The 57,671-nt window shown below is 29.6% G+C and carries 49 protein-coding genes, 10 tRNA genes and 2 other annotated features (2 of these 61 running past the window's edge); of the genes, 7 read left to right on the forward strand and 52 right to left on the reverse strand.

Annotation, left to right across the window (positions count from 1 at the left end; translation table 11 throughout):
* On the forward strand, positions 1-611 hold the 3' portion of the coding sequence (locus tag ACYQ1T_RS05160; RefSeq protein ID WP_459832546.1) for a DUF5050 domain-containing protein. The gene continues 370 nt to the left of window position 1, outside the view; only the last 611 of its 981 coding nucleotides appear in the window; its start codon lies beyond the left edge, outside the window; its stop codon occupies positions 609-611.
* An 89-nt stretch (positions 612-700) separates the two neighbouring features.
* Here the strand turns inward: ACYQ1T_RS05160 and murD are convergent, their stop codons facing one another.
* The 11 genes from murD to ACYQ1T_RS05215 all read right to left on the reverse strand — a co-directional run bounded on the left by murD (position 701) and on the right by ACYQ1T_RS05215 (position 8,990).
* Positions 701-2,080, reverse strand: coding sequence for a UDP-N-acetylmuramoyl-L-alanine--D-glutamate ligase (gene murD, locus ACYQ1T_RS05165; protein WP_459832549.1), 1,380 nt, complete (start codon positions 2,078-2,080; stop codon positions 701-703).
* A 139-nt stretch (positions 2,081-2,219) separates the two neighbouring features.
* Positions 2,220-3,611: a glycine--tRNA ligase gene (locus tag ACYQ1T_RS05170; RefSeq protein WP_459832552.1), complete on the reverse strand. Its 1,392-nt coding sequence runs from the start codon at positions 3,609-3,611 to the stop codon at positions 2,220-2,222.
* A gap of 49 nt (positions 3,612-3,660) precedes the next feature.
* Positions 3,661-3,827: a binding site (T-box leader), on the reverse strand.
* A gap of 145 nt (positions 3,828-3,972) precedes the next feature.
* Positions 3,973-4,047 (reverse strand) — tRNA-Asn (locus tag ACYQ1T_RS05175).
* Between the two features lie 32 nt (positions 4,048-4,079).
* Positions 4,080-4,154 (reverse strand) — tRNA-Asn (locus ACYQ1T_RS05180).
* A gap of 30 nt (positions 4,155-4,184) precedes the next feature.
* A tRNA-Asn gene (locus tag ACYQ1T_RS05185) sits at positions 4,185-4,259 on the reverse strand.
* 378 nt (positions 4,260-4,637) lie between these two features.
* The gene (locus tag ACYQ1T_RS05190; protein ID WP_459832554.1) at positions 4,638-5,888 is read right to left on the reverse strand and encodes a site-specific integrase; all 1,251 of its coding nucleotides are present in this window, start codon (positions 5,886-5,888) and stop codon (positions 4,638-4,640) included.
* Between the two features lie 97 nt (positions 5,889-5,985).
* Entirely contained in the window at positions 5,986-6,189 is a 204-nt protein-coding gene (locus ACYQ1T_RS05195) for an excisionase (RefSeq protein WP_459836465.1), read from the reverse strand.
* Between the two features lie 9 nt (positions 6,190-6,198).
* Positions 6,199-7,173 (reverse strand): viral replication protein, encoded by a 975-nt coding sequence (locus ACYQ1T_RS05200; RefSeq protein ID WP_459832557.1) that lies wholly within the window; start codon positions 7,171-7,173, stop codon positions 6,199-6,201.
* Positions 7,174-7,344: 171 nt separating this feature from the next.
* Positions 7,345-8,100, reverse strand: a complete 756-nt coding sequence (locus ACYQ1T_RS05205) for an FtsK/SpoIIIE domain-containing protein (protein WP_459832560.1) — start codon at positions 8,098-8,100, stop codon at positions 7,345-7,347.
* Positions 8,084-8,671, reverse strand: coding sequence for a hypothetical protein (locus tag ACYQ1T_RS05210; protein ID WP_459832562.1), 588 nt, complete (start codon positions 8,669-8,671; stop codon positions 8,084-8,086). The genes ACYQ1T_RS05205 and ACYQ1T_RS05210 overlap by 17 nt, the downstream gene beginning before the upstream one ends.
* A gap of 85 nt (positions 8,672-8,756) precedes the next feature.
* Entirely contained in the window at positions 8,757-8,990 is a 234-nt protein-coding gene (locus ACYQ1T_RS05215; RefSeq protein ID WP_459832565.1) for a hypothetical protein, read from the reverse strand.
* A 153-nt stretch (positions 8,991-9,143) separates the two neighbouring features.
* Here ACYQ1T_RS05215 and ACYQ1T_RS05220 point away from each other — a divergent pair, with 153 nt between their 5' ends.
* On the forward strand, positions 9,144-10,001 hold the full coding sequence (locus ACYQ1T_RS05220) for a hypothetical protein (protein ID WP_459832567.1): 858 nt from the start codon (positions 9,144-9,146) through the stop codon (positions 9,999-10,001).
* Between the two features lie 37 nt (positions 10,002-10,038).
* Here ACYQ1T_RS05220 and ACYQ1T_RS05225 read toward each other — a convergent pair whose 3' ends face one another.
* From ACYQ1T_RS05225 to purR, 37 genes are all read right to left on the reverse strand, one after another.
* Positions 10,039-11,079 carry a restriction endonuclease subunit S gene (locus tag ACYQ1T_RS05225; protein WP_459832570.1) on the reverse strand — a complete coding sequence of 347 codons (1,041 nt, stop codon included), beginning with the start codon at positions 11,077-11,079 and terminating at the stop codon, positions 10,039-10,041.
* Positions 11,066-13,018 carry an HsdM family class I SAM-dependent methyltransferase gene (locus tag ACYQ1T_RS05230; protein ID WP_459832573.1) on the reverse strand — a complete coding sequence of 651 codons (1,953 nt, stop codon included), beginning with the start codon at positions 13,016-13,018 and terminating at the stop codon, positions 11,066-11,068. The genes ACYQ1T_RS05225 and ACYQ1T_RS05230 overlap by 14 nt, the downstream gene beginning before the upstream one ends.
* A gap of 170 nt (positions 13,019-13,188) precedes the next feature.
* Positions 13,189-14,697: a lysine--tRNA ligase gene (gene lysS, locus ACYQ1T_RS05235; RefSeq protein ID WP_459832576.1), complete on the reverse strand. Its 1,509-nt coding sequence runs from the start codon at positions 14,695-14,697 to the stop codon at positions 13,189-13,191.
* Between the two features lie 14 nt (positions 14,698-14,711).
* Positions 14,712-15,194, reverse strand: coding sequence for a transcription elongation factor GreA (gene greA / locus ACYQ1T_RS05240; RefSeq protein ID WP_459832578.1), 483 nt, complete (start codon positions 15,192-15,194; stop codon positions 14,712-14,714).
* Between the two features lie 214 nt (positions 15,195-15,408).
* Entirely contained in the window at positions 15,409-16,383 is a 975-nt protein-coding gene (gene dusB, locus ACYQ1T_RS05245) for a tRNA dihydrouridine synthase DusB (RefSeq protein ID WP_459832581.1), read from the reverse strand.
* Positions 16,384-16,389: 6 nt separating this feature from the next.
* Entirely contained in the window at positions 16,390-17,169 is a 780-nt protein-coding gene (locus ACYQ1T_RS05250; protein WP_459832584.1) for a type III pantothenate kinase, read from the reverse strand.
* Between the two features lie 135 nt (positions 17,170-17,304).
* Positions 17,305-18,975: a formate--tetrahydrofolate ligase gene (locus ACYQ1T_RS05255; RefSeq protein ID WP_459832587.1), complete on the reverse strand. Its 1,671-nt coding sequence runs from the start codon at positions 18,973-18,975 to the stop codon at positions 17,305-17,307.
* Positions 18,976-19,201: 226 nt separating this feature from the next.
* The gene (gene ftsH / locus ACYQ1T_RS05260) at positions 19,202-21,004 is read right to left on the reverse strand and encodes an ATP-dependent zinc metalloprotease FtsH (RefSeq protein ID WP_459832589.1); all 1,803 of its coding nucleotides are present in this window, start codon (positions 21,002-21,004) and stop codon (positions 19,202-19,204) included.
* A 52-nt stretch (positions 21,005-21,056) separates the two neighbouring features.
* Complete coding sequence (hpt, locus tag ACYQ1T_RS05265) at positions 21,057-21,596, reverse strand: hypoxanthine phosphoribosyltransferase (protein ID WP_459832591.1); 540 nt, start codon at positions 21,594-21,596, stop codon at positions 21,057-21,059.
* A 4-nt stretch (positions 21,597-21,600) separates the two neighbouring features.
* The gene (gene tilS, locus ACYQ1T_RS05270; protein WP_459832594.1) at positions 21,601-22,998 is read right to left on the reverse strand and encodes a tRNA lysidine(34) synthetase TilS; all 1,398 of its coding nucleotides are present in this window, start codon (positions 22,996-22,998) and stop codon (positions 21,601-21,603) included.
* A gap of 176 nt (positions 22,999-23,174) precedes the next feature.
* Positions 23,175-25,562, reverse strand: a complete 2,388-nt coding sequence (gene spoIIE, locus ACYQ1T_RS05275; protein ID WP_459832596.1) for a stage II sporulation protein E — start codon at positions 25,560-25,562, stop codon at positions 23,175-23,177.
* Positions 25,563-25,951: 389 nt separating this feature from the next.
* Positions 25,952-26,038: transfer RNA gene (locus ACYQ1T_RS05280), tRNA-Leu, on the reverse strand.
* A gap of 5 nt (positions 26,039-26,043) precedes the next feature.
* Positions 26,044-26,120: transfer RNA gene (locus ACYQ1T_RS05285), tRNA-Met, on the reverse strand.
* Between the two features lie 6 nt (positions 26,121-26,126).
* Positions 26,127-26,202: transfer RNA gene (locus ACYQ1T_RS05290), tRNA-Met, on the reverse strand.
* 24 nt (positions 26,203-26,226) lie between these two features.
* Positions 26,227-26,313 (reverse strand) — tRNA-Leu (locus tag ACYQ1T_RS05295).
* 5 nt (positions 26,314-26,318) lie between these two features.
* Positions 26,319-26,395 (reverse strand) — tRNA-Met (locus tag ACYQ1T_RS05300).
* A 6-nt stretch (positions 26,396-26,401) separates the two neighbouring features.
* Positions 26,402-26,477: transfer RNA gene (locus ACYQ1T_RS05305), tRNA-Met, on the reverse strand.
* Positions 26,478-26,498: 21 nt separating this feature from the next.
* Positions 26,499-26,585: transfer RNA gene (locus ACYQ1T_RS05310), tRNA-Leu, on the reverse strand.
* A gap of 170 nt (positions 26,586-26,755) precedes the next feature.
* The gene (locus tag ACYQ1T_RS05315) at positions 26,756-27,166 is read right to left on the reverse strand and encodes a S1 domain-containing RNA-binding protein (RefSeq protein WP_459832599.1); all 411 of its coding nucleotides are present in this window, start codon (positions 27,164-27,166) and stop codon (positions 26,756-26,758) included.
* A gap of 82 nt (positions 27,167-27,248) precedes the next feature.
* Positions 27,249-27,524 (reverse strand): FtsB family cell division protein, encoded by a 276-nt coding sequence (locus tag ACYQ1T_RS05320; protein ID WP_459832602.1) that lies wholly within the window; start codon positions 27,522-27,524, stop codon positions 27,249-27,251.
* Positions 27,525-27,590: 66 nt separating this feature from the next.
* Entirely contained in the window at positions 27,591-28,007 is a 417-nt protein-coding gene (gene yabQ, locus ACYQ1T_RS05325; RefSeq protein ID WP_459832604.1) for a spore cortex biosynthesis protein YabQ, read from the reverse strand.
* 9 nt (positions 28,008-28,016) lie between these two features.
* Positions 28,017-28,310 (reverse strand): sporulation protein YabP, encoded by a 294-nt coding sequence (gene yabP / locus ACYQ1T_RS05330; protein WP_459832607.1) that lies wholly within the window; start codon positions 28,308-28,310, stop codon positions 28,017-28,019.
* A 52-nt stretch (positions 28,311-28,362) separates the two neighbouring features.
* Positions 28,363-28,623 carry an RNA-binding S4 domain-containing protein gene (locus ACYQ1T_RS05335; protein ID WP_459832609.1) on the reverse strand — a complete coding sequence of 87 codons (261 nt, stop codon included), beginning with the start codon at positions 28,621-28,623 and terminating at the stop codon, positions 28,363-28,365.
* Between the two features lie 60 nt (positions 28,624-28,683).
* On the reverse strand, positions 28,684-28,959 hold the full coding sequence (locus tag ACYQ1T_RS05340) for an HU family DNA-binding protein (RefSeq protein ID WP_459832612.1): 276 nt from the start codon (positions 28,957-28,959) through the stop codon (positions 28,684-28,686).
* A gap of 223 nt (positions 28,960-29,182) precedes the next feature.
* The gene (yabN, locus tag ACYQ1T_RS05345; RefSeq protein ID WP_459832615.1) at positions 29,183-30,637 is read right to left on the reverse strand and encodes a bifunctional methyltransferase/pyrophosphohydrolase YabN; all 1,455 of its coding nucleotides are present in this window, start codon (positions 30,635-30,637) and stop codon (positions 29,183-29,185) included.
* A 20-nt stretch (positions 30,638-30,657) separates the two neighbouring features.
* On the reverse strand, positions 30,658-32,193 hold the full coding sequence (locus tag ACYQ1T_RS05350) for a putative polysaccharide biosynthesis protein (RefSeq protein WP_459832617.1): 1,536 nt from the start codon (positions 32,191-32,193) through the stop codon (positions 30,658-30,660).
* A 126-nt stretch (positions 32,194-32,319) separates the two neighbouring features.
* The gene (spoVT, locus tag ACYQ1T_RS05355; RefSeq protein WP_459832619.1) at positions 32,320-32,868 is read right to left on the reverse strand and encodes a stage V sporulation protein T; all 549 of its coding nucleotides are present in this window, start codon (positions 32,866-32,868) and stop codon (positions 32,320-32,322) included.
* 166 nt (positions 32,869-33,034) lie between these two features.
* Complete coding sequence (locus ACYQ1T_RS05360) at positions 33,035-34,024, reverse strand: peptidylprolyl isomerase (RefSeq protein ID WP_459832621.1); 990 nt, start codon at positions 34,022-34,024, stop codon at positions 33,035-33,037.
* A 96-nt stretch (positions 34,025-34,120) separates the two neighbouring features.
* Positions 34,121-37,627 carry a transcription-repair coupling factor gene (mfd, locus tag ACYQ1T_RS05365; protein ID WP_459832623.1) on the reverse strand — a complete coding sequence of 1,169 codons (3,507 nt, stop codon included), beginning with the start codon at positions 37,625-37,627 and terminating at the stop codon, positions 34,121-34,123.
* Between the two features lie 20 nt (positions 37,628-37,647).
* Entirely contained in the window at positions 37,648-38,223 is a 576-nt protein-coding gene (gene pth / locus ACYQ1T_RS05370) for an aminoacyl-tRNA hydrolase (protein ID WP_459832625.1), read from the reverse strand.
* Positions 38,224-38,394: 171 nt separating this feature from the next.
* Positions 38,395-39,519: a S1C family serine protease gene (locus ACYQ1T_RS05375; protein ID WP_459832627.1), complete on the reverse strand. Its 1,125-nt coding sequence runs from the start codon at positions 39,517-39,519 to the stop codon at positions 38,395-38,397.
* 28 nt (positions 39,520-39,547) lie between these two features.
* Positions 39,548-40,966, reverse strand: coding sequence for an ATP-binding protein (locus ACYQ1T_RS05380; protein ID WP_459832630.1), 1,419 nt, complete (start codon positions 40,964-40,966; stop codon positions 39,548-39,550).
* Positions 40,966-41,652 (reverse strand): response regulator, encoded by a 687-nt coding sequence (locus tag ACYQ1T_RS05385; protein ID WP_459832633.1) that lies wholly within the window; start codon positions 41,650-41,652, stop codon positions 40,966-40,968. The genes ACYQ1T_RS05380 and ACYQ1T_RS05385 overlap by 1 nt, the downstream gene beginning before the upstream one ends.
* A gap of 143 nt (positions 41,653-41,795) precedes the next feature.
* Positions 41,796-42,755: a ribose-phosphate diphosphokinase gene (locus ACYQ1T_RS05390; RefSeq protein WP_459832635.1), complete on the reverse strand. Its 960-nt coding sequence runs from the start codon at positions 42,753-42,755 to the stop codon at positions 41,796-41,798.
* Positions 42,756-42,804: 49 nt separating this feature from the next.
* Positions 42,805-44,175 (reverse strand): bifunctional UDP-N-acetylglucosamine diphosphorylase/glucosamine-1-phosphate N-acetyltransferase GlmU, encoded by a 1,371-nt coding sequence (gene glmU, locus ACYQ1T_RS05395; protein ID WP_459832638.1) that lies wholly within the window; start codon positions 44,173-44,175, stop codon positions 42,805-42,807.
* Positions 44,176-44,376: 201 nt separating this feature from the next.
* Entirely contained in the window at positions 44,377-44,661 is a 285-nt protein-coding gene (gene spoVG / locus ACYQ1T_RS05400) for a septation regulator SpoVG (RefSeq protein WP_459832640.1), read from the reverse strand.
* A 144-nt stretch (positions 44,662-44,805) separates the two neighbouring features.
* Entirely contained in the window at positions 44,806-45,621 is an 816-nt protein-coding gene (gene purR, locus ACYQ1T_RS05405) for a pur operon repressor (RefSeq protein WP_459832643.1), read from the reverse strand.
* 315 nt (positions 45,622-45,936) lie between these two features.
* Here purR and murC point away from each other — a divergent pair, with 315 nt between their 5' ends.
* The 3 genes from murC (at position 45,937) to ACYQ1T_RS05420 (ending at position 49,694) form a co-directional block, all read left to right on the forward strand.
* Positions 45,937-47,310 (forward strand): UDP-N-acetylmuramate--L-alanine ligase, encoded by a 1,374-nt coding sequence (gene murC, locus ACYQ1T_RS05410; RefSeq protein ID WP_459832646.1) that lies wholly within the window; start codon positions 45,937-45,939, stop codon positions 47,308-47,310.
* Between the two features lie 296 nt (positions 47,311-47,606).
* Positions 47,607-48,425 (forward strand): purine-nucleoside phosphorylase, encoded by an 819-nt coding sequence (locus tag ACYQ1T_RS05415; protein ID WP_459832648.1) that lies wholly within the window; start codon positions 47,607-47,609, stop codon positions 48,423-48,425.
* A 48-nt stretch (positions 48,426-48,473) separates the two neighbouring features.
* The gene (locus ACYQ1T_RS05420; protein ID WP_459832651.1) at positions 48,474-49,694 is read left to right on the forward strand and encodes a NupC/NupG family nucleoside CNT transporter; all 1,221 of its coding nucleotides are present in this window, start codon (positions 48,474-48,476) and stop codon (positions 49,692-49,694) included.
* Between the two features lie 106 nt (positions 49,695-49,800).
* Here the strand turns inward: ACYQ1T_RS05420 and ACYQ1T_RS05425 are convergent, their stop codons facing one another.
* Positions 49,801-50,877, reverse strand: a complete 1,077-nt coding sequence (locus tag ACYQ1T_RS05425) for a M24 family metallopeptidase (protein WP_459832653.1) — start codon at positions 50,875-50,877, stop codon at positions 49,801-49,803.
* A 143-nt stretch (positions 50,878-51,020) separates the two neighbouring features.
* Between ACYQ1T_RS05425 and ACYQ1T_RS05430 the strand changes: the two genes are divergently transcribed.
* Entirely contained in the window at positions 51,021-51,719 is a 699-nt protein-coding gene (locus ACYQ1T_RS05430; RefSeq protein ID WP_459832656.1) for a metallophosphoesterase family protein, read from the forward strand.
* 134 nt (positions 51,720-51,853) lie between these two features.
* Here ACYQ1T_RS05430 and ACYQ1T_RS05435 read toward each other — a convergent pair whose 3' ends face one another.
* Positions 51,854-52,267 carry a cytochrome b5 domain-containing protein gene (locus tag ACYQ1T_RS05435; RefSeq protein ID WP_459832658.1) on the reverse strand — a complete coding sequence of 138 codons (414 nt, stop codon included), beginning with the start codon at positions 52,265-52,267 and terminating at the stop codon, positions 51,854-51,856.
* A gap of 95 nt (positions 52,268-52,362) precedes the next feature.
* Positions 52,363-52,603, forward strand: a binding site (T-box leader).
* A 63-nt stretch (positions 52,604-52,666) separates the two neighbouring features.
* Between ACYQ1T_RS05435 and asnS the strand changes: the two genes are divergently transcribed.
* Positions 52,667-54,061, forward strand: coding sequence for an asparagine--tRNA ligase (gene asnS / locus ACYQ1T_RS05440; protein WP_459832660.1), 1,395 nt, complete (start codon positions 52,667-52,669; stop codon positions 54,059-54,061).
* A 181-nt stretch (positions 54,062-54,242) separates the two neighbouring features.
* Here asnS and ACYQ1T_RS05445 read toward each other — a convergent pair whose 3' ends face one another.
* On the reverse strand, positions 54,243-56,780 hold the full coding sequence (locus tag ACYQ1T_RS05445; protein ID WP_459832662.1) for a family 16 glycosylhydrolase: 2,538 nt from the start codon (positions 56,778-56,780) through the stop codon (positions 54,243-54,245).
* Positions 56,781-56,822: 42 nt separating this feature from the next.
* Positions 56,823-57,671, reverse strand: partial view of an alpha-galactosidase gene (locus ACYQ1T_RS05450; protein WP_459832664.1) — the 3' portion only. 1,359 nt of this gene lie beyond the right edge of the window; only the last 849 of its 2,208 coding nucleotides appear in the window; the start codon falls outside the window, past its right edge; its stop codon occupies positions 56,823-56,825.

Raw genomic sequence — 57,671 nt, forward strand, 5'->3', positions numbered from 1 at the left:
CTTTATATAAGTTAGATTACCAAAGTAAAAAGATAACAAAATTAAATAATAATTATACTTCTGATATTATAGCAAATGAAAATACAATTTTTTATATTAATAAATCTGATGGAGATAAACTTTATAGCTATGATATAAAAAATAATACTTCAAAATTATTATCATCTGATAAATGTGGTAGCTTTTTATTAAATGGAAATACTATTTTTTATCAAAACTTAAGTGATAACTCTAAAATTTATTCTTTATCTATAACAACAAATGAAAAAACAAAAATAACAGACTCTAGTGCAAATAGTTTTGTTATATATAAAAACCAACTGCTTTATTTTAATTCTCAAGATAATAATTCATTATATGCTGTAAATTTCCCATTATTAGAATCTAAAAGAATCGATGCTTTAAATGGTGAAAATCTTAAAACATTTGATGATAAGTTATTTTTTATAAATAAGGAGAAAGGTAATACTTTATTTAGTTTATCTTTATCACAAGATAGGGCTGAAATATCTGAACTTGTTTTTGATTCTATAAATGACTATTATCCAACTACCTCTGGAATTTTCTTAGAGAAATCTATTGATATTAATAAAAATTACATATATAAATAGAAAAAAGGCTCAAAGATAATTTACTTTAGTAATATATAGGTTTTCCTACATATCTACTAAAAGTAGTATATTATCAATGGCCTTTTTATCTATCCTAATTTTTTAACTAACTCTTTAAATTTATTTCCTCTTACTGCAAAGTTAGGAAACATATCAAATGATGCACATGCTGGTGCTAAGGTAATAACGTCACCTTTTTGCGCAATTTCCTTTGCTTTTAAAACAGCTTCTTCTAATGACTCAACCATATGAATAGGAATCTTAACCCCTTTTTCTACCTCTACCTTATCAAAAGCTTCTTTTATCATGTACTTTGTTGCTCCAAGTAATATAAGCTCTTTAATATACGGATAACCTTCTTCTGCTAACGGATTAAAAGGAATATGTTTATCATATCCTCCAGCTATTAATATAACTTTTTTTTCAAATGCAAATAATCCTGCTAAAGTTCTTGTTGGACTTGATGCTATAGAATCATTGTAGTATTTTACTCCATCTATTTCTCTAACTAGTTCACATCTATGCTCAACACCACTGAATGTTTCTGCTACCTTTTTCATAGTTTCTATCTTAACGTCATCTTTAGTTGCTATAAAAGCAGCTAAGTAATTTTCAACGTTATGAATTCCCTTTATAACTATATCATCTTTTTTACATACTTCTATACCTTGTAAATATAATGATCCATCTTTATAATAAGCTCCATCTTCAACTATTCTTTTTGAACTAAACTCTCTAATTATTCCCTTTGCTTCCTTTTCAAATGCATAAGTTATTTCATTTTCTCTATTTACAACTAAAATGTCTTCTTTATTTTGATATAGGAATATATTTTTCTTTGAATCTATATACTCTTGCATATCTTTATGCATATCTAAGTGATTAGGGGCTAAATTTGTAACTATTGCAACATCTATAGGTGAATTCATAGTCATAAGTTGAAAGCTTGATAGCTCTAATACAACCATATGATTTTCTTCAATTTCTTCTATTTGAGAAAAAAGAGGTGTTCCTATATTACCACCTACCCATGTCTTGTAACCTTGAGCTTCTAATAATTTTGAAACTATTGTAGTAGTTGTGGTTTTTCCATCACTACCTGTTAATCCATAAATTTTCCCTTTGCAATATCTTACAAACTCTTCCATCTCTGAAGTTATATAAGCACCTTCTTTTTTTACTTTTATTAAAGCATCACAGTCTATTCTCATTGAAGGAGTTTTAAATACAACTTGGAATCCTGTTAACTTATCTAAATATCCTGCTCCTAACTCCAGTAATACACCTTTCTTCTCAAAATCTAGTGCAGTTTCCCCTAATTCTTCCCTTGTTTTTTTATCAAAAGCTGTTACTTTAGCTCCTAGCTTAACTAAAAAATTTATAAGAGGTATATTACTTACTCCAATTCCAACCACTGCAACATTTTTATCCTTTATAAACTCTTTAAATTCATCAAATTGCTTTTTCATTTACCTTCCTCCAAAAAATTATCTATTTAATATTATATTAACTCTTTTTAAGTCTGTCCCAATTCTTTCTAATTATAACATTTTAAATATACAAATACAAAAAAGAGTTAAAGAAATACTCTTTAACCCTTTTTGTTAATTAAAATAATAAGCTTTTTTCTATATAAGCTTCTAAATCTGAAATTTTAACTCTTTCTTGTTGCATTGTATCTCTATGTCTAATTGTTACTGCTTCATCTTCTAAAGTTTCAAAGTCAATAGTTATACAGAATGGAGTACCTATTTCATCTTGTCTTCTATATCTCTTACCAATACTTCCAGCTTCATCATATTCTAAATTAAACTTCTTACTTAAGTCCCCATATACCTCTAAAGCTTTTTCTGAAAGTTTCTTTGAAAGTGGTAATATGGCAGCTTTATATGGAGCTAAAGCTGGATGTAAATGCATAACCGTTCTAACATCTCCACCTTCTAATTCTTCTTCATCATAAGCATCTACTAGAAAAGCTAGTGCAACTCTATCAGCTCCTAATGATGGTTCTATAACATATGGTACATATTTTTCATTAGTTGTTGGATCTAAATAGTTCATATCTTGACCTGAATGTTCTTGGTGTTTCTTTAAGTCATAGTCAGTTCTATCTGCTATTCCCCAAAGTTCTCCCCAACCAAATGGGAATAAATATTCTATATCTGATGTTGCATTTGAATAGAATGATAATTCTTCTTCACCATGATCTCTCATTCTTAAGTTATCTGTAGCAACCCCTAAATTTAATAAGAAATTCCAACAGTAATCTTTCCAGAACTTAAACCATTCTAAATCTGTTCCTGGTTTACAGAAGAATTCTAATTCCATTTGTTCAAATTCTCTTGTTCTAAAAGTAAAGTTTCCTGGTGTTATTTCATTTCTAAATGATTTACCTATTTGAGCTATACCAAATGGAACTTTCTTTCTTGAACTTCTTTGTACTGATTTAAAGTTTACAAATATACCTTGTGCTGTTTCTGGTCTTAAATAAATTTCACTTGAAGAATCTTCAGTTATTCCTTGGAATGTTTTAAACATTAAGTTAAACTTTCTTATATCTGTATAATTTAACTTTCCGCATTTAGGACAAACTATGTTATTTTTTTCTATGTATTCTTTTAACTGTTCATTTGTCCATCCATCAGCAGTTGCAACCTCTGCACCATTTTCGGTCATATGGTCCTCTACTAATTTATCTGCTCTAAATCTAGCTCTACATTCTTTACAATCCATTAATGGATCTGAGAATCCACCAACGTGACCTGATGCTACCCAAACTTCTGGATTCATTAATATAGCACAATCTACTCCTACATTATAAGGACTTTCTTGAACAAACTTTTTCCACCAAGCCTTTTTAACGTTATTTTTAAATTCTACACCTAAAGGACCATAATCCCATGAATTAGCTAATCCACCATAAATGTCTGAACCTGGGAATATAAATCCTCTGCTTTTACAAAGTGCAACGATTTTTTCCATAGTCTTTTCTACTGCCATTTTTTATACCTCCAATATTTTTAAATAAAATAAAAAAAGCCTAAAAACCTAAAGGGACGAAATTTTTATTCCGCGGTTCCACCCTTCTTGGCTTTAGCCCAACTTTAAATCTTAATACTCCAAAGCGCCCTTCATTTTAAATCAATAACGATTTACAGCAACCATCGTCTCTCTAAAAATGATTTCAAAACTACTCCTCTTTATCATAGTACTTATTAAATTATATAATTAATTTTACCAAAAGCCCTAAATATGTCAAGACCTTAGCTTATATAGATTTAACTGTAAATTTCTATAAAAACAAAAAAGACCTTTATAACAACAGACTAAATCTACTCTTATAAAAGTCTTTATAAAAAAATGGCTCCGCGAAGAGGATTCGAACCTCCAACCTATCGGTTAACAGCCGAGTGCTCCACCGTTGAGCTATCGCGGAATATCTTTTATAATAAATAATTTAAATTTAAATGGCTCCGCGAAGAGGATTCGAACCTCCAACCTATCGGTTAACAGCCGAGTGCTCCACCGTTGAGCTATCGCGGAATATTTTATAATAAATAATTTAAATTTAAATGGCTCCGCGAAGAGGATTCGAACCTCCAACCTATCGGTTAACAGCCGAGTGCTCCACCATTGAGCTATCGCGGAATATTTATTACATAGTTATTATATCAAGATTCTATAATAATGCAACCCTTTTTTATAAAAAATTTTGAAAAACCTATTTTTTTATTTTTTATCCACACTATTATGTCTTTTTTAGTATTTTCTGTTGATAACTTATAACTTTATTAACATTTAAAAGAAAATATTATATTAAATAAAAAAGAGCAAATACTTTTGCTCTTTTAATTACTTCTTACTTATTTGCTTGTGGCTTCATTGTAGGGAAATCCAGCCAAACAATTCACTACCTTTTATATTTCTTTATATCCCTATTTAGTGATATTCTTTTTTTATCTTAATTTTATAAATCTACGCAACCCTTTCTAACTAGTCGTAAATTAGTCGTATGTTAGTCGTAAATCACTTTATACCAGTCTGTACAACCTTTTGCGTATTAAAGTAGTCCTCAAAATTAATCAATTCAGCACGTTTCAAATCTTTAGTAGCTTCTGCATATATATTCATTGTTGTCTCTGCATCAGCATGCCCAAGAATATCTTGCATTGCTTTAATATTTACGCCTGCTTCACACATTCTAGTTGTAAATGTATGCCTCAATGAGTGATTACTGAATTTTGGAAGTAATACTACATCTTTAAATTTATTATCCAACACCTCATAATTGCAATCTCTAATAATTCGTCTTAAAGCCTTATTCAATGTCCCTTGATGCTGAACTCCTTCAAATCGATTAATAAAAATAAAATCTGTATATCCATCAACACTTACTTTACACTTAATACCAAGCTCTTCTTGATTATGCCTTTCCTTAAGAAACGCTTCTTTAACTTTTGTTAACATTGGTACTATTCTTATTCCAGCTTTTGTCTTAGGTGTGTTTACTGCAAAATCACAACCTGCCTTTTCCCCTCTACTATAATATACAAGAGTATGATTGATGCTTATAGTTTCCTCATCAAAATCTATATCACACCATCGTAAGCCTGTGATTTCTCCCACTCTTAACCCTGTCCATAACATAACTGTAAAAATTGGACACCATTTATTATACTGTCCAGGTCTACTCAAAAAGTCCTCAAATAGTTCCTGTTCTGGAATAGTTAATGCTCTCCTTTTTAGCGAATCATTGTTGTGAGCCTTTTTTAGTTCTTTTAATGCATTATCAGAAGGATTATATCTTAAATAATCATCTTCAACACCAAGTTCAATAACCTGATGCAATACTGTATGAATGCAATCAATTGTTGATGTTTTTATGTGTTGCTCATCAGCAAGACTATTATAAAAAGCTCTTACATCAGTTCTTTTTAAATCTACAATTCTCATATTACCGAAATCAGGCTCTACAAACTGTGTGTACATATATTTATAATTTTGAAAAGTATTGTCCTTCAATCCTCTCTTAATTTGCACCCACAAATTATATAAATCATTGATAGTCAAATCTTTCTTGTTCGCCCTGATTCCATCTAATGCATCTCTCAAGACATCTATTTCTTTTTCTCTAAGTTCATCAAGTGTTTTTGCATAAATGGAATGACGTTTTCCAATTTTATCTCTCCACTTATATTCAAATGTACCATTAGTTCTTTGATATTCGCCTTCCTTTAAAACTCTTTTCTTATTATCTTTACGTCTCTCTACTGCCATGATAATTCTCCTTCCATAACGATAAAGAGAACACGCTCATATTTATTATAAGCTGAGAATGTTCTCTTCGTCTACAGTAAAATACATCTTTTGTAAATTATATTGAGTACGTCATTTCTAAATATTCATCAAATAATTTTCTTTTAATAAGACGTTTATTTCCACACCATATCACATATCGGCAATCCTTCACATTGGTTAAGTCTCTCAACTTATTAACCCCGATACCAAAATATGCAGAAGCCTCTTCTAACGTAAGATTTGATTTTTCCCATATAGGTATTTTTTTATTTATAAAGATTCCTCCTTTCTAATCAAAAGGAAATTTCACATTATCAACTTCCATAAAATTATTTTTTCTATCAAGATATTCTTTTACGGACATATACTCTTTTTTATCTCCTTTTGAATCATAAATAACCACTTTGTGTATTCTTCTTAAAAAGGCTTTCCATGATTCCTCATCTTCCCTTTGAGTCTCTAAATACTGTTTTTCAAGCGACCAATTCGATACAATATATACCTTATTATAGCAAGCAAATTTATTTGTATATCTACTTGGTAATTCAATAGGGTAAATATCACAATACATAAGCATTTCTTTTAATTTAAGTGAAGAACGAAACTCATCAAAGCATATAACCGATTGACAATTGTATCCATCAAATGGATGCAAATAGTCAGTTGCTCTATATACATTTGAATATCCGTTATCTTCTAACACGCCTCTTGTTTTACCAGTACCAGTTACACCACTTATATATATAACTTGTAAATCAAGTCTAACGGTTTCTTTAAATCTTTCAGTTAATATTGTGGTACGTATTTTATCTAACTTGTCAATTTGCAAGATATAATCTTGGTTAGTAGCCAATATTTCAGCATTTGTCATATTATCTAGTACCATTTGATATAAGTCAGACATATCACTTCTTTTGCCCCTACTGTCTGGCGGTTGTGTTCCATACTCTTCAAAAGTACCTTCAATCTTCTTTTCCTGTTTAGATTCATCTAACTCCCATTTTCCTGACTTTTTTATATAGTTTACGTTGTCCGATACAGACCCTCTACATTTTTCAATATGAGCTTTTGGGAAGTATCTCTTTATCATACTGAATCTAACTCTTGAAGCAAATACTACATAAATATGTGTATGAAACTGTGAACCTTCTTCATCAGCCATGCAGAAATATGATATAGTCTTAAAGTTGTTCCTTATAATTTCAATAATATACTCATGCGTGAATCCTTTTTCAACAGGATCATTAATTGTTAATTGGTACATATATGATTGTGTATCTATAACTTCTCCCTCCTTCTGTGCAGTTTGTTTATTGATGTGAACAACTTGAAACTGTTGAATTTACAAACTTTCATGCTGTTTGTGCACTGTTGGGTAATACTAACCAACAGTGTGCATAGGCTTGTGGCTTCGCCACCGCCCTGCACCTAAGTATTATTTCGTTAGTTCATTAATGCAAATCTGTTTCATTTTTTCTACATTACGTATCAATGGTATTTTTATAAACTCTAATTGTGACCCCTGCAACAAAACAACACCTTCTCCTATCCCAAATTCCCTTTCGCCTATTTTATCAATATACTCTTTAGGTATAAGCATTTCATATATACTTCTAATAGGTGCACCAACAATAATTATTACTCCATAATTCAAGCGGCTTCCAGATGGAAACGCTACAGAATCTGCACGCTGGCATGCTACAACTAATCTAACACCTAGAGAACGTCCCAACATCAGTATTTCTGACACTTTACGCATTATTTCATCAGCTTTCTTTTTATCTGTATTTTGAATAGATAAAATATTTGCCATATATTCATCCCAAATAAGGGTTATAGGATGACGTGATTCATCTTTCCCCGACTGTCTATTATGCAATATTTCATAAACTGTATTTAATGCCTCTATAGATTTATCATAAGGATAATATCTAGGACAATTTCTTAAATGCGAAAACTGATCATCCTGTTTAAAGTCTGCAAAATATACTTGTCCTTCCGAACTATTTTCAAGGCACAATCTTGCGAATAGTGTGTTGACCATAAAACTTTTACCACTTCCCGACATTCCACATAAAAGTATATGGCTATTTCTCTTAGTTGATATATCTATTTTAATAGCTTCTTTTACTCCATAGCCATACCATTTATCAAAATCATAACCAATCAATATATTAGAAGCTTTCATCATACATTGCATCCCTTTGAATAGCCTTTCTGCCTTTAGCTGTCTTTAATACAATTCTATTTCCGTCATGATTACCACCATATTGAATCTCTTCAACAAAATGAACATTCATTACATCTGCAATAGCATCCTTATATTCGAGCCACGTGTTATATGGAATATAGGTAAAAAACTCTCTTACAATTACATCAGTACCTTTAATCTTATTCTTACTAATTAATATTGGATGTCCAGCTTTTAGAACTTTACTATCAAAAACTAATAATAAATTTGATTCATCACGAATAGCAGTTTTTTCAGCTACTATTTCTATAAGATACCATGATAATAAAATAGGCAAAATTATTACTGCAAAATTCATAGCAAATTCAAATGCTGGAGCTAATATATGTGGTACATCGAAACCATTCATCAACTTACCTTTAAGAAATATTAATAATAATGCAAATACTACTATTAGAATCCAAACTAAATTTAATAGCGGTTTGTTTATTAACTGTGATACTCCTAACTTAAATCTTAACATTTGTTTTTTTCTGTTACGCTGACGAGCCAAATATTCATCTTTATCCATTGGAAATCCTCCTTTTAATTTTTATATAATTGCAGATGAAGTAGTGTTATTACTACCCCACCTGCTTAAATTACTTAGATATTTATTATGCCTTATTAATCATTTCAATTTTGCCTCTATGATTAAAAGAAATATCTATTGTTTCATTTGCCTTTATGTCTTTAGGAATATTTAGTCCGTCTTTCAGAAAGAACTTTTCTGTTCTCAAACCTTCTACATTCTCATCCTTAAAGGCAACAAAAATATTCATTCCTTTGATTACTTCTCCACTATTGTTAGTGAAATTTAAATTTTGAACACCTACTATTTTTACTACCATTATCCTTTTCTCCTTTCCGCCTTTGATGATATCCTCATTAGCTTTATTCGGTTGTACCTTCCGATAAACTTATAATATCATTATTAGTAGGTATTGTTGTCGGAAGTTTTTTATGATATTCTGTTTTTAATACCTACCCAAAGGAGATAGTACATGAATATTGATATTATATTAGAATTTTTTTATTGTAGAGCTTCTAACCGCATTAAAGAAAAAGTAACTGAATCTAATCTTACACATCGTGAAATATATCTGCGTGATAGTAAACAAATTAGTTGGATTATTAACAACAATAGAACGAAAAATAACAGATTTTTGATTACTGATGCTGTCCTTGAAAATTGTGATGATTTTGGTGAACCTGATGGACTTTTAAAAAAACTTCCTTTTAGAAATATAAAAGAAATCCTATGGGGAACAGATTATGAGATTGAATGCTATTTACCATTATTATTTGAGCTTCTATGGGATGAGGTATCCTATGAAGACAATCCTAATCTTATTGATAAAGAACTGTACCTTTGTGACTATATCCCATATGCTAAGTACAGTACATATTGGAATATAATATTTTCTGAAAATAATATATATCCTGCTATTAGCTACGGCATTATGGAAGATGATGTTATTAACAACATAGATAAAGCCAGAGAGCAAGCATATATATTTTTATATAACAAATATAAAATTAAATTCAAAAAAATATTTGTTGAATTTGTGGAGAAGACCGATTCATTTCATAAAATCAATCAGGTGTTTTTAGATAATTTTATTAGAGATAAATTCATACCAATGTTAATACAGAATAAACCTAATAGCATCTCTCTTGGACTTCGTGTAAAGAATCTTATTGAAGCAGATTTATCACACGTTGCTTCTCTATCATTAAATGATGACGATATTGAACAAAAATATTACTCCAAACTTATTAATGCTTCATCTACTTATATTGTATTATTAGAAAAAATACAATCAGCGTACCTTGAGCAACTTAAAAGAGAGACTCCCTAATTAAGGCAGTCTCTCTTTTAAAACTAATACACTTCTATTATTTATTCTGTTCTACATAATCAAGGTAACTCTGATATTTCTTTATCATTAAATTTTTTATATATTGTTCCATATAATTATAATCTGGTTCTCCAGATTCCGTTACAGGTAACATAATTCTTTCTTTTGCAAGTCGTGGGTCTGATATTTCATGGCTAAAACTATATTTTCCAGTTAAAGCCTTTGTCATTACTGTAGCCAAAAACAGATATTGATACTGGTTTAAATTAGCGTTCCAACATTGAGTTACATGGTCAGCCGCTACGAATGTATATGGATGATAAAAGGCTTTTCCAGCAGATGAGCCACCATTTGCAATACTTAAACAGTTTGTAAATTTTCTAACTTTATCTTCATTGCCGATAAAATGTGTAACACCATTTTTTTGTCCATAAGATGATACAAGCGGTGTGATTCCTTCAATGTGATTTTTATCTACAATACGCTTACCTCGTTGAGGTTTTTCAAATATCTTTTTGATATAAAATGGTTGCCATTCGATATTTTCTATACTATGAATTTCTTCATTCTGCATTTTTCTTAATTGTTTTCTGCAATGCAAAAGATATTCGTCTCTCTTTTTTTTCTCATATTCTTTTATATATTGTTCCATAAATTCATAATCAGGCTCTCCCAATTTATTCACAGGAAGTAAAATACTTTGACGTTTGGTAACATTTAGTTGCGCTTGTCTGCCATATGAGTATTTATTACCTTGCTTCATTATCATATTAGAAATAAATAATGCGCTATATTTTGAAAAACGTATTGATGATAATACTGATACATCATGTGAGCAATAAAATGGATGTGGTTGATAGTAAGCCGAAAATTTTATTTTCTCGATGGTAATACAGTTTCCATTAAAAAGTGCATCATTGCTGATATAATCTACAATACCATTATTACCAGTTTTCGCGCTCACATAAGGATTTCTACCATCCTTTATGTGTTTTTTATGTAAATAAACGCCTTTATCTGTATCAAATGTCTCTCCTATCTTAAACTCTTTCCATTCTCTATCTTCAAGATTCAGCATTTTCATTACCTCCATCAAAAAGATATTGTCTACCTTGCATTATCATAGAAAATTCAAATGATAAATAATCCCCAATTGTCTTATCAAATTCGTTTTCTGTAGGAATATCATCATTAAAATAATAGAAGCTATGTAACCATTCATCTTCTGCTTCAACGGATGATTTTACGCAAAAATGAGTATCTGCATCGATACGATCAAACCATACATCTAAGAGATGCTGCTTTTTATCCTTTGCAGATTCAGTTTCCAAAAGTCCTATATGTGCGGATATAGCCCAGCCATCATCTTCAAAGTTGATAAACTTACATTCCTTATTCTTCGGATGTGGTTCTCCTGCTGTAAAGACTGCTATACAAGGCATAACACCAACACCATAGAATGTATCTTTATTAAGAGTTATTACGCCTTCTAATGTATGATGCTTTAATATATTTTCCTTTACCGCTTGTTCTTCTTTTGTTTTTCCAGTCATAGATGATTGTGGAACAATTACTGCACACCTTGCACCTTCTGCCAAAGAATCTAATAAATGCTCTGTAAAGCAAATCTCATAAAGATTAGGATTCTTCTTTGAACCTTGCGAATAAGGTGGGTTCATCATACCTACGGTCGCACCTTTTAACTGTAATTTGTCTGGCTCTTGTGCAAGAAAATCCCCATTTATAAGATTACTTTTTCCATCTCCACGAAGTATCATATTTGTAGTAGCAATGGTAAACATATATGGCTGTAATTCAAAACCATGTAAATTATTTTTTCTAATTGCTTTTATATCCGGATCATTTACAATATCTTTTCTTGATTTTAAGCCCTTAGTTTCAATCACTTGATTAAACATATTATGCATAGATGCAATTAGAAATCCTGCTGTACCGCAACAAGGATCAAGAACTATATCTGTATGCTGTAAGGCAAGCAAATCACAAAATAATTCTGTGATATGCTTCGGTGTCAAAACAATTCCTAATGACTGTCCATCTCCCCCACTATAACTCATAAATTCTCCATAAAAACGTCCCAGATAATCTTCTGCGGAACTTGTATATTTTATACACTTATAGATGTGGTCATACAGAAATTCTGTATAATAACGTAAAGGCGTCTTTCCAAGCTCCTTATTTTTCTCATTTAAAATCATTGTATCTTTAATGATTGAAAACTGGCTTAACAATTTATCTCTTTTTACATCTGGAGCTACTTGTGCTCTCTTTAAACTCGCTTCAATAGCTTCATATATTTTATGTCCATCTGTTTTTAAACCATCTCCATTTAGGGTGTCTATAGAAAAATTCTTATGCTCTAATTCATTCAAAGCTAGTAAAATTCCGGATACCACCAATGGCTTATCAATATCTTTTAGATTCCCATAATTTCTCAGATCTTCATGTAATTCTGCGGCATCCTTTAAAATTTCCGCGGTCTCTTTCTCTGTATCTGTTTTTTCTTGCAATACTTCCTTTATATAGTATTCCTCGATATTTTTATTATTAAATGATATAAAAGACTCTACCTCTGGAAGTTCTCTGTAATATTCTGTATCGTCAACAAAGATAGGGCTAATTTTATGTCGTTTTTCATTACCAGAAACACCAAAAGTTAAAACTTTTTTATAAGAAGTATTCTTAACAATATGTTTCGCATAAAACAATGCTCCATTCATAGCATAATTTTTTACTGCCTGAACCTCTAAACTAATAAGACTGCCATCACGCTTTACATGCTTATTAATATCAGCTTTATCTTCAATAACAAGTACATAATTATCTACTATCCCTATGTACTCTGGAAAACCTACATTTCCAGTACCACTTTTGGAAGCCGTCTTTAACGCTTCATTCAATTCTTTTATACTGCTTCCTTGTGGCTCGAGGTCAATTCCAGCTTCTTTTAGTAAATCTCTAACCCATAAATCAGTTTTTACTTCTTTCTTTGCCATAATACCATTCTCCTTCGACTTCTATATCCATATTATACTATATCAAAAGCGGTCAGACAAATATTGCCTAACCGCTTTATTTTAACATTATAAACGTGTTCTCTTTAATTGGTCACAAATTGGTCGTAATTTCCGGCTTTCAACTATAAAAAGCCTTGTAATCACTGTATTTATTTTTGTAATGGTTTCATTGTTGGGAACATTATAACATCTCTTATAGACGCAGAATCAGTTAGGAACATTATAATTCTATCAATACCTATTCCTAATCCTCCTGTTGGTGGCATACCTGTTTCTAAAGCACTCATGAATTCTTCATCTATCATGTATGCTTCATCATCTCCAAGTTCCCTTTCTTTTTCTTGTTGATTAAATCTTTCTCTTTGAACTATAGGATCGTTTAATTCTGAATAAGCATTACATATTTCTCTTCCAAATACAAATCCTTCAAATCTTTCTGTAAATTCAGCATTTCCTCTTTTCTTTTTAGTTAAAGGAGAAATTTCTACTGGATAATCACAGATGAAAGTTGGTTGAATCATATGCTCTTCTGCATATTCCTCAAATAACATATTTAATACTTCACCCTTAGTTACATATTTAAGATCTTTCTTAAATTCTAAGTTCTTTTCTTTAGCTATAGCTTGAGCTTCTTCATTAGTTTGTATTGAATTAAAATCAACTCCTGAATGTTCTTTAACAGCATCAACCATAGTTATTCTCTTCCAAGGAGGCATAAAATCTATTTCTGTTCCTTGATAGTTAACTTTAGTTGTTCCATTTACTTTTTCACATACATAAGCAACCATATTTTCTGTTATTTCCATCATATCATTATAATCTGCAAATGCTTCATATAATTCTATCATAGTAAATTCTGGATTATGTCTTACTGACATACCTTCATTTCTGAAGGTTCTTCCCATATCATAAACCTTTTCTAATCCTGCAACTATACATCTTTTTAAGTATAACTCTGGAGCTATTCTTAAATACATATCTATATCTAAAGTATTATGATGTGTTACAAACGGTCTAGCTGATGCTCCTCCAGCTATAGGTGCAAGCATTGGAGTTTCAACTTCTATAAATCCTCTATTATCTAGGAATTCTCTTATTCCTTTTATAATTCCAGCTCTCTTTATGAAGTTAGTTTTAACTTCTGGATTTGAAATCATATCAACTTCTCTTTGTCTATATCTTAAGTCTGGATCTTTTAAACCATGCCATTTTTCTGGTAATGGTTTTAAAGATTTACATATTAATTCAAATGAACTAACTTTAACTGAAACTTCTCCAGTTCTAGTTTTAAAAACTACGCCTGTTGCAACAACCCAGTCACCTAAATCATAAGTTTTATATGATTTTAAAGCCTCTTCTCCAACTTCATCTATTTTTATAAAAAGCTGTATTTTTCCATCTCTATCTTGTACGTCTGAGAAAACAACTTTTCCTTGACCTCTCTTAGACATAATTCTTCCAGCTACAGTTACTTCTGCACCTTCTAAATTTTCAAAATTTGCTTTTACTTCTTCTGCTGAATGTGTTCTTTCCACTTTATATACATCAAATGGATCTTTTCCTTGTGCCTGTAATTCTGCTAGCTTTTCTCTTCTTAAAGCTTCTTGCTCACTGAACTGAGACTCTAACTCTTGTATATTCATTTCCTCAGTTGACATTAAATATCCCTCCGTTAATCTCTTCTTATTCCTAGTATCTCAAACTTATTTACTCCATTTGGAACTGAAACTTCTACTATTTCACCAACTTTTTTGCCCATTAAAGCATTTCCAACTGGTGATTCGTTTGATATTTTAAAGTTCATTGGATCTGCTTCTGCTGATCCTACTATTGAATACTCTACCTCTTCATCAAATTCATAATCCTTAACTTTAACTATTGAACCTACTGAAACTTTATCTGTTGGAATTTCTGACTCATCTACTACACTAGCATTTTTAAGCATATTTTCTAGTTGAATTATTCTTCCTTCTGTAAATGCTTGTTCATTCTTAGCTTCATCATATTCTGAGTTTTCACTTAAATCCCCATACCCTAAAGCAACTTTTATTTTTTCAGTTATTTCTTTTCTTTTAACAGTTTTTAAAAATTCTAATTCATCTTCTAATTTTTTAACGCCTTCATAAGTCATTAAGAATTTCTTTGTTTCGCTCATATTGTTCTCCCCTTCAAATAATTACTACTTTTATTTAAATACCTAACACTAGGTCTGATATTCTTGAAATCATTTAAAATATTATAAATCAGTAAATTTAATATGTCAATAAACTTAACATTTTATGCCATTTTGTTTCAATTTTTGTGACTTTATATGTATTTACTGTTTTAACTATATTTATTCTTATAATTCCTTTTTAATTACAATAGTTTTATATTTTACTAAGCTCATCTTTATAATTATTTAACAGCTCAATAACTTCACTACTTTCATTCATAGTATTCATTATATTTCTTAACTCACTACTCTTTGGTAAGCCCTTTATATACCATGAAGCATGTTTTCTCATTTCTCTTACAGCCTTATGCTCTCCATCATATTTTAAAGCTAACTCATAATGTCTTAAGCACATATCTACTCTATCAATATGAGTTATATTAAGAAGTTCTTCTCCTTTTAGCTTTCTTTCAATTTGTTTGAAAATCCATGGATTTCCCATACTACCTCTTGCAATCATTATACCATCACAATTAGTTTGTTCTTTCATTTTAAGAGCATCTTCTGGTGTAAATACATCTCCATTTCCTATTACTGGGATATTAACTTGAGATTTTACTTTAGCTATTATATCCCAATCCGCTTTTCCTTCATACATTTGCTTTTTAGTTCTTCCATGTATTGCAATTGCATCAACTCCAGCCCCTTCTAGAGCCTTAGCAAACTCAACCGCATTTACTGAATTTTCATCCCAACCTTTTCTAAACTTTACCGTTACTGGCTTACTTGAAACTTTTTTTATACTTTCAACTATTTTAGCTGCTAACTTAGGGTTTTTCATAAGGGCCGAACCTTCATCATTTTTAGTTATTTTAGGAGCAGGACATCCCATATTTATATCTAATATACAAATATCCTCTCTATCGTTAAAATGTTGTTTAACTACCTCAGCCATTATTTCCGGATCATTCCCAAAAATTTGTGCTGCTACTGGCATTTCTTCATCAGCTATTCTTAATAGAGTTTTTGTATTTTCACTTCCATAGTATAATGCTTTAGCACTAACCATCTCTGTATATACTAATCCACAGCCCATTTCTTTACATAATCCTCTAAAGGATATATCTGTTACGCCTGCCATAGGTGCTAGAAAAACATTATTTTTAAATTCTAGGTTTTTAATTTTCATATTATACTACTCCTTATTCTTTTCGTATATTATTCTTAACCCCTCTAATGTTAAACTAGAATCCACCTTATCAATAACTTCAGTTTCTTTTGCTATTAAATTAGCTAAGCCCCCTGTTGCTATTACTAAAGGTTCTTCCGAACCAAGATCCATCATTTCCCTTTTAGTCTTTTTAACTATATATTCAACCTGCCCTATATATCCGTAAAGTATTCCAGCTTGCATACTAGTTATAGTATTTTTACATATTATATTTTTAGGTACTTCTAATTCTACTCTTGGCAACTTTGCTGCTCTATCAAACAAAGCATCTGATGATATTTTAACCCCTGGTACAATACATCCCCCAAGATAGTTTGCTTCTTTAGTTACTGCACAAAATGTTGTAGCTGTTCCAAAATCTATTATAATCATATCTCTTTTATATTTATCATGTGCAGCTACTGCATTAACAATTCTATCTGCACCCACTTCTTTTGGATTGTCATACTTAATATTTATTCCAGTTTTAACTCCTGGTCCTACAATTAAAGGATTAATACCAAAGCTCTTTTTTATCATGTTTTCTAAAGAATGCATTATATTAGGAACAACTGAAGAAATAATTATCCCCTTAACTGCTTCAGGATTAAGTCCACTTTGAGTAAATAATTGCATCACTTGAATTGCATACTCATCTGATGTTTTTTTTGCATCTGTTGATATTCTCCAACTTGCAACATTCTCTAAATTTTTATATACACCTAACACTATATTTGTATTACCTACGTCCACCAATAAAATCATAAAGCACCACCTTAATACAATTAAAAGCAGCCCTAAAGCTGCCTTTATTTTAAGTAATTATAATCCTAAAAAAAATTTAACAATTTAATTTTAACAATTACAAGCTATTTGTCAAGTGTTGTAAATTTTATATCTTTAGAATAATCCTATAATTTCTCCATTATTTAATATATCCATCCTATTGGCTGCTGGCACCTTAGGTAATCCTGGCATTGTCATTACATCTCCATTTAACGCAACAATAAAACCAGCTCCATTAGAAACTCTTACTTCTCTAACTGTTATATCAAAATTTTCAGGCCTTCCTAAAAGTGTTGGATTATCTGATAATGAGTATTGAGTTTTTGCCATACATATAGGTAGTTTATCTAAACCAAACTTTTCAAGTTCTACTATTTGTTTTTTTGCAGCTAAAGATATATTAACACTTTTTGCCCCGTATATTTCCCTGGCTATAAGTTCTATTTTATTTATTATAGTATCCTCTTTATCATATATAGGTTTGAAGTTAGATTTTTCATTTTCTAAAACATCACAAACTATATTTGAAAGTTCTACTCCACCTTCTCCACCTTTAGCCCAAACATCAGATAAAGCAACCTTTACTCCAAGCTTTCCACAAAACTCTTTTATAAATTCTATTTCATCCACAGAATCTGTTAAAAATCTGTTAATTGCCACAACTACTGGAACCCCAAATTTTTTCATGTTTTCAATTTGTTTTTCAAGATTTACAATACCTTCTTCTAAAGCATCTACATTAGGAGTATTTAACTCTTCTTTTTTAACTCCTCCATGGTGTTTTAAAGCTCTTATAGTAGCTACTAATACTACACAATCTGGATTTAATTCACCATATCTACACTTTATATCTAAAAACTTTTCTGCTCCTAAGTCTGCTCCAAACCCTGCCTCAGTTATAACTATCTCCCCAAGTTTTAATGCCATTTTAGTTGCCATAATTGAATTACATCCATGTGCTATATTAGCAAACGGTCCTCCATGTATTATAGCTGGAGTATTTTCTAATGTTTGAACTAAATTAGGCTTTATGGCATCTTTCATAAGTAAAGCCATAGCCCCTTGTATTTCTAATTGCTTAGCATATACTGGATTTCCATTTAAATCATAAGCAATTAATATATTACCCATTCTTTCTTTAAGATCTTCCAAACTATTTGCTAAACATAATATTGCCATTATTTCTGAAGCCACAGTTATCATAAAACCATCTTCTCTTAAGAATCCATTTATTTTACCACCCATTCCAACAACAATATTTCTAAGAGACCTATCATTCATATCTATAACTCTTTTAAATGTAATTCTTCTTGAATCAATTCCTAATACATTTCCTTGATGAATATGGTTATCTATAGCAGCTGCTAATAAATTATTTGCAGATGTTATAGCATGCATATCTCCTGTAAAGTGAAGATTTATATCTTCCATAGGTACAACCTGTGCATATCCTCCACCAGCTGCTCCTCCCTTTACTCCAAAAACAGGACCTAATGATGGTTCTCTTAAAGCTATAATAGCGTTTTTTCCCATTTTACATAAAGCCTGACCTAACCCTACAGTTACAGTTGATTTACCTTCACCTGCAGGAGTTGGATTTATTGCTGTAACTAAAACCAATTTTCCATCCTTGTTATTTTTTTTACTATCTAAAATATCTAAAGATAACTTACATTTATATTTACCATACTGTTCAATATCATCTTCACTTAATCCTATCTTTTTAGCTATATCTACTATATGTTGCATTTTAGCTTCTTGAGCTATTTGAATATCGCTTTTCAATTTGAAATCCCTCCAATTTTACTAACTAATTATTTAATTTATACCTAATTATAACATTACAATAAAAATTATAAAAGTTTTTTCGAACATTTTTATATTATTTTAGATTTTAGTTCGTATTTAGTTATATTTTTATAAATCTACAATAGCTTGTTTTATTTAATATTCGTAAATATATTGTTATAAAAAATGTGTGGTTAGATTTTACTCAAACCACACATTAATATTAGTTAGCATCAAATATTCTTACAAACTCTTCGCCATCAATTTTTTCTTTTTCTAGTAAAGCTTCTGCAACTGCATGAAGTTTACTCATATTTTCGCTTAATAAAGTTTCTGCTCTATGATAAGCTTCATCAATAAAGTGTTTAACTTCTTTATCGATAGCTGCTCCTATTTCCTCACTAAAGTTTCTTCCTCTTCCTAAATCACGACCAAGGAATACTTCATTATTGTCAGTTCCATAGGAAATAGTTCCTAATTTATCACTCATACCATATTCCATAACCATAGCTCTTGCTATAGCACTTGCTCTATCTATATCATTTTTTGCTCCTGTACTTATATCAGATAATACAAGTTTTTCAGCAACTCTTCCACCTAATAAGCCAACCATATCATCTCTAAGTTTTTCCTTAGAAGTATAAGATCTATCTTCCTTAGGTAAATGCATTGTGTAACCACCCGCCATACCTCTTGGAATTATACTTATTTCATGAACTGGATCTGAATGTACTAATAATTTCATAACAACTGCATGACCTGCTTCATGGAAAGCTGTTAATCTTCTATCATGTTCATTTATAGCTCTACTCTTCTTTTCTGGACCAGCTATAACCCTTGTAATAGCTTCTTCAAATTCATCCATACCTATTAATTTTTTACTCTTTCTTACAGCTAGTAATGCAGCTTCATTAGCTAGGTTTTCTAAATCTGCTCCACTAAATCCTGGTGTTCTCTTTGCTAGAACTTTTAGCTCTACATCTTCTGCTAATGGTTTCTTTTTAGTATGAACTTTTAATACTTCTGTTCTACCTTTAACATCCGGAGCTCCTACAACTATTTGTCTATCAAATCTACCTGGTCTTAAAAGTGCAGGATCTAGTATGTCTGGTCTATTAGTAGCTGCTATCATAATGATTCCTTCATTTGCTCCAAAACCATCCATTTCAACTAGTAATTGATTTAGAGTTTGTTCTCTTTCATCATGGCCACCACCAAGACCTGCTCCTCTTTGTCTACCAACTGCATCTATTTCATCTATAAAGATTAATGCTGGAGCACTTTTCTTTGCTTGCTCAAATAAATCTCTAACTCTTGAAGCACCCACACCAACAAACATTTCAACGAAATCTGAACCTGAAATACTATAGAAAGGAACACCCGCCTCACCAGCTATAGCTTTTGCTAATAATGTTTTACCTGTTCCTGGAGGCCCTACTAAAAGTACTCCTTTAGGAATTCTTGCTCCCATTTCAGTATATTTTGAAGGTTGCTTTAAGAAATCTACTATTTCTTCTAATTCTTGTTTTTCTTCATCTGCTCCAGCAACATCATCAAAAGTTACTCTTTTAGCATCTGGAGGCATTACCTTAGCTCTGCTTTTACCAAAGCTCATTACACCTCTTCCGCCACCACCACCTTGAGACTGCTGGGACATCATAAAGAAAAATACAAATACTAAAACCATTAACATAAGTGTTGGGATCATGCTAATCCACATACCACTATTTGATGGTTGCCTAAATTCTATTTTTATATTGTCTTTTGGATTTTGAGACATTAATATTTCTAACATTTCGCTTGGAGCGTATGTTGTAAATTGCTTATTTTCTCTAGTCTTTCCTGTTATAAGCATTTTATCTTTTTGAACTTCTAAGCTGTCTATTTCATTGTTAATCCATTTTTGTTGAAAATCACTATACGCTATTTCATCTGCCATTTTTCCACTATTCCATAAGAATGTAGCACTTAAAAAAAGTAGCAGTAATGCAAATATCCACATAGTTGCACTTGAATATTTTTTCATTCAAGGCCCCCCTCTCTTCTAGCTTTTTATTTTTTCAATTATTTTAATAATATTATTTAGTATATATCTCTTCTTTTAATATTCCTATAAAAGGTAAATTTCTATATTTTTCATTGTAATCTAATCCATATCCAACTAAAAACTCATCTGGAACTTCATAACCACAATATTTAACATTAATATTAACTTTTCTTCTTGCAGGTTTAGTTAATAGTGTTACAATTTCAATACTGTTTGCTTTTCTAGCTTTTAAATACTTTAATAAATAGTCTAATGTCACTCCACTATCTATTATATCTTCAACTATTATTATATCTTTCCCTTCAATACTATGATCTAGATCTTTTAGTATTCTAACTACCCCTGAAGTTTCTGTTGAACTTCCATAACTTGAAACAGCCATAAAATCTATTTCACATGGAATAGTAATATTTTTAATAAGATCAGATGCAACAACTATTGATCCTTTTAAAATACCAACTACAAGTAAATCTTTTCCTTTGTAATCTTCACTAATTTTTGCCGCAAGTTCTTTTACCTTACCTATTATTTTTTCTTCACTTAATAATACTTCTTTAATATCTGCTATCATGCACCTATTCCTTTCTAGTAAATATAATTTTTATAATATTTTTTGTTTCTTTTTTTATTTTATAATCTTCTGAAACTTTGTATCCAACTATCCAACCTATATTTCCATCAAAAGAAACTATAGGGATTTTATCTCTATACTCTTTAGGAACTTTCATATCTATAAAAATGTCTTTAATCTTTTTTTGTCCCTTCATTCCAAGAGGTTTAATCTTGTCTCCATCTCTTCTAGTTCTAATACATAGTCCTTCTTTTATATTATCATAATCAAAAAATTTTATTAAGTCATTATTTGAAAATTCTATATTATTTTTCATTTCCATAATATCAATATTTACGATATACTCTTCAAACTCTATGCATTGACCTTTTAAGTTTTTCTTATTAATCTCTACTTTATTTTCTTTTTTGGATAAAGCTTTATTATTTTTTCGTCTTTTTAAGATAATATCTCCATATATATTTTCTGCAACAATATTGTTTGTAATATCTACTTTTTTGCTTGTTTCATTTTTAGCTAAATTTATTATTTCGAATATGTGCTTCATTTCAAAATTATTATATTTTTTAGAATATTCAATTAGAGATATTTTTATTACTCTTGTAACCATGGCTTCTTCTAAAGAAAATAAACTTTTTTTAATTTTAAAAAAATCTTTATTTCTTTCACAATGCTTTTCGAATTCTTCTATAGATTTTTTTTCTATAAATTCATTATCCTTTTGAATTAAAAGAGCCATTCTATTTATTGTTTCAATAATATCATTATTAAAATTATTTTTCATATATGGTAATATATCTAATCTAATTTTATTCCTATTGTACTTCTTTTCTAAATTAGTTTTATCTATTCTTGCATCAAGATTATTTATATAGCAGTATTTTTCTATTTCTTCTCTTCCTAGACATAGGATAGGTCTTATTATCCCACCTGATCTCTTTGCTTTTATACCACATAATCCTTCAATTCCTGTACCCCTCATCATTCTCATAAGTACAGTCTCTGCCTGATCATTAGCATTATGGGCAATTGCTATTTTATTATAACCTTCATTAATTCTTATTCTTTCAAATAATGCATAACGTTCTTCTCGCCCTGCCATTTCATGAGATATACCTTTCTTCTTAGATATTTTATCTATATCTATTCTTTCTATGTAACAAGGTATATTTAAATCATCACAAAACTTTTTAACATAATCTTCATCTTCTACAGCTTCGTCACCTCTTAACATATGATTAACATGAGCAGCTGCTACACTTAATTTATATTCTTCTTTTAAAGAATTTAACAAATGTAATAAACAAATTGAATCTGGGCCACCTGATAATGCAACTAAGACTTTATCACCCTTTTCTAATAGCTTATTTTCTTTTATAAAGCTTTTTACTTTATCTATCACTAAAAAAACTCCTTAAGTATATTTTTTCTTTAATATATAATATAATAACTGTTACTGTTATAGATGTAAATATTTATACACTCTTAAACTTCATTAATTATTTATTAATTAAACAAAAATGAAGAGACGAGATATTTATAAATTTTTCTTTCTCTCACCTCTTCATTATTAATACATTAATATACTGAATATAATTTAGATACAACTACAGTCATATCATCCCACACTCTTCCTCCTGACAGTACTTTAGCTTTTTCTAAAATATCTCTTGATAATGCATCAGGATTATTGTCTGCATAATGTAAATACTCCTCCAACCAAGTAAAACTACCAACATTATTTTTATCTATATCTAACACTCCATCACTTATAGTAACAATAATATCTCCATGTTTAAGCTTTTTCTTTTCAGTATCGACATCTACATTATCTAATATACCAAATGGTAAACTTTGAGACTTTATAACTTGCACCTCATCACCACTTTTTATAAAACTTACAACGCCTCCTATTTTCATAAATTCAGCTTCACCTGTATATAAGTCTATAATATTCAAATCTAATGTAGTAAACTTTTCATCTTCACTAAATTTCATACCCATTATAGAGTTAACTGTATTAATAGCTGTTTTATCACTAAATCCAGAGCTTATAAACTTTTCAATTAACTCAACAGCAACTCCACTTTCTATTCCTGCTTCTGGCCCTGATCCCATTCCATCACTAACTATTGTTAAATAGGTTCCATCATCATTTTTTCCAAAACTATAGCTATCTCCTATATAACTTTCCCCTTCCTTTGGGTTAGTTGCAGCATATGATACCATATGATACTTAGGTGTTTCTTCTATTATAATAGCACATTCATCTGTATCAGGATCAATTCTACACCCTTCTCCACTTATTGATACTGGTATCTTTACTAAAGCATTAACTATAGGTAATATATTCTTTGCACAATAATTAGCTCCTCCACAATTGGAAAGGGTTATTTTTATTTTCAATCTTCCCTTTCTATCTAAATAACAAAATACATCTTTATAATTTATATTATTCTTATTTAATGCTTTTCTTAAAATTCTATCTATATCTGTACATATGGATATATCCTTATTAAAGTCTCTTACTATTTCACCCATTGTTAAAGCCATATTATTTATATGTGTAGCAATAATATTCCTACCTTCAGCTAATCTAGATTTTAAAGCTTCATTAACTGTATAATTATTAACTATTTCCTGGGAATTTTTTATTAAACTTTGTTTTTTGACGCACCTTTTTTCAAGTTCATCAGGAAATAATATATTGCTATCCTCACAACTACTTATAAGTTCAGAAAATGCACCAAAAGTTGCATGCAAGTTTCTATCCCAGCATCTATTTTTCAATTCACAATTATAGCATGTCCTATCAGCTAAACTCTCAACCATAGCTGTTCCCTTATTATTTAAAGACAATATATCATTTTCAACTAAATTAGATATAGATGTTGATAAAGAACCTAAAACCCCCTTCATATCATTGATTCTTCCAACAAACTCATCCTTTATTCCTTTTAAATGAATATCACTGATTACTTCAGCTTTTTTATCCTGATTTACCTCCTTAATAGCGATATCAATAAAACCTTTTGGTATTGCTATTAATACTACTGCTGCTATAACCGCTTCTATTCCCCCTATAATACCAAAACTTTCTGAATACATTGTTATAATGAAATACATCGTTAAATATGAAACAGCTGAAAATATCCTGCCAGTATCTTTAAATACTCCCACAATAAGACCGCAAACACTATAAAGACTTATTAGCATTATAACATTATTATTAGTTATACCTATTATAAATCCCATAGTAACTCCCATTGCAGTTCCAAGTCCTACACCACTAACATATCCAATAAAAATTACTGTAGCTAAAGCTATTATATTTCTTAAAGCTATTCCAGCTACTCCTATATTTCCAATACCAGAAACTAATAAACATACTAATATTCCAATACTTATTAATTCTTCTGTTGAGAAAAAATAATTTGTTTCTAACTCGTCAGTGCAGTTTAATGCATATTTTAAAATATAATAAACAGGCACTATACTAAGCACTCTTATTAAAGAGAATGTTATATTAACTCCTGTAGGTTGTTTATATAAAACAAAATTAAAAATATAAAAAGTTATAAATATTAATCCAAATGCAAATATATCTTTCTTTTTAAAAGAGAATTTACTACTTATTTGAATATATATAAATAATACTACTGTAGAAATACAATAAATTGAAATCCCTTCCATATTTCTATATATAGAAATATATCCTAATAATACTCCACTTAACGCTGCTACTTTCTCTTTAATATCACTCTTTCCACTTTTTCCAAGAATATATGCTAAACCAAAAGGAGCTATTCCTACACCTGGCGATACCGATAATATAACCCTCCCTAATAATAAAGCTATAACTCCAGAGATAATCACCCTTATTGGTGTATCTTTTAAACTTATTTCCCTTTTGGTTTTCTTATTTCCTATTCTTTTATATGTTGAGATATCTACCCCATACTGCATATACTCCCCTCCAATTTCCATAAAATGTATTTAAATTATAACATCTTACATGGAAGATATATGTCACATAGTGTTCTTACTTTTATTTTTCGTAGGACAATAATCTATCTATTTCTAAATTAAATTTGTTAAATCTATCTTTTATTTTTTATTTATTTTTATTATTATTCTCATACATCCCCCTATTTTTCTATATTCAAGCTAAAAAATAGAAAAAAACATATAAATTTATTAAATAAATTTATATGTTTAATTTTGTCAATATTATTATTTTTATGATGAATCTTTTAAAACTTTATTGTAATATTATTATGTATAAATTCATAAACTTTTATTTAAACTTTTTTTATTTTAAAGCAAAAAAATATCTAAGCTATTGCTTAGATATTTGGTGCTGAAGACCGGAATCGAACCGGTACGGTATCGCTACCGCAGGATTTTAAGTCCTGTGCGTCTGCCTGTTCCGCCACTTCAGCGTATGTGGTAGCGGAAATAGGACTTGAACCTACGACACCTCGGGTATGAACCGAGTGCTCTAGCCAGCTGAGCTATTCCGCCATATTTTGGTTGCGGGGGCAGGACTTGAACCTACGACCTTCGGGTTATGAGCCCGACGAGCTGCCAACTGCTCCACCCCGCGATATTATATAAGCTAAATTCAACTTGGTGCTGAAGACCGGAATCGAACCGGTACGGTATCGCTACCGCAGGATTTTAAGTCCTGTGCGTCTGCCTGTTCCGCCACTTCAGCGTATATGGTAGCGGAAATAGGACTTGAACCTACGACACCTCGGGTATGAACCGAGTGCTCTAGCCAGCTGAGCTATTCCGCCATATTTTGGTTGCGGGGGCAGGACTTGAACCTACGACCTTCGGGTTATGAGCCCGACGAGCTGCCAACTGCTCCACCCCGCGATATTTAAGTTGAATTTAGCTTGGTGCTGAAGACCGGAATCGAACCGGTACGGTATCGCTACCGCAGGATTTTAAGTCCTGTGCGTCTGCCTGTTCCGCCACTTCAGCATATTATTTTCCGTCGCCCCTTGACGACAAAATTAATTATATATTATGTTCTGTATACTGTCAACAACTTTTTTATTTTTTTTATTTTATTATTACAAAAGCTCTTGGAAATCCCCAAGAGCCCTTGTATAGATTTATATATTAAATTTATATGATGTCTAAATCAGTCCTTAAAAACCTTTTCTACTACTTTTAGATTTGAAATCTTGATTTTTCTTAACATCTTGCATTCTTTCTTCGCTATCTTTTAAGAATCTTGACATTATGTCTTCAAAATTTGATGAATTGCTATTAGTTTTTTTACTTTCTGAAGACCAATCTATATCTACTGGTTTAGCTGATTTTTTTTGAACATTTGCTTGTTTAATTGATAAACTTATTTTTCCATTATCATCAATTGATATTACCTTAACTTTAACTTTATCTTGTTCGCTAAGATGTTGTCTAATGTCCTTAACAAATGAATCTGCTACCTCTGAAATATGAACTAATCCAGTTTTCCCTTCAATCTCTACAAAAGCTCCGAAATTTGTGATATTAACCACTGTACCTTCTAATATGTTTCCTGCCATTAAGGTCATGCTACAAAGATTCCTCCTTAAAAATTAAATAATATATGTTATTATAATAATAACCTTTTCTTGTAATTTTAAAACATATTTTCTAATTTTGCTTCTGGGAATTTACAATCTTCTCTCCATCTTTAATCATGCCTAGTCTTTCTCTTGCAAGCTTCTCAATATACTCATCTGAGTCTGTCTTCTTTAAATCAGCTTCTAGCTTAGCATTTTTATTTTTAATTTCCTCTAATTGTTGTTGACTAGTTAGAATTTCTTTTTGAATTCTATTCATTGTAAGTTCCTGTCTAATATAACTAAATATAAAAACAGCAAAAAGTAAAATTATAATTAAGTTTTTAAGAGTTAATCGCTTTTTCATTGATATTACCCTCTTTAAAATATATTCTATAAATATATTTTAAACACTCTACATATTTTATTCAAGTTATTTTTTTATGTTCTTGCTTTTAGAATTATTTTTGCCTGAAATATTATAATATATCACTTTAAAAGGATATATTATATTTTTAGCTATAACTCTAAAAAACTTTGTTGCCCCACTTACAATATGTTTTTCAATTTTAAACACTACTGGGCTTATTAACTTTAGATATATAAATAGAGCAGCTATCATAAAGATATACACATAAAGTCCTAAAAAGGCATAATTAGTGTACAATAAGAATATGAAAATTACTAAAGCTGCTAATATCCAAAATAATATATCTTCTATTATAACTATAAACTTTGGTATTTTAGCGCCTCTTATAATTCTATAAAGATCAAATAAAACTCCTACAAGTAATCCCGCAAGAATAGCATAAATTATTATATCAATTTGTATTCCTATAGTTAACGGCATATTCTCACCCTACTTAAATAGCTTAGCTATTATATTTTCTTTTTCTTTTTTTACTTCTTTACCGCTATAAACCATAGATGCTACATTCCCTATAATTATAACATCTCCATTTTGAACATCTAACTTATTCATTTTTAATTCTGAACCCTTAATTGTTAAAAAACCTAAGCTTGTGTTTAGTAATATTTTTTCATCATCAAAACTTATTACTTCTTCTACACCTGTAAGTGTTAATCTTTTTCTATTTTCTAAAGTTATATTCCCTGTAGGATTATCAACTTTATTTTCTACCTTTCTTTCCATAGTATCTCCTCCATATATTCTTTAATAAAAATATATGAAAGCTTTTTTACTTTTATTCTTTATCTTCTTCGCCTTCTAAAATCTCATACATTTCCTTAGCATTTTCTTTTCTAACATGTTCAGCTATATTTATAATTCTAGCTTTTAAACTTCTATTTGCAAAAGTAATTTCTATTATGTCACCTTCTTTTACAACCGTTGATGGTTTAGCAACTTTATCATTTATAGAGACTCTTCCACCTTCACATGCTTCTTTAGCTACTGTTCTTCTTTTTATTATTCTAGAAACTTTTAAATATTTATCTAATCTCATTTAAACTCTCCTTATTTAAAGTTATCAAAAGAACCCGAGATATCTCGGGTTCCTATATAATTACTTATTAACTTTTTCTTTGAACTCTTTACCAGCTTTAAATACTGGAACTGTTGAAGCTGGAATATTTATAGTTTCTTTAGTTCTTGGGTTTCTTCCTTCTCTAGCTGCTCTTTCTCTAGTTTCGAAAGTTCCAAATCCAACTAATTGAACTTTTTCACCTTTTTCTAACGCTTCTTCAACGCTTTCTATAAATGCCTTTAAAGCTACTTCCGCATCCTTCTTAGTTAATTTGCTTTTTTCTGACATGCTAGTGATTAATTCTGCCTTATTCACAATTACATCCTCCTTAAATAACCAGTTATATATTTAGTAGTTAACTGTCTTGTTTATATGTACTATAACTACATTCTCTTATTATATAGTGTCTTTTCCTAGTAGTCTATAGTGTTCTGAACTTTTTGTTATAAAAAGCCATTTGTTATAATAAGTTATGATATCATAGTTTACTTAAATATATTCTTCAGCAGTTAAAAAAATCCTGCTTTTTTTAGTCACTTTATTTATTTTCTAGGTTTTTTGCTTCATTCCATAACTCATCCATTTCTTCTAAAGTCATTTTTGTTAAATCTTTACCTAAGTCTAATGCTCTTTTTTCTATAAATGAGAAACGTGTTATAAACTTTTTAATTGTTGAATTTAATGCTTCTTCTTCGTCAACACCTAAAAATCTAGCAACATTTACACAAGCAAACAGTAAGTCTCCTACTTCATCTTTTATTTTTTCCTTATTTTTGGTTTTATATACCTCTAATACTTCTTTTAATTCTTCATTTACCTTTTCAGCTGTATCCTCTATATTATCCCAATCAAATCCAACCTTAGCAGCCTTTTTTTGTACTTTATGTGCTCTTATTAATGCTGGAAAACTATTTGCTACAGCATTCATTTCTTCACTTATAGTTTCAAAGTTCTTTTCTTGTTTTTTTAGTTCTTCCCAATTATCTAGAACTTCTCCACTTGTTAGTACAGTCTCTCCACCAAAAAAATGTGGATGTCTGTATATCATTTTATTACATATAGCTTCTATAATATCTGTTATATTAAAATAACCATCATCATTACCTATTGATCCATGGAATACAACATGTAAAAGTACATCCCCAAGTTCTTCAATAACTCCATCTATATCATCATTATTAATAGCATCAACAACTTCATAGGCTTCTTCCACTAATTGATTTTTTATACTTTCGTGAGTTTGTTCCATATCCCAAGGACATCCATTTTCTCCTCTTAACTTATCTATTATCTGTACTAAATCATTAAAATCTTTTTTATTTTTTAAATCCTTAGGTACATAAACAGATGTTAAATAATCTATATCCTCTTGCATATCTAATTCATATATAGGAATTCTCCTTATACTTTCCTGTCCTTTTATTCCAGCCGCTCTAACATAATAAATCTCTGTATCATCATTATAATATTCAAGAAGCTCAAGCTTTACCTCTGATGCTATTAATGGATTATAAACTTGTGTTATTATTGTTCCAATTCTCTTGTCTAATATTTGATTTTTCATATCAAATGCATCTATAATCTTTAATCCTTCTATAGGATCTATTTTTAAACTATCCATCATAGCATCCATAAAGCTTACTGCTGGTAATAACTTATACTCTATTTTACTTTCATCACATAATTTTATAAGATTAAAAACTGACTTTTCTGCAACCAAAGGATGACCTGGTACCGCATAAATAAGTTCACCACTAATTTTATACTTTTCAATAATATCTTTTGCTATATTTTCATATACTTCATCAAAACTAGTTCCCTCTTCATAAAAGTGATCATAAGTTTTAAATCCTTTTATTTTTCCTCTTAAATACTCTACTGTTGGATGTTTTTCTGTCCTAAAAAATATATTATCACTTTCTTCTAACGCTTTTACCGTACCAATTGTTAATGCCTCTGGCGCTCCTGGTCCTAATCCTACTATTTTTATCATCCGATTCTCTCCTTGCTATTTTAATTTTTTATTAATCTACTTTTTATTTCTTCTACATCGAAAATTTTAAGTACTAAAATCGATATTATATATATAATAATACCCAAAACTATTGCTATTAAGCAAGAAGAACCATTACTTGAAGTCTTGTTAAATATAAATATATATGTTGATAGTACACCTATCATCATAATTATTGATGCAAAAGTAGGTTTTATAAAGGTTTGATATATATTTATCTTTGATTTTATTTTTATTCTTAATGAAATTAAATTTAGTGCAGTTGCTATTATATACGCTGCTATTGTTGATATTACTGCACCATATATGTTTAAAAATGGCATTGGTACTAAAATTAAAGTTAGTACTACTTTAAATATACACCCTATAAATAAGTTTATAACTGGTCTAATATAGTGTCCAGTTCCTTGGAGTATAGATGTTGTTGTTTGTGTAACTATTATAAACGGTATTGATAATGATAAGTACTTTAATATTTCAATACCATCTGATTTTCCCGGAAATATAAGATTCATTATTGGACCTGCTAGAATAAACAATCCCATAGTTGATGGTATAGCTATTACAGATGATAGTTTTAAAGACATTTGTATTTTAGAATCTAATTCTTTTCTTCTGTGCATAATATAATTCTCTGCTATTATTGGTATTAAAGATGTGCATAGTGCTACTGATAATGTTAGTGGTATATTTGATATAACAGCTGCTTTACCTGTTAATTGAGCATATAAAATCGTTGCTCCTTCTGATGATATACCTGCTTCTAATAATTTTTGTGGTACTAGTATAGAATCAATAACATTCATTATTGTTCCAACTGTAGCTCCTAAAGATATTGGTAAAGCTATTTTAAGTATATTTGTAAGTAATTCTGTATTAGTTTTTATTTTTCTATTCCACATTTGTTTTTTTACTTTTCTATACTTAATCCATAAATATATAGCTCCAATAAGTCCTCCTGCTGCTGCCCCAAAAGCTGCTCCCCCAGCGGCAAACTCTATTCCCTTTGGAAGAAGAAAAATTGCTAAACCAACCCCTATAACTACTCGTCCTATTTGTTCTAATATCTGTGAAATTCCAGATGGAGTCATATTTTGTAATCCCTGAAAGAACCCTCTATAAATTGTCATTATAGAAATTATAAGTGGAGCAAATGAAATACCTATTAAAGAATAGTATGATTTCATATCCCACTGAACAAATTTAATAATTGGTTTTGCAAAGAAGAAGAGTATTAAAGTTGTGCCTGTCCCTAAAACTAACATAAGTAAAGTAGATTCCTTTACTATTTCAAATACTCCTTGAATATCGCCTTTTGCTTTCTTTTCAGATATCATTTTAGAAATTGCTACTGGTATTCCAGATGCCATAGCTACATAAAACATATATAAAGGATATGACATTTGATAATAACCAACACCTTCATCTCCTATTAGCATTATCAATGGCCATCTAAAAAATAATCCTAAAAATCTAGCTATAATACCAGCAGCACCCAAAACTAAACTTGCTTTAAGTAATGACTGCTTTTTCATAAAATACCTCCAAACTTTATTCATACTAATAATTTGTATTTTAAGTTTGGAGGTATTATTACTTTTATTTTATTGATAACTTTATATTTGTGTTTTAATAGTAAATATTTATTAATTAATAAATTCTTATTGCTCCATTTGCTTTCCTAAGAATGCTGATGCAGTTTCCGCTAATTTTAATTCTAAATCACCGAATTTTTCCCCTGATTGCTTAGATAGTATAATCACGGCACCAATAGCATCACCTTCTGCTATTATTGGCGCAATTACCTGACTAGCATACTTTCCTTCTTCTTCATCATTATGCAGAGGAATAGTTTTACTTCCTTCTGTAATTAAAGTTGCTCTTCTATCATCCATAATCTTCTCTAGCTCTGAGCTAACTTTTCTTTCCATATAGTCTTTTTTAGGAGATCCACTAACAGATATAAAAGCATCCTTATCTGCAATTAAAACTATATGTCCTATAGATTGTTGTAAGCTTTCTGCATACTCTTTTGAGAAGTCTGTTAATTCCCCAATTGGAGAATATTTTTTTAAGATTACGCCACCTTCTCTATCTGTAAAAATCTCTAATGGATCTCCTTCTCTGATTCTTAATGTTCTTCTTATTTCTTTTGGTATTACTACTCTTCCTAAGTCATCAATACGTCTAACAATTCCTGTTGCTTTCATTATTATAAGATGCCTCCTTTATTTAATAATAATTAGTTGCAATATTATTATTTGACTTCTTAGAAATTTTATACACATATAACCAAAATTTATATAAAGTTATATGTATAAATTTTAATAATAAAAAAAGATATATCTAATTTATATTAGATATATCTTTTTAAAATTATAATCTACTTTCGTATGTTTTAACTTTACTTTGATCTTTCCATTCTTTTATCTTTTCTGTATATACTTCATTCTTTTTAGTGCCTTCTAATGTTTTCTTTATTCCATCTTTTGCTTCTTCAAATGGTGTTGTTTTTACTCCTGTAGCCTTTATTATATGGTATCCAAATTGGCTTTTAACTGGATCAGAAACTTCACCATCTTTTAATGTTTTAAAAGCATTCATATATTCTGCAACTAAATCTGTTGAGCTATACTTTATAAAACCTAAGTCTCCACCTTTTTCTTTAGTACCTGGATCTTCTGAAAGTTCCTTTGCAACTGTTGCAAAATCTTCTCCCTTTGTAATTCTTTCCTTAGCTGCCTTAGCTGCATCTTCATCCTTTAATAAAATATGAGCTGAGTTTGCTCCCTTAAAACTTTCTTGATTTTCATCGTAATATTTCTTAACATCTTCATCAGTAATGTTTATATCTTTAAATATCTCAGTTGAAACTTTTTCATTTATCATTGTACTTTTAACATTTTTATTAAGCATGTTTTTATAACTTTCTTCTGTAAGCTTTGATTGCTCTAAAGCATTTTTAAAACCTTCTTCGCCACCAAAACGTTCTTTATCTGATGCTATAGTTTCATCTACCTTAGCTTTTACTTCTTCGTCAGTTGGAGCTAAATTCATTTCTACAGCTTTTTTATTTATAATTTTTTGTTCTACTAAAATATTTAACGCTTCTTGTCTTAACTTCTTTACTTGCTCTTTAACGCTTGGGTTTGATTCAAAATCTTTTCCATATTGCGCCTCAAATTGCTTAAGATATCCTTGAGCAATTTCATCTACATCACCTTTAGTTATTTTTTCACCATCAACCTTTGCTAACACTGTGTTTTTAATTGCCTCTGGAGTTTTTTGTATCATTCCACATCCAGCCACAGAAAAAGCTAAAACGCCTAGTACTCCTGCTGCTAAAATCTTTTTAATTTTAATCAAGTCCGTTCCCTCACTTTTCTTTTATTTTTGTTCAATACCATTATACCTCACTAGTATATCAATATTGTGTCATTTATTCAATTTTTAATAACCACTTTAAATATTTTTTGTTAAATTATCTAACATTTCTTTATAGAATCCTAAAATATTTTCTTTTTTAACTTCACTAGTCCTTATTGCAAAATATGGTTTTTCACCAAACATAAGGAATATTTTATCTTTATAATTACTTAATAACATTTTATATATATTATTAACATCCCTATATCCATCAGCAAAAATAAATTTAACCTCTTTTTGAGTTTCTTTTATTTCTTCTACTGATAGTAGTTTAGCTCTACTTTTAATATAAGCTATATCCATTAAATTATAAACCGGTTCTGGTATTTCTGAATATCTATCTTCTAATTCTGACTTAACTTCCATATAGTCTTCAAGACCATCGATAGCAGCTATTTTCTTATAGATTTCTATTTTTTGTATTTCATCTTCTATATAAGTTCCAGGAATATATGCATCTACCTTTATATCAACAGTTGTTTCAATTGGCTCTTTTTCTATATCCCCTTTAATTATTTTAATTGTATCTTCTAGCATTCTACAGTATAGGTCATATCCAATAGATGCCATATGTCCATGTTGAGCAGATCCCATCATATTTCCTGCTCCTCTAATTTCTAAATCTCTCATAGCTATTTTAAAACCAGATCCAAGCTCAGTAAAATCTTTTAATGCCTTTAATCTCTTTTCTGCAACTTCTGTAAGAACCTTATCCTTAGTATATATAAAATAAGCATATGCTATTCTGTTAGAACGACCAACCCGTCCTCTTAATTGATAAAGTTGTGAAAGTCCCATTTTGTCTGAATCGTGTACTATCATAGTATTAACATTTGGTATATCTATACCTGTTTCAATTATTGTTGTACAAACTAAAATATCATACTCTCTATTCATAAAGCTCATCATCTCTTTTTCTAATTGACGCTCTGTCATTTGCCCATGAATAATTCCAACTCTACACTCCGGAACTAAGTCTTGAATATATTTAGCCATACTTTCTATACTTTCAACTCTGTTATATACATAATAAACTTGACCATTTCTATTTACTTCCCTTAAAATTGCATCTCGAACTAATTGTTCATTATTTTCTACAACATATGTTTGAATTGGATATCTCTCTTCCGGTGGAGTTTCTATTACTGAAATATCTCTTGCACCTGTTAACGACATGTGTAAAGTTCTAGGAATAGGGGTAGCACTTAGTGTTAATACATCTACATTTTTCTTAAGGCTCTTTATTTTTTCTTTTTGAGCAACTCCAAATCTTTGTTCTTCATCTATTATAAGAAGTCCTAAATCTTTAAAGCTTATATCTTTAGATACTAATCTATGGGTTCCTATTAATATATCAACATTTCCTTCTTTTACAGTTTGTAAAGTGGCTTTTTGATCCTTAGCACTTCTAAACCTACTTATCATATCTATTTTAATCGGAAAATCAGCAAACCTCTTAGTCATATTTTTATAATGCTGCTCTGCTAATATTGTAGTTGGTACTAAAAATGCTACTTGTTTTCCATCCATAACAGCTTTAAATGCAGCTCTTATTGCAACTTCTGTTTTACCATATCCAACATCTCCACATAGAAGTCTATCCATTGGCTTATCTGATTCCATGTCTGACTTAATTTCTTCTAAAGATGTTAATTGATCTGGTGTTTCATCAAAAGGAAATTCATCTTCAAACTGTCTTTGCCATTCTGTATCTTCTCTAAATTTATGCCCCCTTAATGTAGCCCTTGCAGCATAAAGTTTGACTAAATCTTCTGCTATTTCATTAATTGATTTTTTCACCTTAGCTTTAGCTTTGTTCCATTCTGTTCCGCCAAGCTTATTTATTTTAGGACTTTTACTTTCACTTCCAATATATTTTTGAACTAAATCTAATTGGTCTACAGGAACATATAGCTTATCACCTTTGTCATAAACAATATCTAGGTAATCTCTAGTACTTCCTCCAACTTGTATTTGTTTAATTCCTTTATATACCCCAACACCATGGTTTGCATGAACTACATAATCTCCTAATTTAAGTTCCGCAAAACTTTTAATTTTAGCAATACCTTTTCTTTTAGTTTGTTTTTTTTGTAGCTTTCTCTTTGTTTCTCCAAAAACATCTTTATCTGAAATTACGCATAGTTTTAAATCTGAATATTCGAATCCCTTCAGTAAATTTCCAAATGTTATTACTACTTCTCCAAATTCAATTGATTCAACATTGTCTTTATAAACACTTTCTATTTCATTATCTCTTAGAGTTTTAACTAATCTCTCTCCTCTAGTCCTTGCTCCCGATAATATTAAAGTTTTATAACCCTTCTGTTTCTTATCTTTAATATCATTAATTAACAAATCTAACTGTCCTTGATAACTATTTAGAGTTATTTGATTAATTGAAATGATACTTAAAGGCTTAAGTATTTTACTTTTACTAACAAATGTATCTAATGTTATTACTTTTTGACTTTCTAATTTTTCTATTAAAGTATCTTTAGGTATTAAAAGTTCATTTTGAGATGGAAGTATTCCACCCCTTTGTAAGAAAGCCTCATAGTTTTCACCAAATTCATAATAACAAGTATCTAGCTTTCCCTCACTTCTTTTACTATCATCAACAATATAAGTAAATCCTTTTAAATAATCAAAAAAACTATCTGTCCTATCATAAAAATAGTTTAAATAACTATCTACAGTTTCAAATTTCATTGTTTGAGTTAAAGACTCTATATTACTATTTACAATCTCTGTTAGCTTTTCAATTCTTTCCTTATCTTTACTTTCTTTTTTTATTAATTCTAGCTCATGTAGCATTTTATTTTTAGCTCTATCTATTGACTTTTCGTTTATTATAACTTCCTTAGCTGGAAAAATTTCTACTTTGTCAACCTTTTCAATACTTCTCTGAGACTGAGAATTAAATGTTCTTATAGATTCTATAGAATCTCCAAATAATTCTATTCTAAATGGGTATGCTGAAGTAGGAGGAAAAACATCAAGTATTCCCCCTCTTAAAGAAAATTCACCTTTTCCTTCTACTATTTCAACTCTTTCATAACCACTTTCTAAAAGTTTTATTGCTAAATCTTTAAATTCAACTTCATCATCAACTTTAAAAGTAAAACTATACTCCTCAAATAGTGATTTAGGTGTATAAGCTGTAGATAATGCATCTATAGATGAAACTATTATTTTCTTTTTATTGTTTAAAATTTCTTTTATTACTTTTAACCTTTCCCATCTTAGGTCTCCTGAAATAGCATCTATATTATAAAATACTACTTCTTTTGAAGGAAAATAATAAACATCATTAGTATAAAAATTTAAATCCTCATATATATTTTTTGCTTCCATATCACTATGAGTTAAAATTACTATTGATGTATCTATATTTTCATATATACCATCAACTATATAACTTTTCCCTGAGTCAGATAGTCCATATATATTTATAGGATATTTGCCACTTTCCATATTTTCTATTATATCATTAAATTGAGTACTCTTTTTTAATGGATCGAGTATTCCCGTTAATCTCATTAAATCACACCGTCCTTAACCTATATACTTTTTGATGCCTTAAACCCATTTAGTTTATTCATTGCCTCTTTAGTATTTTGTTCAAGTATAATTTCTACTGCTAAAGCTGATGCCTGTATACTTTCTTTTAGCACTTCCTCTTCTTCCTTTGAAAACTTTCCTAAAACATGTGATACTAAATCTTTTTTAGGTTGTCCTACACCTATTTTAACTCTCGGAAAAACATCAGTGGATAAATTTAATAATATACTCTTTATTCCATTATGCCCTCCCGCACTTCCTTTTTCTCTTATTCTTAACTTTCCAACTTCTAAACTTATGTCATCATAAATAACTATTATCTCTTCTTCTGACATTTTATAAAAATTAGCTACTTCTCTTATACTTTCTCCACTTAAATTCATATATGTAGTTGGCTTTAATAGAATTACCTTCTTGTTTTTTATAAAACCTTCTCCATATACTCCTTTAAATTTTATCCTATTTAACTCTATATTATACTTATCTGAAAGATAGTCTATAACTTCAAATCCAATATTATGTCTAGTTTTTTCATATTCTTTGCCTGGATTACCAAGGCCAACTATTAAAAACATATTCGCCACTCCTTAATGCAAATTAACATATCTAATATTATACTAGTTTTTTACAATAATAAAAGAACTTTTTACCTTTACAATATACTATATATTATAAACACTTTTACGTTTATTAATATTAGATATAAAAATACAGTTCGTAAAATTTCGAACTGTATTTTTTAGTATTTATTCTTCTGGTTTAGATACTATAATATCAATTTCTTTCTCTTTCCCATCTCTCATAACTTTAGCTTTTATAACTTCACCATTTTTCTTTTCTCTTATAAACTCACTCATATCTTTTATAGATGCAAATTTCTTGTTATCTAATTCAAAAATAATATCTGTAGGTTTTATTCCTGCATTATAAGCACTTCCACCTTGCTCAATATTTTCAACGTAAAAGCCACTAACTTCTGAATTTTCATCAGATACTATTCCTCCACCAAGTAACCCTAATGCCTCCTTTAAAATATTACTAGAGCTTATTATACTTTTTAAAGAGCTTAAATCTACAGCATAGTATAAGCCTGGCTGATTTATTCTTTTACTTATTTCAGAGCTTGCAATTCCAATTAATTCTCCCTTTGAATTACATACTGCTCCACCAGTATTATGTTCTGTTATAATAGAGTTTAACTCTAATAACCTATAACTTCTTTTCTTTCTCTCATTATTGATACTTTTATTAGTTGAGGTTACCATTCCAGGGATAATCCTACCTATGTAATCATCTCCTATAGAATTACTTAGAACTGCTATCTCTTGGCCCTCTATACCATTCCTATTATCAGCAAATTTTATAGGTGCCAATTCTCCTGAATAATCTATTTTGATAACAGCAATATCTATCTCTTCATTTCCCCATAGAAGATTTGCCTTTATAGGTCTTACTCCTGCTGATGCTAATTTAACATATATATTATTATTATTCTTAACTTTCGAATAATTGGTAAGTATTGTACCGCTTTGATCTAATATTATTCCTGTTATATTAGAATCAAAATATGTATCTTTCAATAGTTTACTTTCTTCATCACTTATACTTACTAATGATGGGGATACCTTCTTTATTAAATTTGAATAGTTTAATATAACCATTTCATTATTAATTCTATTTTCATCGATCTGCTTAATTATTTTATCGTATTTAACCCTCATCATAATATTAGAAAATAACACACCGGCCATACCTGCTAAAATAAAAATACCTATTACCTTACTTCCAAATCTTATACTTGATTTTGTTTTTTTTCTTTTAAAATGAATTGGGTAAGAGTCTTCTTTTAATTCTTTACTTTCCTTATCCATTAACCCACTCCCTCCAAAGCATTGTATTTTAATTAGCTTTTTCTAGAGTAAAAGTAAATTTAACTCCTTTTCCATCAATATTGTCAATCCATATATCTTGATTATGCTGAGATAGTATTAATCTAACTATAGGCAATCCTAAACCTGTACTTACTTTATTTGTTCGGGATTTATCAATTTTGTAGAATCTATCCCAAATATTATTTATGTCTTCTTTAGCTATAGTAGGTCCATTATTAAATATACTAACATAAACCTTCTCTCCCCTACTATATGTATCTATTTTTATTTCACCATTGTTTATACCATATTTTATTGCATTTTCAAGTACATTGGTTACTACTTGAATTATCCTATCTCTATCTGCAATACAATACTCATGGTTATCATGGAATACTACCTCTACATTCATTTTTTTATCTTTTATTTTTCCCTCTAAATTCAATGTACATAATGTTATTATATCATTGATATCTAATTGAATTTTATTTAAATTAAATTTACCAGCTTCCATTGCGGAAATATCTAAAAGGTCATTTACTAATCTAGATAATCTACAAACTTCATCACTTACAATATTTAAATAATAATTTTCTCTATCTTTAGGAATAACTCCATCTAATATGCCCGTTATAAACCCCTTTATCGATGTAATTGGAGATCTTAGCTCATGAGATACATTAGAAATAAACTCTCTTCTTTTTTTATCTACTTTTTCTAATGATTCTGCCATTATATTAAATGACTCTGCTAATTCTCCTATTTCATCTTTAGAGTTTATATAAACTCTTTTCTCTACATCACCTTTTGCTAACCTTTTTGCAGCATTATTAATTTCACTTAACGGCTTTATAAGTATTTTTCTTGTAAAATAATATGCAACTGCACAGGATAAAATTAGAGCTATAGCTAATGATATCCAAATGCTCTGATATACATCTGTTAATCCTTCCCAATAATAATCATTTCCTAAAAGTACTATTGTACCACTAAAAAAACCATTATTAAATACAGGTTTTATGTGTATTTTTTGTTTTAAATTCTTCTCTGTTACTACTAATAAGCCTTCAGCCTCACCATTTTTAAACTTTTCCAGTTCATCTTGAGGTATATTAAGTTTAGTATATTTCAGTTTATTTAAATTATCACTAGAAACTACATATGCATATCCAAGATTATCTACTATAATAGAGTCCATTCCAATATTACTTTTAACTGCCTTCATTACACTTCTAAGTTCTTCATATACACTATTGCTATTTTGATTTAAAAAATTTAAAGTTGCAGTTTCAATTAAATTCATTTGCTTTTCTAATGAAATTTGTCTTTCTTTCATGTATTCTCTATGTAACCATGATGAAAGAAAAATTCCTAGTAAGCTTAATACTACTGCTGTTATAGTTGTAAATGAAATTAATAATTTGTAGATAATTCCTCTTCTACGCATTATTTCACCTCAAATTTATAACCTACTCCCCAAACCGTTTCAAGCTGCCAGTTTTCTCCGCCATTTATTTTTTCTCTTAATCTCTTAACATGAACGTCAACCGTTCTTGAGTCTCCTGGATAATCATACCCCCATACTTCACATAATAATTGTTCTCTAGTAAAAACTTTATTTTTATTACTTGCTAAATAATGTAGAAGCTCAAATTCTTTTGGCGGCATTTTAACTTCTACACCTTTATAAACAACATTATATGAATTTACATCTATCATTAAATCTGAATAATTTATAACTTCTTTATCTGTACTATCATAGTTATATCTTCTCATTACAGCTTTAGTTCTTGCTAGAAGTTCTTTAGGTTCAAATGGTTTAACAATATAATCATCTGCACCTAATTCTAAAGCTAATACTTTATCAAAAGTATCTCCCTTAGCTGTTAACATAATAATAGGTATTTCACTTGTTTTTCTTATCCATTTTAAAACTTCTATACCATCCATGCCAGGTATCATTATATCTAATAATACAAGATCTGGCTTAAATTCTGGAAATACATTGCATACTTCCCTACCATTACTACACTTTCTTGTTTCGTAACCAGCACTAACTAAATACATATTTATAACTTCACATATATTTTCGTCATCATCAACTATTAAAACTTTTCCTAATCTACTTTCCATAAAAGTCACCATCCTTAACAATTATATTATATATCTTATTGTGATGTTTTTGTTAATAATTAATAAATTTTACAAATTATTAATTAACAACAAACCCCTAAAAAGTTTATGCTTTTTAGGGGTTTATTATCCAAGTTTATGTACTATGATTCGAATAATTTACTTATCGGCTCATCATCATATATTCTTTTTATTGCTTCTGCAAATAATGGTGCAACTGAAATAGCTTTAAATTTAACTAAATCATCCTTTTCTGGTAATTTTATTGTATTTAACATAACTAACTCTTCAATTGCTGAATTATTTATTCTTTCAAAAGCTGGGCCTGATAGTACCCCATGTGTACAACATGCGTAAACATTTGTAGCACCTAATTCCTTAAGAGCATTTGCTGCATTTGCAATTGTACCTGCTGTATCTATCATATCATCTATTAAAATACACTTCTTGCCCTTTATATCTCCGATTATATTCATTATTTCTGAAACATTAGCTTTTGGTCTTCTCTTATCGATTATAGCTATTGGAGCATGTAGTTTATCTGCAAATTTTCTTGCTCTTGTAACACTTCCTAAATCTGGTGAAACAACAACTACATCTTCCTTATCATCAAATCCTTTTTCTATAAAGTATTTAGCTAATATAGGTGATCCTAATAGATGATCAACTGGAATATTAAAGTATCCTTGTATTTGAGCTGCATGTAAGTCCATTGTTAATACTCTATGAGCTCCTGCTGCTGTTAAAAGATCAGCTACTAATTTTGCAGTTATAGGATCCCTTGATTTAGCCTTTCTATCTTGTCTAGCATATCCATAATAAGGCATAACTACTGTTATTCTACCTGCTGATGCTCTCTTAAAAGCATCTATCATTATTAAAAGTTCCATTAAATTGTTATTAACTGGTGAGCTAGTTGATTGCACTAAAAATACATCAGTTCCTCTTACTGTTTCAGCTATATCAACTGAAATTTCTCCATCACTAAAAGTTGAAACCTTAGCTTTTCCAAGCGGTAATCCTAATATATTTGCTATTTCTTGTGCTAATTCAGGATGTGAGTTTCCAGTAAATATTTTAATGTTTTTTCCATGGGTTATCATAATTGTGAAGACCTCCTTAAAATTTTTGGCACTTTATATATCTAAATAACTATTTGTTAGTAAGACCTCGTTTATTTACCCAACCTTCAATATTTCTTTGCTTAGCCCTCGCAATAGCAAGATCTCCATCTTTAACCTCATTAGTTATAGTTGATCCTGCTGCTATATAAGTATTGTTGCCCACCTTAACTGGTGAAACTAGGTTAGTATTACAACCTATAAAGCTGTTATCTCCAATTTCTGTTTTATGTTTATCTTTTCCGTCATAATTTACGACTACCGTTCCACAACCAAAATTACAGTTTGATCCTACTTCAGCATCTCCAATATATGTTAAGTGTGACACCTTAGTATTGTCCCCAATTGTAGATTTTTTAATTTCTACAAAATCTCCTATTCTTGCACTACTTCCAATTACTGAATCTGGTCTTATATATGCAAATGGTCCAACTGTAGTCTTTTCCCCAATTTTACTATCAAGAATAACAGATGATTGAATTTCTACATCACTTAAAATTATGCTATTACTTATTCTAGAATTTGGATATAGCATAACTCTTTCACCTATTTTAGTATTTCCTTCTATAACATTTCCTGGATATATAATGGTGTCTTTACCAATTTCTACATCATCCCCAATATATGTGCTTGATGGATCAATTAGTGTTACTCCATTTACCATATGTCTTAAGTTAATTCTTTTTCTTAATATTTCTTCTGCTTCAGCAAGTTGAACTCTTGAATTTACGCCTATTGTTTCTTCATAATCTATTACAACAGCTCCAACCTTACTTCCCTTTTCCTTTAAAATTCCTATTACATCAGTTAAGTAATATTCCCCTTGATTATTATTGTTAGATAATTTATCTAACGATAATAATAATTCTTCTATATCAAAGCAATATAATGCTGCATTCATTTCATTTACTTTTAATTCGTCTTCATTACAATCCTTATGCTCAACTATTTTTAAAACCTCATCGTTTGATCTAATGACCCTTCCATAACCTGTCGGATCTTCTACAATTGAAGTTAAAAGAGTTGCACTATTATTATTTTTTATGTGCTCTTCAAAAAGCTTTTCAACGGTTTCCGATTTAATTAAAGGTGCATCACCACAAAATATTCCTACTGTTCCTTTTTTTCCTTTTAAAAAGTCAATAGCACATTTTACTGCATGACCTGTTCCTAATTGTTCTTCTTGTAATGAATAACTTATTTTTCTTGAAGCTGTATTCTTTTTAACTAACTCAGCTCCTTTTCCTATAATTACGTTAACATCATCTATATTAGCTTTTCTCATAGTATCTATAACATGATTAACCATTTCTTTACCAGCTACCTTATGTAACACTTTTGGTAAATCTGATTTTATTCTAGTACCTTGTCCTGCTGCTAAAATTAGAGCACATCTATACATATAAAACACCTCATTTTCAAAACTTTAAGGACGAATTTTAAATACTTTAAAAAAACGTTCGTATACATCTCATTATATTATATTGTATTAGAAAGAGTATTTCAACCTTAAGAGAGAATTTAAATAGTGATTGATTTTATTTTAAATTTACAAAAAAAATAAAAGGGCATATTTTCCCTTTTATTTTAAATAAACATTAATTTATTCAGTTACAGCTTCAGTTTCATCTTCTAATCTAGCCTTTTCATAAGCTTCAAGTATTGAGGACTGAATTTTTTCTCTAGTCTCAGTGTTTATAGGATGTGCTATATCCTTAAACTCTCCATCCGGTGTCTTTCTACTTGGCATAGCTATAAATAATCCATTCTGTCCTTCGATTACTTTAATGTCATGAACTACAAATTCATTGTCAAATGTAACTGAAACGATAGCTTTCATTTTTCCATCAGCAGCTATCTTTCTGATTCTAACGTCTGTAATTGTCATTGCACTACACCTCCAGTTGCTATGATACTATTAATATTTCTATAAAAATCATTAAAATCCTTTTTTTTACTAAAAATTTTTAGAATTTTTTCAAATTTTTAAAAATTTCAATGAGTTTTAGTGCAATACTACTACTTTTTTACTTTATTCTACCATTTTTGATGGCTGAACATCTAATGTGTTTGTTTCTTCAATATAATTAAGTTCAACTAATGATATATATCCTGATGCCTTTTTATTAGATACACCTATATTATCTATTAAAACTCCTGTTCCAATTAACTCACTATCAAATTCTTTTAATAAATCTTTTATTCCTTTTGCTGTTCCACCACCTCTTAAAAAGTCATCTATAAAGATACATTTACTTTGAGGCTTCATAGACTTTTTAGAAAGTGACATTTGTTGTATTCTCCCACTTGTCCCTGAAACATAATTTATAGTAACAGTTGATCCTTCTGTTACTTTACTATCTCTTCTTATTATTACTAGTGGTATTCCAAGACTTCTTGCAACTTCATAAGCTAAAGGAATCCCCTTAGTTTCTACAGTTACAATACAATCCACTTCCACTTCTTTAAAAAATCCAGATAAAACAACTCCAGCCTTGCTTATTATTTGAGGATTATACATTAAATCTGTTACATATATAAAGTTCCCTGGTACTATTCTACTTTCATCTCTTAATAATTCACATAATTCTTCAGTAAATTTTCTACTACTATCTTTTCCTACACCTGGAATATACTTTATTCCACCAGCAGCTCCAGCTATAGTTTCAACTCTTCCCATTTCTAACTTTTCTAATACTTCTCTTACTATAACTATGTCTTCACTTATAGTAGATTTTGCAGCATTTAAAAGTTCTGAAAAACTATTTAACCCCATAACTTTATTCGGGTTTTCTGTTAATATTTTTGTTATAGCAACCACTCTGCTATTCCTACTTAATTTTTCCAAATCATACCACCTACAATTTTTGTTATTTTCCGAATTATTTTTCAACTTTCATCATCTAATATTCATATTTTATTCCATATTCTTCTCAATATCAATAGCTTTTAGTCACTAACTTAATTAATACCTCTAAATTTATAACATTTTTAATATTTTTTTCATAAAATATTGAAATGCTAGTTTTTTATTGTGTTCATTTTAGGAAATTTGTATATAATTATAAATGGAAGATTTATCGAATATTTTAATTTATATTTGATTTAATTATACACTTAATTCTAATTTAAACACTGTATTAATTAAAAAGGGGTTGATTTTTTGTCTTTTGATTTTAATAAAGATATAAATAAAAAGGTTCACTTTATTGGCATAGGTGGAATAAGTATGAGCGGACTTGCAGCTGTACTATTAAACAATGGCTTTAAAGTTTCTGGTTCTGATTCAAAAGAATCAGAAATTACAGAGAAATTAAAAACTGAAGGTGCTGAAATATACATAGGACATAAAAGAGAAAATATTAAAGATGTAGATCTTGTTGTTTATACTGCAGCCATACCTTCCGATAATCCTGAATTATTAGAAGCTAAGAAACAAAATATAGATTTAATGGATAGAGCTGAATTTCTTGGTTTAATAATGAAAGGACATAAATACAACGTAGCTGTTGCAGGTACACATGGCAAAACAACATGTACTTCAATGTTATCTCATGTAACATTAAAGGCAAATCTTGATCCTACAATATTAGTAGGCGGGAATCTTGATGTTATAAATGGTAATTTTAAAATAGGAAAAAGTGAATACTTCTTAACAGAAGCCTGTGAATATAAGGAATCTTTCCTTAAATTCTATCCTTATGTTGGAATTATATTAAATATAGATGCAGATCATTTAGATTATTATAAAGATATTAATCATATAAAATCTACATTTGAAAAGTTTTCAAATATAATTCCTACTGACGGTTATTTAATAGGATATTGTGAAGATGAAAAAGTAAATGAAGTTTTAGAAAAAGCCAAATGTAATACATTGAGCTATGGAATAAATCAAGGTGATGTTAGAGCTACAAATATTTCTTTTAATACTAATGGTTGTGCAACATTTACTGTAACTAAGGATGATAAAGAATTATTTTCAGTATCTTTAAGTACAACCGGAAGGCATAATATATTAAACGCCTTATCAACAATATGTGTAGGACTTATTTTTAATATTCCTTACGAAGCAATAATAGAAGGCTTAAAAGAATGTAAGGGTGCCCATAAACGTTTTGAGCATAAAGGGGAGCTTAATGGTGCTACAATAATTGATGATTACGCTCATCATCCAGTAGAAATAAAAGCAACCTTAAATACTGCTCAATTAATTCCACACAATAAAATTTATACAGTTTTCCAACCGCATACCTATACTAGAACAAAAACATTATTTGAAGAATTTACTGAATGTTTCTTTGATACAGATGAACTTATTTTAATGGATATATATGCAGCTAGAGAAAAAGATACAGGCTTAGTATCTTCTGATGAACTTGGTAATGCCTTAAGAAATAAAGGTGTAAACTGCATCAATGTTCACAGCCATAACGAAGCTGCTGAATATTTAAAAGATATGATATCTGAAAATGATCTTGTTTTAACTGTTGGAGCTGGAGATGTAGTAAAAGTAGCTGATTTATTATTAAAGTAGCTTAAAGGACTTAGAGAAATTTATATTCTCTAGGTCTTTTTTAATTTCAAAAGTAATCTAATTATTTTTGTCGATTCATCCAGATATCCCCATATAATTACAAGTATAAAATCTTCATTTTATACTTGTAATTAAAGATTTATTATTAGTAAATTTAATATTTCTTTATAATTATTTCTTTTTTTGTTTCATTTTTGTTAACTTTATTTTATAATTTACAAAGACTAAACTTAATTTTACAAAAATACACTTATAAAAACTAAAAAAATTAACAAACTATAATTAGGGGTGATTTTATGGATTTATCAACAAAACTTCAAGTTGCTTCAAATAGCATTCTTGAAAAAACTAAGTATAAGCCTACTATAGGATTAATACTAGGTTCTGGCTTAGGATCATTAGCAGATACTATCGAAGACCCTGAATTTTATCCTTATGAAACTCTACCTTACTTCCCAACTTCAACTGTTGAGGGTCATGCAGGAAGATTAGTTATTGGAATGTTAAACGGGAAATGCGTTATAGCAATGCAGGGTAGATTCCACTATTATGAAGGATATGACTATAATGAAGTTACATTTCCAGTTAGAGTAATGAAACTTTTAGGAGTAGAAAAATTAATAGTAACAAATGCAGCTGGAGCTGTTAATACTAGCTATTCTCCCGGAGATTTAATGCTTATAACAGATCATTTAAATTTATCTGGGAACAACCCTTTAATAGGAGGAAATCTTAACGATTTCGGACCACGTTTCCCTGATATGTCTAATGCTTACAATCCTGAATTAAGAGAAAAGGTTTTAAGTATTGCAAACTCACTTTCACTTAATATACAGCAAGGAGTTTATGCTATGATGAGTGGCCCTACTTATGAAACACCTGCTGAAATAAGAATGGTTAGAGTTTTAGGCGCTGATGCTGTTGGAATGTCAACTGTTCCTGAAGTTATTGTCGCTAACCATTGCGGAATAAAGGTTGTTGGAATATCTTGTATGACTAATATGGCAGCTGGAATATTAGAACAACCACTTAATCACGAAGAAGTTATTGAAACATCTAATATGGTTAAAGAAAACTTTACCGCCCTTATGACTAAGATAATAGAATTAATCTAAAACTATTATTCTAATGATAAAATTTATAACCAACGAAGGAGAAAAAAATTGGATAGATTTATAGGTATTATAGGAATTATCGCTATACTTGGAATTGCATTCCTACTTTCTGAAAATAAGAAAAAAATTAATTGGCGTTTAGTTGCAACTGGGCTTGGACTTCAAGTTGTATTTGCCATACTTATTCTTAAAATTCCTCTTGGAAGAAGCATATTTCAAGGTGCTAGCGATGTAATAACAAAATTACTTGACTTTACCGGAGAAGGTAGTAAATTTCTATTTGGACCATTAACTGATACAAATGCAATTGGATTTATTTGGGTTGTAAAAATACTTCCTACAATTATATTCTTCTCTGCATTGATGGGAGTTTTATACTATCTTGGCATTATGCAAATTATAGTTAAGTTTATTGCTAAATTTATTTGTAAATTACTTGGAACTAGTGGTTCAGAAACACTAAGTGCCGTCGGTAACATATTCTTAGGTCAAACTGAAGCTCCGTTACTTGTTAAACCATTTGTAAAAGATATGACTAGATCAGAACTTATGGCTATAATGGTTGGTGGAATGGCTACTGTAGCTGGTGGTGTAATGGCCGGATATGTTGCAATGGGAGTAAACGCAGGACATCTTTTAGCTGCTAGTATAATGGCTGCTCCAGCAGGTTTAGTATTAGCTAAAATATTAGTTCCTGAAGTTGAAGAAAGTGCAACAAAAGATTCAACTAATATAAATGTAGAAAATACAGCTTCTAATGTTGTTGAAGCTGCAGCTAATGGAGCAAGTGAAGGATTAGGCCTTGCGTTAAATGTTGCTGCAATGCTATTAGCATTTATAGCCTTATTAGCTTTACTTAATGCTATACTTTCATTTTTTGGTGGTATTTTTGGATTCCCAGATTTAAGCTTCCAATGGTTACTTGGAAAACTTTTCTCACCTTTAGTATTTGTTATGGGTGTGCCTACTTCTGATATATCAGCAGCGGGAAGTCTGCTTGGACAAAAAATTATACTTAATGAATTCGTAGCTTACTCTGAATTATCAAACTTAATATCTTTGAATTCATTACAACCAAAGACAGTTTTAATAATGACTTATGCATTATGTGGCTTTGCTAACTTTAGTTCAATAGCTATTCAAATAGCCGGAATTGGTGGATTAGCACCTGAAAAGAAAGGAACAATTGCAAACTTAGGCTTTAAAGCTTTAATAGGCGGTGCATTATCAACTTGCTTAACTGCAACAATTGCAGGCATATTATTCTAATTTATAAATAAAAAAACTAGGATTTAGTCTAATGATATTTAAACAAGAAAAACTCTTATTTAAATATCCTTGAACTTTAACCTAGTTTTTTATTTATATTATTAAGTTAAATAACAGTTATATCCTTGGTTACTGAATTTAAAACCTCACAGCCATCTTTAGTAACTAAAACTAAGTCTTCTATTCTTACACCAAAGTTATCTTTTAGATAAATTCCAGGTTCAATGGAAAATATCATACCTGCTTTAACTTCTTCATTATTAACTGAGCTTACATCCCCAAAGTCATGACCTTCTATTCCAATGCTATGTCCAGTTCTATGTGTAAAATACTCTCCATACCCAGCTTCTTCTATTACACTTCTTGCTGCTTTATCTATATCAGAAAACTTAACTCCCTCTTTTACAGTAGTTATTGCCTTTAAATTAGCTTCTTTTACAATATTGTAAATCCTCTTATGTTGCTCATTTGGTTCATTACCAAAAAAGATAGTTCTTGTCATATCTGAACAATAATACTTATATATTCCTCCAATATCTATAACTATGCTTTGACCTTTCTTTATTAAATCTTTACCTGATTTATGATGTGGGTCCGCACCATTAGGACTTGTTGCAATTATTGGAGAAAATGAAAATCCATTTACTCCATTCTTCTCATAGATTTCAGATAACATATTACAGTAATACTTTTCTGAATAACCTTCTTTTATCTCCTTCCAAAGCTCAATCATTACTTTATCATTTATTTTAGATGAATCTTTCATTAATTTAATTTCTTCTTCATCTTTTATCATTCTTAGTCTATCTATTATAGGTGATGAGTTTACAAAGCCCTTTACCACATTATTATTCATAAGCTTTATTAAAAAATGTGCTGGCCAATATTTATCCACACCTAATGTCTTTTCTTTATCCACAACTGTGCATAACATGTTTATTGGATCTTCTATATCTGAATACCATAATATGTCTACACCTAAATCCTCATATATAGGAAATAATTTATTAACTATCATCTTATGATTTCCATTAACGTTTAAGTATAAAGCAAGCATTCGTTCACCAGGTGAAATCCATTTTCCTGTTAAATAAAATACTGATGACGGTGATGTTACTATAATTTGCTCTAATCCTTCTTTTCTCATAGCTTTTAAAACACTACTTACCCTACTAGACTTCATTTTTCTTTCCTCCTTAGAAATATCTATATAAATATACTATACCACTTTTATAAAAAATATCTATTTAATACTATAGGTAAAATATTTATTCCTACCATGTTAAAGTGCTATAATGTATATATAGATTTTTAGGAGGAGAAAAAATGAGAATAGCAGCAATTTCAGATATACACGGTAATATTTATGCACTTATGAAAGCTTTAGAAGATATAGATAATCAAAAAGTTGACATGATAATTTGTTTAGGAGATTTAACTGGCTACGGTCCTCATCCAAATGAAGTTATTGCATTAATAAAAAGAAGAGAGATCCCTTGCTTAAAGGGAAATTATGATGCATCAGTTGTTGATGGTGATTTTACTTTCATAAGAAATACAAGCATAAATTCATTTTCTTTACCTTGGGCTTGTGAAGAAGTACGAGCTTCTAATAAATTTTATTTATCCGAGCTTCCAACTTCATTAGATTATAATTTTGAAGGCTCTAAAATTAAATTTGTTCATGGTAGTCCAAATGCAATTAATGAATATTTATTTGAAGATGGGGTAAACACTCAAGAAGTTATGGAAACTACTGATTGTGATATACTGGTTTGTGCACATACACATATTCCATCTTTTAAGAAATTTGGTAATAAAATATTTATTAATGTTGGGAGTGTCGGAAAACCTAAAATTGGACGCCCTAATATAACATATTGCTTAATAGATATAAATGAAAATAGTGATATTAAAGTCAAATTTAGAGAACTTGAATATGAATTTAAACGTATAGTTAAAGACACTAAAATGCTTAACTTTCCAACTCCATTAGTTAACTCTTATGAAACTGGAAATGAATAGAATTTAAATATTTAAAATAAGGCTGTTACACAAAGAAATTTAAGTATAATATATTTTTGTTTTAAGTTTATCAAAATACTTCTTACTGTATTTCAATGCTTTAATGCTACAGCCTTATTTTTATATCAATTTTACTATTGCGTTATAGTTCCCACTATTCTTAATTTTTTTAAGTTCTCCATATTTCCTTTGTGACATTCTAAAAATTCAGCTGTCCTATCTCCTCCAGCTTTAACTCCAAAATGCTCACCACCACTCCACTTCATAATATCAGTTGTATCATAAACTGTTCCTTTTATAGCTATATATGCAGGCATACCATCTTTTCCATTATACTTAGCTAATTCTTCTATTGTAAATTCCTGCCTTAATATTTCATTTTCTTTAATGCATCTTTTTCCAGAATGTAAATATCCATCTATTTGCTTGCAGACCCTTTCCATAACTTCAACAATATTATTTTTATATTCTTCTGGATATGTTACTAACATTCCTTTAAGTTTATTAAGCTCTATAAATTTTTCTTCAAGAAAACTTTTCTTTTCCATAAATTCCTCCAAAAACATACTATAAAATATATTATGATTTAAAGTTGCAAATGTTAGTGAATTGGTGTAAAATCTTACTTAACATTGTAAATAAGTTTATTACTATGATGAGAAGAGTATCTAATGGATGTAGTCTTAGCGAATAAGGGACGGTGTAAGCCTTATACGAAACCTTTAGTGAAGAACATCTCTGAGTTTCTAACCGAAATCTATTGATAGTAGGCTTAGACGGATTTCAAACCGTTATTAATTGAAAGACATTATATGTGTCTATTTAAGTGGTCATATTTTATGGCAATTTGGGTGGTACCGCGAAAGTATCCTTTCGTCCCTTTTATAGGGATGGAAGGTTTTTTTATTTTAACTAATAATTTATATAATATACAGGAGGCACAATTTATGGATAAAGTAATTTTAGTTAAATCACTTTATAGAAATGAAAGTGATTACTTATCAAAAGAAGTAAAAATTTCTGGATGGATAAGAACATTAAGAGCATCTAACGCATTTGGATTTATTGAAGTTAATGATGGTTCATTCTTTAAGAATGTTCAAATAGTATTTGATAATAACCTAGAAAACTTTAAGGATGTATCAAAACTACCTATAAGTTCATCAATATCAATTATAGGTACTTTAGTTGCAACACCAGATGCAAAGCAACCATTTGAAATTCAAGCTAAGGAAATTATAATTGAAGGAATGTCTCAATCAGACTACCCACTTCAAAAGAAAAGACATACTTTTGAATATTTAAGAACTATAGCTCACTTAAGGCCAAGAAGTAATGCTTTTTCTGCAGTATTTAGAGTTCGTTCAGTAGCGGCGTACGCTATACACAAGTTCTTCCAAGAAAAAGGTTTTGTTTATACACATACTCCAATATTAACTGGAAGCGACTGTGAAGGTGCTGGTGAAATGTTTAAAGTATCGACTTTAGATTTTAACGCTATTCCAATAACTGAAGAAGGTGCTATTGATTATACTAAAGACTTCTTTGGAAAAGAATCTAACCTTACAGTTTCTGGTCAATTAAATGCAGAATGTTATGCTTTAGCATTTAGAAATGTTTATACATTTGGACCTACATTCAGAGCTGAAAACTCAAATACAGCTAGACATGCAGCTGAATTTTGGATGATAGAGCCTGAAATAGCTTTTGCTAATTTACAAGATGATATGGAATTAGCAGAAGACATGTTAAAATATGTTATCGAATATGTTATGACTGAGTGTCCTGAAGAAATGGCTTTCTTTAACCAATTTATAGATAAAGGAGTTATGGATAAACTAAACCATGTTATATCTTCTGACTTTGGAAAAGTTACTTATACAGAAGCTATAGAAATCTTAAAAAATACTGATAAAAAGTTTGATTATCCAGTAGAATGGGGTATAGACTTACAAACTGAACATGAAAGATACCTTACTGAAGAACACTTTAAGAAACCAGTATTTGTTACTGATTATCCAAAGGATATCAAGGCATTCTATATGAGATTAAATGAAGATCAAAAAACAGTTGCAGCTATGGACTTATTAGTTCCTGGAATAGGGGAAATAATAGGTGGTAGTCAAAGAGAAGAAAGAATCGATGTTTTAACTAAGAGAATGGCTGAACTTGGTCTTAAAGAAGAAGATTACTGGTGGTATTTAGAACTTAGAAAATTCGGAGAAACTAAGCACGCTGGCTTTGGTTTAGGATTTGAAAGACTTATAATGTATATTACAGGAATGTCAAACATTAGAGATGTAATACCATTCCCAAGAACTACAGGACAATCTGATTTCTAATATATCACTTTTAAGTAACTTATTTTCTAATTTTATATATATTAGTTTATAGTTATTTTATAAAAAAATAACTATATAAAAAGTTTTGAGGAATAGTTAAAATACAACTATTCCTCAAGTTTTATTTATAAAGCAATTAAAATTTATTTCAGTAAACTATTTGTAAGCTATATTAAAAGCTTTAATTTTTTTGCAAAAAAGTTACTTTACCTAACTGAATATCAGTATTTTTTATATTTTTTATGTCTCCATTGTTTAATCTATAACCTTTATTTTTATATTGTGGAAATTCTATTTTTATAAAATTAATATTTTCAGGTAAATTATATGCATCAAAAGTTGTTCTTGCATATCCTGGATGCTTCTCTATAAAATTATCGACTATTTTTACATCATTAACTTTACTCCAAGTTTTCCCATCTTCTGATGTAAATAAATTAAAGTCAATATCTCCGCTTGTTAATGAAGATCTAATGGAATATCCTTGATATGCTCCAGCACTATTATTCCAAGTCATCTTATCTTCAATTGTTTGATAATATGTTGTTAGATGAATATCTTTTACATTTGGAATATTATATACAATTGATTCCTTTTCTGAGTTCTCACTAACAGCTATACGGTTTTTTTCTAATCTTGGCTGTCCACCATAATAAAAATTATCTTTATTTTCTTCATTTAAATCTCCATCTGATAATTTAATTAAATTTCTTGTATGTGAATAAGGTTTTATACTATATCCATCACTTACTCCATTCTCAAGCGTCTCTAAATCATCAAATCTTACATTAGGTTGATTTGGCATTTGATAAATTCTTATCCAATCAATTAAATACTCTGAATTTTGCTTTGTATTTTGTTTATTATAATCAACATCTTTAACCCATCCATCTCCAACTTGAGTTTCTAATATAGGGAACATTGGACGATTATGCATGCCATCTCTTCCATCATCTCTTCCATCTGTACTTTTAAAAACTTCTTTTCCATCTATATACCACTTAATTACTTGTGGATCCCATTCTACTTCAAAAACGTGAAAATCTTGACTCCATGCTTCATAATTACTATTGCTAACTCCATTTGATCCTTTGTTTTCTCCTAATATTCCAAAATGGTTGGTCGTCCATGCACTCCATGGATCTTGTCCTAAATATTCTAAAACATCTATTTCATCATGACCTGTCTCATCTTGGCTTAACATCCAAATAGCTGGCCAAATCCCTTGAGAATCATTTACTTTTGCTCTAACTGCCATACGTCCAAATTGAAATGAATATTTATTTTTAGATTCAACCCTTCCAGATGACCAAGTAACCTTTTTTTTATTTATAGTTTGTCCTAAATAGTTATCTACGCCTACCGCTGAAATTAATTTTTCAGTACTATTATAGTTCTTTGTATTTATTGATAAATAGCTATTTCCATTATCCTTTTTTATACTTACTGCATTCTTATTATAAATTGCTCCATGATTAACCATACCATCAATAATAGTCCATTTATTTTCATCTACCTTATCATCATTAAACTCGTCACTCCAAACAAGCTGATTATATTTTGAATTTGGTGCAATATACTCACCTTTACTTTCATCATAACTATCCCCTGTACCCCATATTTCAATCTCTGAATATTTTGTTTTGCTTCTTCCATCTTTATCAACTGTAAAGCGAATATATCTTCCTTTAATTGGACTAGATAAATTAATTATCTCTAAACTATCACTTTGTCTCCAATTAGTCTTATTAAAAACTTCCCTAAAGCCATTATTTGGTGAATTAGAGATAGCTACTTTTACAGTATTATAATTACCTGGCTCTAATTTAAATTTTATTGTGTTAATTTTATAGATATTTTTATACTCAAATTGAAGCCAATTTCTACCTATACTATTATGAATCGCATAATTATTATCTATTTGTCCATCTGTAATTGCCTTTATATTTGTTGGATCTAATCCATAAACATAAGGAAGCTTTCCTGATGAAATATTAACAGGCTTTTGTACTTCTGGTTGACTTGGAGCTTCCGATTTAGGAACATTTGCTATAACTTCAATCTCATTATAAAGATTTCCATTACTATATCCTTTCCATGAACTATTTGTATTTTGGATATAGTGACCTTTACCCCAAATACGAATATATTGAGCCTCAACAGGCTTTCCTAAAGTTATAACTTGAGGAACTCCCTTATTATCTCTACTTTCAATAATATCTTGTTCTTGAAATACAACAGTAGTTGTACTTTCTTCAAAATTAGGGCTAGTAGATAACTCTACTTTTACATCTTTGTATGTTGAAATTGCATTGTCATAGGTATTTCTATATATTTTAATTTGTTCTACAGAGCGACTCTTTTGAAAGTCATATTGTAAAAAAACTGGTTTCCATTTGCTATATCCATTATCTGGTCCACCAATTTCCTCTCCAACAATAACCTTTGTATTTAGATTATCATTATTGCTAGATGAATTATCGCTATCAGTAGCAGCATCAGGATGTAAAATTGCTACTTGTGGTACAGTTGAGTCACCACTAATAATCATATTTTTACTATTTGTAGTAGGCTTTAATCCAAATAGTATATTTGTAACTACGTAATCACCCTCAGCAGCAAAAACTAATTGATTAAAATTACTTAAGAAAAGTGCACTTATAAAAATAGATAATATAAAAATTACTCTTACATTTTTAATTCTCGAAAAAAATTCCATAAGTATTTCCTCCCTTTTAATCATTAAATTATAATATTACTTTTATAATTTTCTTAATACATACAGTACTGATGAAAAATCATTTCCATTATTACAAAAATATTCATTACTTATAGAAACTCCAACATTCATAAGTTCATCACCTTTAAGTTCTTTTTTATAAGGATATCTTAATTCGTAAGTTTCATTACTATCTAATCCAACTAATTTTAATCTTTCCCTCCCTTCATTAGCATAATTTAATATCTTATAACATCCTACAATTACTATTTTTTTATCTTTAGATATTATCATCCACCCTGAAATATTGTTAGTGTATGGATTTTTCAGTCTATAGAACTTACCATATTGGAAAACTTCTCTATTTTCTTTATAAAATTTTATTTGATTTTTTATTTGTTCCTTTTCATTATCTAATAATTCATTAACATTAAGCTCATATCCTAAATTACCAAAGTAGGCTACATTAGCTCTTGTTTCTAAACTTGTTTCTCTAAAAACTTGTTGGTTTGGGGATTCTGATACATGACTTCCCATAGAAATTAATGGATAAACAAATGAACTTCCATATTGGATTTTTAAACGCTCAATTGCATCTGTATTATCACTTGTCCATGTTTGTGGTGCATAATATAGCATACCTGGATCAAATCTAGCACCACCACTAGAACAAGATTCAAACAGAACATTTGGGAATTTACTTATTAACTTATCATATAACTTATAAACATTTAATATATATTTGTGATATACTGACCCTTGATAATTTGGTTCTTTCCCCTTACTATAACACTCTGTTATATATCGATTCATATCCCACTTTACATATGAAATATTATAATCTAACAGTAATCTTTCGATATTACTATATATATACTCAACCACTTCATC

This window comes from Clostridium carnis, assembly GCF_054657435.1.

Bases quoted from the DNA above. Each gene is read 5' to 3' on its own strand.
- murD (WP_459832549.1), bottom strand. From the start codon at position 2,080: ATGAAAAAGCAATTTGATGAATTTAAAGAGTTTATAAAGGATAAAAAT.
- ACYQ1T_RS05170 (WP_459832552.1), bottom strand. From the start codon at position 3,611: ATGGCAGTAGAAAAGACTATGGAAAAAATCGTTGCACTTTGTAAAAGC.
- ACYQ1T_RS05190 (WP_459832554.1), bottom strand. From the start codon at position 5,888: ATGGCAGTAGAGAGACGTAAAGATAATAAGAAAAGAGTTTTAAAGGAA.
- ACYQ1T_RS05200 (WP_459832557.1), bottom strand. From the start codon at position 7,173: ATGTACCAATTAACAATTAATGATCCTGTTGAAAAAGGATTCACGCAT.
- ACYQ1T_RS05205 (WP_459832560.1), bottom strand. From the start codon at position 8,100: ATGATGAAAGCTTCTAATATATTGATTGGTTATGATTTTGATAAATGG.
- ACYQ1T_RS05210 (WP_459832562.1), bottom strand. From the start codon at position 8,671: ATGGATAAAGATGAATATTTGGCTCGTCAGCGTAACAGAAAAAAACAA.
- ACYQ1T_RS05215 (WP_459832565.1), bottom strand. From the start codon at position 8,990: ATGGTAGTAAAAATAGTAGGTGTTCAAAATTTAAATTTCACTAACAAT.
- ACYQ1T_RS05220 (WP_459832567.1), top strand. From the start codon at position 9,144: ATGAATATTGATATTATATTAGAATTTTTTTATTGTAGAGCTTCTAAC.
- ACYQ1T_RS05225 (WP_459832570.1), bottom strand. From the start codon at position 11,079: ATGCTGAATCTTGAAGATAGAGAATGGAAAGAGTTTAAGATAGGAGAG.
- ACYQ1T_RS05230 (WP_459832573.1), bottom strand. From the start codon at position 13,018: ATGGCAAAGAAAGAAGTAAAAACTGATTTATGGGTTAGAGATTTACTA.
- lysS (WP_459832576.1), bottom strand. From the start codon at position 14,697: ATGTCAACTGAGGAAATGAATATACAAGAGTTAGAGTCTCAGTTCAGT.
- greA (WP_459832578.1), bottom strand. From the start codon at position 15,194: ATGAGCGAAACAAAGAAATTCTTAATGACTTATGAAGGCGTTAAAAAA.
- dusB (WP_459832581.1), bottom strand. From the start codon at position 16,383: ATGAAAATTAAAAACCTAGAATTTAAAAATAATGTTTTTCTAGCACCT.
- ACYQ1T_RS05250 (WP_459832584.1), bottom strand. From the start codon at position 17,169: ATGATTTTATTGGTGGACGTAGGTAATACAAATATAGTGTTAGGTGTA.
- ftsH (WP_459832589.1), bottom strand. From the start codon at position 21,004: ATGAAAAAATATTCAAGTGCAACTATGTGGATATTTGCATTACTGCTA.
- hpt (WP_459832591.1), bottom strand. From the start codon at position 21,596: ATGATAGCAGATATTAAAGAAGTATTATTAAGTGAAGAAAAAATAATA.
- spoIIE (WP_459832596.1), bottom strand. From the start codon at position 25,562: ATGCAGTATGGGGTAGATATCTCAACATATAAAAGAATAGGAAATAAG.
- ACYQ1T_RS05315 (WP_459832599.1), bottom strand. From the start codon at position 27,166: ATGACCTTAATGGCAGGAAACATATTAGAAGGTACAGTGGTTAATATC.
- ACYQ1T_RS05320 (WP_459832602.1), bottom strand. From the start codon at position 27,524: ATGAAAAAGCGATTAACTCTTAAAAACTTAATTATAATTTTACTTTTT.
- yabQ (WP_459832604.1), bottom strand. From the start codon at position 28,007: ATGCCGTTAACTATAGGAATACAAATTGATATAATAATTTATGCTATT.
- yabP (WP_459832607.1), bottom strand. From the start codon at position 28,310: ATGGAAAGAAAGGTAGAAAATAAAGTTGATAATCCTACAGGGAATATA.
- ACYQ1T_RS05335 (WP_459832609.1), bottom strand. From the start codon at position 28,623: ATGAGATTAGATAAATATTTAAAAGTTTCTAGAATAATAAAAAGAAGA.
- yabN (WP_459832615.1), bottom strand. From the start codon at position 30,637: ATGATAAAAATAGTAGGATTAGGACCAGGAGCGCCAGAGGCATTAACA.
- ACYQ1T_RS05350 (WP_459832617.1), bottom strand. From the start codon at position 32,193: ATGAAAAAGCAGTCATTACTTAAAGCAAGTTTAGTTTTGGGTGCTGCT.
- spoVT (WP_459832619.1), bottom strand. From the start codon at position 32,868: ATGAAAGCAACAGGAATTGTTAGACGTATTGATGACTTAGGAAGAGTA.
- mfd (WP_459832623.1), bottom strand. From the start codon at position 37,627: ATGAGATTAACGGGAATACTCGATCCATTAAAAAAGAGTACTCAATTT.
- pth (WP_459832625.1), bottom strand. From the start codon at position 38,223: ATGTTTTTAATAGTTGGCCTTGGTAATCCAGGCAAAGAATATGAAAAA.
- ACYQ1T_RS05375 (WP_459832627.1), bottom strand. From the start codon at position 39,519: ATGGATAAGGAAAGTAAAGAATTAAAAGAAGACTCTTACCCAATTCAT.
- ACYQ1T_RS05380 (WP_459832630.1), bottom strand. From the start codon at position 40,966: ATGCGTAGAAGAGGAATTATCTACAAATTATTAATTTCATTTACAACT.
- ACYQ1T_RS05385 (WP_459832633.1), bottom strand. From the start codon at position 41,652: ATGGAAAGTAGATTAGGAAAAGTTTTAATAGTTGATGATGACGAAAAT.
- ACYQ1T_RS05390 (WP_459832635.1), bottom strand. From the start codon at position 42,755: ATGATAACCCATGGAAAAAACATTAAAATATTTACTGGAAACTCACAT.
- glmU (WP_459832638.1), bottom strand. From the start codon at position 44,175: ATGTATAGATGTGCTCTAATTTTAGCAGCAGGACAAGGTACTAGAATA.
- spoVG (WP_459832640.1), bottom strand. From the start codon at position 44,661: ATGACAATTACAGACGTTAGAATCAGAAAGATAGCTGCTGATGGAAAA.
- ACYQ1T_RS05415 (WP_459832648.1), top strand. From the start codon at position 47,607: ATGGATTTATCAACAAAACTTCAAGTTGCTTCAAATAGCATTCTTGAA.
- ACYQ1T_RS05425 (WP_459832653.1), bottom strand. From the start codon at position 50,877: ATGAAGTCTAGTAGGGTAAGTAGTGTTTTAAAAGCTATGAGAAAAGAA.
- ACYQ1T_RS05430 (WP_459832656.1), top strand. From the start codon at position 51,021: ATGAGAATAGCAGCAATTTCAGATATACACGGTAATATTTATGCACTT.
- ACYQ1T_RS05435 (WP_459832658.1), bottom strand. From the start codon at position 52,267: ATGGAAAAGAAAAGTTTTCTTGAAGAAAAATTTATAGAGCTTAATAAA.
- asnS (WP_459832660.1), top strand. From the start codon at position 52,667: ATGGATAAAGTAATTTTAGTTAAATCACTTTATAGAAATGAAAGTGAT.
- ACYQ1T_RS05445 (WP_459832662.1), bottom strand. From the start codon at position 56,780: ATGGAATTTTTTTCGAGAATTAAAAATGTAAGAGTAATTTTTATATTA.